At 61.2% G+C, this 55,696-nt stretch carries 56 protein-coding genes (1 of these 56 cut by a window edge); 19 read left to right on the top strand and 37 right to left on the bottom strand.

Annotation, left to right across the window (positions count from 1 at the left end; translation table 11 throughout):
- Positions 1-71 precede the first annotated feature (71 nt).
- Positions 72-2,186 (bottom strand): carboxy terminal-processing peptidase, encoded by a 2,115-nt coding sequence (locus A11A3_RS10290; RefSeq protein WP_008929233.1) that lies wholly within the window; start codon positions 2,184-2,186, stop codon positions 72-74.
- A gap of 53 nt (positions 2,187-2,239) precedes the next feature.
- On the opposite strand from A11A3_RS10290, the gene A11A3_RS10295 reads away from it, so the two are divergent.
- Positions 2,240-3,463, top strand: coding sequence for a spore maturation protein (locus tag A11A3_RS10295; protein ID WP_008929234.1), 1,224 nt, complete (start codon positions 2,240-2,242; stop codon positions 3,461-3,463).
- Here the strand turns inward: A11A3_RS10295 and A11A3_RS10300 are convergent.
- Complete coding sequence (locus A11A3_RS10300; protein ID WP_008929235.1) at positions 3,445-4,074, bottom strand: alpha-ketoglutarate-dependent dioxygenase AlkB family protein; 630 nt, start codon at positions 4,072-4,074, stop codon at positions 3,445-3,447. The genes A11A3_RS10295 and A11A3_RS10300 overlap by 19 nt on opposite strands.
- A 59-nt stretch (positions 4,075-4,133) precedes the next feature.
- Here A11A3_RS10300 and corA point away from each other — a divergent pair, with 59 nt between their 5' ends.
- Positions 4,134-5,084 (top strand): magnesium/cobalt transporter CorA, encoded by a 951-nt coding sequence (gene corA / locus A11A3_RS10305; protein WP_008929236.1) that lies wholly within the window; start codon positions 4,134-4,136, stop codon positions 5,082-5,084.
- Positions 5,085-5,163: 79 nt separating this feature from the next.
- On the opposite strand, the gene A11A3_RS10310 is transcribed toward corA, so the two are convergent.
- Complete coding sequence (locus A11A3_RS10310) at positions 5,164-6,000, bottom strand: MBL fold metallo-hydrolase (protein ID WP_008929237.1); 837 nt, start codon at positions 5,998-6,000, stop codon at positions 5,164-5,166.
- Between the two features lie 92 nt (positions 6,001-6,092).
- Positions 6,093-6,569, bottom strand: coding sequence for a hypothetical protein (locus A11A3_RS10315; protein ID WP_008929238.1), 477 nt, complete (start codon positions 6,567-6,569; stop codon positions 6,093-6,095).
- A 106-nt stretch (positions 6,570-6,675) separates the two neighbouring features.
- Here A11A3_RS10315 and yaaA point away from each other — a divergent pair, with 106 nt between their 5' ends.
- Positions 6,676-7,467 (top strand): peroxide stress protein YaaA, encoded by a 792-nt coding sequence (gene yaaA, locus A11A3_RS10320; RefSeq protein ID WP_008929239.1) that lies wholly within the window; start codon positions 6,676-6,678, stop codon positions 7,465-7,467.
- Positions 7,468-7,470: 3 nt separating this feature from the next.
- Here the strand turns inward: yaaA and A11A3_RS10325 are convergent, their stop codons facing one another.
- The 3 genes from A11A3_RS10325 to hemN all read right to left on the bottom strand — a co-directional run bounded on the left by A11A3_RS10325 (position 7,471) and on the right by hemN (position 10,571).
- Positions 7,471-8,403, bottom strand: coding sequence for a universal stress protein (locus A11A3_RS10325; protein ID WP_008929240.1), 933 nt, complete (start codon positions 8,401-8,403; stop codon positions 7,471-7,473).
- Positions 8,404-9,114 carry a fumarate/nitrate reduction transcriptional regulator Fnr gene (gene fnr, locus A11A3_RS10330; protein ID WP_008929241.1) on the bottom strand — a complete coding sequence of 237 codons (711 nt, stop codon included), beginning with the start codon at positions 9,112-9,114 and terminating at the stop codon, positions 8,404-8,406.
- A gap of 83 nt (positions 9,115-9,197) precedes the next feature.
- Positions 9,198-10,571, bottom strand: a complete 1,374-nt coding sequence (hemN, locus tag A11A3_RS10335; RefSeq protein ID WP_008929242.1) for an oxygen-independent coproporphyrinogen III oxidase — start codon at positions 10,569-10,571, stop codon at positions 9,198-9,200.
- Positions 10,572-10,842: 271 nt separating this feature from the next.
- Between hemN and A11A3_RS10340 the strand changes: the two genes are divergently transcribed.
- Positions 10,843-11,331, top strand: a complete 489-nt coding sequence (locus A11A3_RS10340; RefSeq protein ID WP_008929243.1) for a helix-turn-helix domain-containing protein — start codon at positions 10,843-10,845, stop codon at positions 11,329-11,331.
- A gap of 17 nt (positions 11,332-11,348) precedes the next feature.
- Here the strand turns inward: A11A3_RS10340 and A11A3_RS10345 are convergent, their stop codons facing one another.
- The 4 genes from A11A3_RS10345 to A11A3_RS10360 all read right to left on the bottom strand — a co-directional run bounded on the left by A11A3_RS10345 (position 11,349) and on the right by A11A3_RS10360 (position 14,195).
- Entirely contained in the window at positions 11,349-11,771 is a 423-nt protein-coding gene (locus tag A11A3_RS10345; protein WP_008929244.1) for a DUF3653 domain-containing protein, read from the bottom strand.
- Between the two features lie 92 nt (positions 11,772-11,863).
- The gene (locus A11A3_RS10350) at positions 11,864-12,202 is read right to left on the bottom strand and encodes a hypothetical protein (RefSeq protein WP_008929245.1); all 339 of its coding nucleotides are present in this window, start codon (positions 12,200-12,202) and stop codon (positions 11,864-11,866) included.
- Positions 12,195-12,893, bottom strand: coding sequence for a rolling circle replication-associated protein (locus A11A3_RS10355; protein WP_008929246.1), 699 nt, complete (start codon positions 12,891-12,893; stop codon positions 12,195-12,197). The genes A11A3_RS10350 and A11A3_RS10355 overlap by 8 nt, the downstream gene beginning before the upstream one ends.
- A gap of 408 nt (positions 12,894-13,301) precedes the next feature.
- The gene (locus A11A3_RS10360; protein WP_008929247.1) at positions 13,302-14,195 is read right to left on the bottom strand and encodes a LysR family transcriptional regulator; all 894 of its coding nucleotides are present in this window, start codon (positions 14,193-14,195) and stop codon (positions 13,302-13,304) included.
- Between the two features lie 108 nt (positions 14,196-14,303).
- Between A11A3_RS10360 and A11A3_RS10365 the strand changes: the two genes are divergently transcribed.
- A complete protein-coding gene (locus A11A3_RS10365; RefSeq protein WP_008929248.1) occupies positions 14,304-15,230 on the top strand; it encodes a DMT family transporter in 927 nt (308 codons plus the stop codon).
- A 6-nt stretch (positions 15,231-15,236) separates the two neighbouring features.
- Here the strand turns inward: A11A3_RS10365 and A11A3_RS10370 are convergent, their stop codons facing one another.
- Genes A11A3_RS10370 through A11A3_RS10380 form a run of 3 tightly spaced genes read right to left on the bottom strand, consistent with a single transcriptional unit; the run spans position 15,237 to position 18,025 of the window.
- On the bottom strand, positions 15,237-15,947 hold the full coding sequence (locus A11A3_RS10370; protein WP_008929249.1) for a hypothetical protein: 711 nt from the start codon (positions 15,945-15,947) through the stop codon (positions 15,237-15,239).
- Positions 15,948-15,983: 36 nt separating this feature from the next.
- Positions 15,984-17,162: a vWA domain-containing protein gene (locus tag A11A3_RS10375; protein ID WP_008929250.1), complete on the bottom strand. Its 1,179-nt coding sequence runs from the start codon at positions 17,160-17,162 to the stop codon at positions 15,984-15,986.
- A 20-nt stretch (positions 17,163-17,182) separates the two neighbouring features.
- Positions 17,183-18,025 (bottom strand): AAA family ATPase, encoded by an 843-nt coding sequence (locus tag A11A3_RS10380; RefSeq protein ID WP_008929251.1) that lies wholly within the window; start codon positions 18,023-18,025, stop codon positions 17,183-17,185.
- A 125-nt stretch (positions 18,026-18,150) separates the two neighbouring features.
- Here A11A3_RS10380 and A11A3_RS10385 point away from each other — a divergent pair, with 125 nt between their 5' ends.
- Positions 18,151-18,867, top strand: a complete 717-nt coding sequence (locus A11A3_RS10385; RefSeq protein WP_008929252.1) for a 16S rRNA (uracil(1498)-N(3))-methyltransferase — start codon at positions 18,151-18,153, stop codon at positions 18,865-18,867.
- A 63-nt stretch (positions 18,868-18,930) separates the two neighbouring features.
- Here A11A3_RS10385 and rluB read toward each other — a convergent pair whose 3' ends face one another.
- The 6 genes from rluB to A11A3_RS10415 form a co-directional block, all read right to left on the bottom strand.
- A complete protein-coding gene (gene rluB / locus A11A3_RS10390) occupies positions 18,931-19,770 on the bottom strand; it encodes a 23S rRNA pseudouridine(2605) synthase RluB (RefSeq protein ID WP_008929253.1) in 840 nt (279 codons plus the stop codon).
- The gene (gene scpB, locus A11A3_RS10395) at positions 19,763-20,629 is read right to left on the bottom strand and encodes an SMC-Scp complex subunit ScpB (protein WP_008929254.1); all 867 of its coding nucleotides are present in this window, start codon (positions 20,627-20,629) and stop codon (positions 19,763-19,765) included. Before scpB ends, rluB begins: the two co-directional genes overlap by 8 nt.
- A 2-nt stretch (positions 20,630-20,631) precedes the next feature.
- Positions 20,632-21,558, bottom strand: coding sequence for a segregation and condensation protein A (locus tag A11A3_RS10400; protein WP_051011798.1), 927 nt, complete (start codon positions 21,556-21,558; stop codon positions 20,632-20,634).
- Positions 21,559-21,573: 15 nt separating this feature from the next.
- A complete protein-coding gene (locus tag A11A3_RS10405; RefSeq protein ID WP_083851740.1) occupies positions 21,574-22,788 on the bottom strand; it encodes a tryptophan--tRNA ligase in 1,215 nt (404 codons plus the stop codon).
- A gap of 136 nt (positions 22,789-22,924) precedes the next feature.
- Entirely contained in the window at positions 22,925-23,548 is a 624-nt protein-coding gene (locus A11A3_RS10410; protein ID WP_008929257.1) for an L-threonylcarbamoyladenylate synthase, read from the bottom strand.
- A 47-nt stretch (positions 23,549-23,595) separates the two neighbouring features.
- A complete protein-coding gene (locus A11A3_RS10415) occupies positions 23,596-24,441 on the bottom strand; it encodes a PHP domain-containing protein (protein WP_008929258.1) in 846 nt (281 codons plus the stop codon).
- A 104-nt stretch (positions 24,442-24,545) separates the two neighbouring features.
- Between A11A3_RS10415 and A11A3_RS10420 the strand changes: the two genes are divergently transcribed.
- From A11A3_RS10420 to A11A3_RS10430, 3 genes are all read left to right on the top strand, one after another.
- The gene (locus tag A11A3_RS10420) at positions 24,546-25,202 is read left to right on the top strand and encodes an inner membrane-spanning protein YciB (RefSeq protein WP_008929259.1); all 657 of its coding nucleotides are present in this window, start codon (positions 24,546-24,548) and stop codon (positions 25,200-25,202) included.
- Complete coding sequence (locus tag A11A3_RS10425; RefSeq protein WP_008929260.1) at positions 25,180-25,479, top strand: YciI family protein; 300 nt, start codon at positions 25,180-25,182, stop codon at positions 25,477-25,479. The genes A11A3_RS10420 and A11A3_RS10425 overlap by 23 nt, the downstream gene beginning before the upstream one ends.
- A 115-nt stretch (positions 25,480-25,594) precedes the next feature.
- Positions 25,595-26,257, top strand: coding sequence for a TIGR04211 family SH3 domain-containing protein (locus tag A11A3_RS10430; protein WP_040297045.1), 663 nt, complete (start codon positions 25,595-25,597; stop codon positions 26,255-26,257).
- A gap of 275 nt (positions 26,258-26,532) precedes the next feature.
- Here the strand turns inward: A11A3_RS10430 and A11A3_RS10435 are convergent, their stop codons facing one another.
- Positions 26,533-27,540 carry a hypothetical protein gene (locus A11A3_RS10435; RefSeq protein WP_008929262.1) on the bottom strand — a complete coding sequence of 336 codons (1,008 nt, stop codon included), beginning with the start codon at positions 27,538-27,540 and terminating at the stop codon, positions 26,533-26,535.
- Positions 27,541-27,700: 160 nt separating this feature from the next.
- On the opposite strand from A11A3_RS10435, the gene yihG reads away from it, so the two are divergent.
- Both yihG and A11A3_RS10445 read left to right on the top strand, forming a co-directional pair.
- A complete protein-coding gene (yihG, locus tag A11A3_RS10440) occupies positions 27,701-28,591 on the top strand; it encodes a 1-acylglycerol-3-phosphate O-acyltransferase, YihG family (RefSeq protein ID WP_008929263.1) in 891 nt (296 codons plus the stop codon).
- 64 nt (positions 28,592-28,655) lie between these two features.
- Positions 28,656-31,217: a DUF349 domain-containing protein gene (locus tag A11A3_RS10445; RefSeq protein ID WP_008929264.1), complete on the top strand. Its 2,562-nt coding sequence runs from the start codon at positions 28,656-28,658 to the stop codon at positions 31,215-31,217.
- 8 nt (positions 31,218-31,225) lie between these two features.
- Here A11A3_RS10445 and A11A3_RS10450 read toward each other — a convergent pair whose 3' ends face one another.
- Entirely contained in the window at positions 31,226-31,834 is a 609-nt protein-coding gene (locus tag A11A3_RS10450) for a DUF924 family protein (protein WP_008929265.1), read from the bottom strand.
- Entirely contained in the window at positions 31,834-32,454 is a 621-nt protein-coding gene (locus A11A3_RS10455; protein WP_008929266.1) for an arylesterase, read from the bottom strand. Before A11A3_RS10455 ends, A11A3_RS10450 begins: the two co-directional genes overlap by 1 nt.
- Here A11A3_RS10455 and A11A3_RS10460 point away from each other — a divergent pair.
- Together A11A3_RS10460 and A11A3_RS10465 are read left to right on the top strand one after the other, a co-directional pair.
- A complete protein-coding gene (locus A11A3_RS10460; RefSeq protein ID WP_008929267.1) occupies positions 32,453-33,130 on the top strand; it encodes an ABC transporter ATP-binding protein in 678 nt (225 codons plus the stop codon). The two genes, A11A3_RS10455 and A11A3_RS10460, sit on opposite strands and share 2 nt — an antisense overlap.
- A complete protein-coding gene (locus A11A3_RS10465; RefSeq protein WP_008929268.1) occupies positions 33,123-35,543 on the top strand; it encodes an ABC transporter permease in 2,421 nt (806 codons plus the stop codon). The genes A11A3_RS10460 and A11A3_RS10465 overlap by 8 nt, the downstream gene beginning before the upstream one ends.
- Here the strand turns inward: A11A3_RS10465 and A11A3_RS10470 are convergent.
- Positions 35,511-36,701 carry a multidrug effflux MFS transporter gene (locus A11A3_RS10470; protein ID WP_008929269.1) on the bottom strand — a complete coding sequence of 397 codons (1,191 nt, stop codon included), beginning with the start codon at positions 36,699-36,701 and terminating at the stop codon, positions 35,511-35,513. The two genes, A11A3_RS10465 and A11A3_RS10470, sit on opposite strands and share 33 nt — an antisense overlap.
- A 198-nt stretch (positions 36,702-36,899) precedes the next feature.
- Between A11A3_RS10470 and A11A3_RS10475 the strand changes: the two genes are divergently transcribed.
- The gene (locus A11A3_RS10475; protein ID WP_008929270.1) at positions 36,900-38,804 is read left to right on the top strand and encodes a cation:proton antiporter; all 1,905 of its coding nucleotides are present in this window, start codon (positions 36,900-36,902) and stop codon (positions 38,802-38,804) included.
- A 12-nt stretch (positions 38,805-38,816) separates the two neighbouring features.
- On the opposite strand, the gene A11A3_RS10480 is transcribed toward A11A3_RS10475, so the two are convergent.
- From A11A3_RS10480 to A11A3_RS10505, 6 genes are all read right to left on the bottom strand, one after another.
- The gene (locus A11A3_RS10480) at positions 38,817-39,221 is read right to left on the bottom strand and encodes a MerR family transcriptional regulator (RefSeq protein WP_008929271.1); all 405 of its coding nucleotides are present in this window, start codon (positions 39,219-39,221) and stop codon (positions 38,817-38,819) included.
- Between the two features lies 1 nt (position 39,222).
- Complete coding sequence (locus tag A11A3_RS10485; RefSeq protein ID WP_008929272.1) at positions 39,223-40,182, bottom strand: hypothetical protein; 960 nt, start codon at positions 40,180-40,182, stop codon at positions 39,223-39,225.
- A 2-nt stretch (positions 40,183-40,184) separates the two neighbouring features.
- Positions 40,185-41,744, bottom strand: coding sequence for an FGGY-family carbohydrate kinase (locus A11A3_RS10490; protein WP_008929273.1), 1,560 nt, complete (start codon positions 41,742-41,744; stop codon positions 40,185-40,187).
- Positions 41,744-43,243, bottom strand: a complete 1,500-nt coding sequence (locus A11A3_RS10495; protein ID WP_008929274.1) for a glycerol-3-phosphate dehydrogenase/oxidase — start codon at positions 43,241-43,243, stop codon at positions 41,744-41,746. The genes A11A3_RS10490 and A11A3_RS10495 overlap by 1 nt, the downstream gene beginning before the upstream one ends.
- Before the next feature lie 10 nt (positions 43,244-43,253).
- Positions 43,254-44,861: an FAD-binding oxidoreductase gene (locus tag A11A3_RS10500; protein ID WP_008929275.1), complete on the bottom strand. Its 1,608-nt coding sequence runs from the start codon at positions 44,859-44,861 to the stop codon at positions 43,254-43,256.
- A gap of 132 nt (positions 44,862-44,993) precedes the next feature.
- Positions 44,994-45,842, bottom strand: coding sequence for a lysophospholipid acyltransferase family protein (locus A11A3_RS10505; RefSeq protein WP_008929276.1), 849 nt, complete (start codon positions 45,840-45,842; stop codon positions 44,994-44,996).
- A 211-nt stretch (positions 45,843-46,053) separates the two neighbouring features.
- Here A11A3_RS10505 and A11A3_RS10510 point away from each other — a divergent pair, with 211 nt between their 5' ends.
- The 4 genes from A11A3_RS10510 to A11A3_RS10525 all read left to right on the top strand — a co-directional run bounded on the left by A11A3_RS10510 (position 46,054) and on the right by A11A3_RS10525 (position 49,584).
- A complete protein-coding gene (locus A11A3_RS10510; RefSeq protein WP_008929277.1) occupies positions 46,054-46,722 on the top strand; it encodes a YiaD family glycine zipper/OmpA-like lipoprotein in 669 nt (222 codons plus the stop codon).
- 121 nt (positions 46,723-46,843) lie between these two features.
- Positions 46,844-47,896: a bifunctional DNA-binding transcriptional regulator/O6-methylguanine-DNA methyltransferase Ada gene (gene ada / locus A11A3_RS10515; RefSeq protein WP_008929278.1), complete on the top strand. Its 1,053-nt coding sequence runs from the start codon at positions 46,844-46,846 to the stop codon at positions 47,894-47,896.
- A gap of 4 nt (positions 47,897-47,900) precedes the next feature.
- A complete protein-coding gene (locus A11A3_RS10520; protein WP_008929279.1) occupies positions 47,901-48,761 on the top strand; it encodes a DNA-3-methyladenine glycosylase family protein in 861 nt (286 codons plus the stop codon).
- Positions 48,762-48,783: 22 nt separating this feature from the next.
- Positions 48,784-49,584, top strand: coding sequence for a patatin-like phospholipase family protein (locus tag A11A3_RS10525; RefSeq protein WP_008929280.1), 801 nt, complete (start codon positions 48,784-48,786; stop codon positions 49,582-49,584).
- Here the strand turns inward: A11A3_RS10525 and A11A3_RS10530 are convergent.
- The 3 genes from A11A3_RS10530 to A11A3_RS10540 all read right to left on the bottom strand — a co-directional run bounded on the left by A11A3_RS10530 (position 49,566) and on the right by A11A3_RS10540 (position 51,725).
- A complete protein-coding gene (locus tag A11A3_RS10530; protein ID WP_008929281.1) occupies positions 49,566-50,678 on the bottom strand; it encodes a diiron oxygenase in 1,113 nt (370 codons plus the stop codon). The genes A11A3_RS10525 and A11A3_RS10530 overlap by 19 nt on opposite strands.
- Positions 50,679-50,787: 109 nt before the next feature.
- On the bottom strand, positions 50,788-51,258 hold the full coding sequence (locus A11A3_RS10535) for a PaaI family thioesterase (protein ID WP_008929282.1): 471 nt from the start codon (positions 51,256-51,258) through the stop codon (positions 50,788-50,790).
- Positions 51,258-51,725 carry a PaaI family thioesterase gene (locus tag A11A3_RS10540; RefSeq protein ID WP_237738853.1) on the bottom strand — a complete coding sequence of 156 codons (468 nt, stop codon included), beginning with the start codon at positions 51,723-51,725 and terminating at the stop codon, positions 51,258-51,260. Before A11A3_RS10540 ends, A11A3_RS10535 begins: the two co-directional genes overlap by 1 nt.
- Before the next feature lie 137 nt (positions 51,726-51,862).
- On the opposite strand from A11A3_RS10540, the gene A11A3_RS10545 reads away from it, so the two are divergent.
- Positions 51,863-52,987, top strand: coding sequence for an alpha/beta fold hydrolase (locus A11A3_RS10545; RefSeq protein ID WP_008929284.1), 1,125 nt, complete (start codon positions 51,863-51,865; stop codon positions 52,985-52,987).
- A 23-nt stretch (positions 52,988-53,010) separates the two neighbouring features.
- Here A11A3_RS10545 and A11A3_RS10550 read toward each other — a convergent pair whose 3' ends face one another.
- The 4 genes from A11A3_RS10550 to A11A3_RS10565 all read right to left on the bottom strand — a co-directional run.
- Positions 53,011-53,799 carry a hypothetical protein gene (locus A11A3_RS10550; protein ID WP_008929285.1) on the bottom strand — a complete coding sequence of 263 codons (789 nt, stop codon included), beginning with the start codon at positions 53,797-53,799 and terminating at the stop codon, positions 53,011-53,013.
- 92 nt (positions 53,800-53,891) lie between these two features.
- A complete protein-coding gene (locus A11A3_RS10555; RefSeq protein ID WP_237738854.1) occupies positions 53,892-54,659 on the bottom strand; it encodes a hypothetical protein in 768 nt (255 codons plus the stop codon).
- A 163-nt stretch (positions 54,660-54,822) separates the two neighbouring features.
- Entirely contained in the window at positions 54,823-55,422 is a 600-nt protein-coding gene (locus A11A3_RS10560; protein WP_008929287.1) for a DUF805 domain-containing protein, read from the bottom strand.
- Positions 55,397-55,696: the 3' portion of a YkvA family protein gene (locus tag A11A3_RS10565; protein WP_008929288.1), read on the bottom strand. Its footprint extends 114 nt past the window's final position; the window shows 300 of its 414 coding nt (coding positions 115-414); its start codon lies beyond the right edge, outside the window; its stop codon occupies positions 55,397-55,399. The genes A11A3_RS10560 and A11A3_RS10565 overlap by 26 nt, the downstream gene beginning before the upstream one ends.

The raw sequence follows: 55,696 nt of genomic DNA on the forward strand, positions 1-55,696 counted from the left end.
CTCTAATCCGCGAAGAACCATAAAAAAGCCGGCGCAATGCCGGCTTTTTTGTCAGGGCAGGGTGGGGTTTGCTAGCTGCCCTTGGCGACCCGGGTGCGCTCCTTGTCCTGCAGCTCCATCATGTCACCCAGAATCTGACCGGTTTCCTTCACGTAGGGGTCCTTGTCCAGGGCGTCATCGTGGCTTTCCGGGTCCAGCGCCCGTTGCTCTTCCAGCGTGCGCAGTTCCTTGATGTCCGCCAGTGGCTTTTCATCGCGGGCCTTGCGGCGGGCGTTCTCGATAGACAGGCGCTCCTGGTCGAACTTGTCCTGCCATTCTTCACGGGTCTTCTCGTTCAGCGACAGTTCCTTGCGATTGCGGTTTTCATCCAGCAGGTGGCGCAGGGACTTCACGTAAATGAACTCCGGGTCGTCCTTGGTGCGGCTCAGGTGCTCCTTGCGCAGCGCCGGCAGCAGGGGGGAGAAGTCGTTGACCCGGTTGTAGGGCGCCGGCTTGATCTCGTCCCAGGGCAGGGCGTTGGGCAGGGAGCTTTCGCCCACCTCGGTCTTGTCCACCAGTGACGGGAAGTTGATGTCCGGTTCGATGCCACGGTTCTGATTACTGGAACCGGACACCCGGTAGAACTTGGCATTGGTGACTTTCAGCTTGCCGTGATTGAGATCCAGCAGGGTCTGAACCGTACCCTTGCCATAGGTCTCGTCGCCGACAATCAGGGCCCGCCCGTAATCCTGCATGGCGCCGGCAAAGATTTCCGAGGCGGAGGCGCTGTAGTGATTCACCAGCACGGCCATGGGCCCGCCATAGAGAATGCCCGGGTACTTGTCGCCATACATGCTGACCTGGCCATTGGACTCACGCACCAGCACGGAGGGGCCGCGGTTGATGAACAGGCTGACCAGCTTGTTCACTTCCAGCAGGGAGCCACCACCATTGTTGCGCAGGTCGATGATCAGGCCATCAATATGCTCCTTGCGCAGCTCCACCAGCAGCTTGGCCACGTCGCCGGTGGTGCTGGTGTAGTTCGGGTCGCCGCGGTGAAAGGCCTCAAAATCCAGGTAAAAGGCGGGGATTTCGATCACGCCCAGCTTCAGCGTCTTGCCATCCTCGCGGGGCACCTCGATGACTTTCTTCTTGGCGGCCTGTTCTTCCAGGATCACCTTGTTACGCACAATGGTGACGGTGCGGGTGTCATGCTCGGAGGCCGCGCCCACCGGAACGATTTCCAGTGTCACCTTGGAATCCTTGGGGCCGCGAATCTGGTCAACCACTTCATCCAGGCGCATGCCAATGATGTTGGCCGGGTCCTTGTTGCCCTGGGCCACACCGACAATACGGTCCCCGGGTTTGAGCTGCCCGCTCTTGGTGGCCGGGCCACCCGGCACCAGACGCACGACCTTGGTGTAGCCGTCTTCGTATTGCAGCACGGCACCGATGCCTTCCAGGGAACGGCTCATGCTGATATCGAAGTTGGTGGAGTTGTGCGGGGAAAAGTAGCTGGTGTGCGGATCAAAGGTTTCCGTCAGCGCATTCATGTAGCTCTGGAACACATCTTCCGGCGTGTTCTGTTTTACCCGGTCCAGCTGGCTCTGGTAACGCTGGGTCAGGCGCGTGCGGATGTCCTTGTCACTGGTGCCGTTGAGGCGCATGGACAAGACGGCATTCTTGAGCTGCTTGTGCCACTGGGCATCCAGCTCTTTCTCACTGGCGGCCCAGGGGGCTTTGCTGCGATCAATCAGGATGGAATCATCGCCATCGAAGTTCCACTTGCTGAAATCTTCCTTGAGCATGGCCAGGGACTTGTCCAGCCTTTGCTCCAGGCGCTCCTGATAACGGTTGAAAATGGTGAAGCCGCCTTCCAGCTGGCCGTCACGCAGCTGGTCATCCAGTGTCGTGCGGTATTGCTGGAACTGCTTGATATCGCTGTCCAGGAAATAAAGGTGGTTGGGATCCAGATCTTCCAGATAACGGTCGAGAATCTGGCCGGAGAGCTGGTCATTGAAATCCAGCCGGCGATAATGGAGTTTTAGCTTGTCGGCAATTTCTTCTGCCGCTTCCTGCTGGTCCTGCGTGGGCTTGAGCGGGCCTTGGACTTCGGGCGCACTGCGCAGTGCTCCGCAGACATTGAGGGCGCCGCCCAGCAAAAACGTGGCAACCAGAATCGGGAAAAGCTTGCGAAATTGTGGCATTGAGTCTCTCAACAGGTCTCTTCACTGTATAGCCTAAGCGCACAGGGGGTGGTTTGCACAGACTGTTTAGCCTGTTTTTCCTCGCGGGCATCGCCGGCGCCGTGGCGCAGTTGCTGTTTGGTGACCTGGAGGCACCGGGCCGGCTGGTCAATGCGCTCTGGCAGGCCGCCGACCTGGCCGTGGATGTCAGCCTTGGCCTGGTGGGGGTGCTGGCCCTGTGGTCCGGGCTCTTCCGGCTGGCCGAACAAAGTCGCCTGGCGGAATCCCTGTCTGCGCGAATTACCCCTGTACTACAACGTTTGATGCCGGAACTGGCGATAAATTCCCGGGCCAGTGCGCCGGTGTCCATGAATCTGGCGGCCAATATGCTGGGGCTGGACAATGCCGCCACGCCGCTGGGCCTGAAGGCCATGGAGGCGCTGCAAACCACCAACCCACAGCCGCGACGGGCCACTGACAGCCAGATCATGTTTCTGGTGCTCAATACCTCGTCTGTGACACTGATTCCGGTCACCGTACTGTTATTCCGGGCCCAGCAGGGCGCCGCGGACCCGGCGGACATCTACCTGCCATTGCTGATGGCCACCACCATTTCCACCCTGGTGGGCGTCTGGGTGACCGGTCGGGTGCAGGGCCTGAAACTGGCCGATCCGTTGTTGATGACCCTGCTGGTGGTCTGGTTGCTGATACTGGCGGGGCTCGGGCTGGTGGTCTGGCTGTCACCACCGGCACTGGCGTCCACCCTTTCCAGTTTGCTGGGCAATGGGTTGCTGCTGGTGGTGCTGGGCGCCTTTTTCATCGCCGCCTGGCGAGCCGGGGTGGATAGCTATGACTGTTTCGTCGAGGGCGCCAAGGAAGGCTTCGCCCTGGCGGTCAAACTGATTCCCTACCTGGTGGCCATGCTCGCCGCCATTGCCATGTTGCGCGCCGGCGGCGTGCTGGATCTTTTACTGGGCGGTATTCGTCACGCCGCCGCCTTTGTCGGGCTCGACACCCGCTTTGTGGATGCCTTGCCGGTGGCATTCCTTAAACCGTTAAGTGGCTCTGGTGCCCGGGCCGCCATGCTGGATGTGATGCAGACCCAGGGCGCGGATTCGCTGGCCGGTCGCATGGCGGCGGTCATGCAAGGTTCCACGGAGACCACCTTTTATGTGCTGGCGGTGTATTTTGGCAGCGTTGGGGTACGGGATTTTCGGCATGCCCTGTGGTGCGGCCTGGCGGCGGACACGGCGGGGTTGGTCAGCGCCATCCTGCTCAGCTATCTGTTCTTTGCCTGAATCGACCGGAAGGTCAGATTGATGCGCAACTCGTTTACGCCGGCACGGCGGGGCAGGGCGTGCTGAAAATGCTGCTGCACCGCCGGGTTCATCAGCAGTAGCTGATTGTGACCCAGCGGCAGGGAGAAGCATTGCCGGCGATGTGATCCGGTTTTGGGCCGAAACACGAAGTCCCGGCTGACGCCCAGACTGTAAGAGGCGATCCAGGGCGCGTTGCCCAGCTCGCTTTCGTCATCACTGTGGTAACCCATGCTGTCGCGGCCATCGCGGTAGAGATTGCCCAACATACTGTTAAACATTTTTCCCGTGCATGTCTCGATGGCGTCATGAAGGGGTTGTAAGATGACGGGCCAGCCCGTGGCGCAATGCTCCAGCCCGGAATAGCGGTAACGAATGCCGGCCTCGCCATGCCAGCAGGTCAGGCGCGGCACCGTATGTATGCGACCGTAGACCCTGACCTGGGGTTGCTGCCATGCCAGCGCCTCAGTCAATTGTTGCAACAAATGGGTTGCCTGGTCATCGGGCAACAGGGCCGGCCACCATTGCAGTCGGGCGCCCTGGCCAAGGTCGTGGTAGCGGGGTGGAGTCATCGGGCTGGTATTGACACTCATAAGTGAACGGAACTAACTAGACGCTGCCGAAATCGGCAACCTGTGACCGGGGACCGACCATGCTGCACATTTTCCAGATCCAGAACGGTATTCTGCGTGAAAAAGAGCCGGAAGACATCCTGCCGATGCTGGCTGAAAAGGCCAGCTGGATTGATCTGGCCGACGCAGAAGATGACGAACGTGCCACCGTTCAGCAGTTCCTGCAGGAAGAACTGCCTGACTCCGACGACATGGAAGAGATCGAGGCCTCCGCGCGCTTTTTCAGTGATGCCCAGGGCCTGCATGTGCACTCCCTGTTTGTCTATCAGTCCGAGGGCCGTTCACGGACCACCACCGTGGCTTTTGTGGTGCAGGACAGCCGTCTGATTTCGTTCCGCGAGTCGCGCATTCCCGATTTTCGCCTGCTGCGCATGCGCATTCGCCGTGGCTGGGTCCGCGTGCAGCAGCCGCTGGATATTTTGTTGAGCATCCTCGAGCAGAAGGTGGAGAACCTGGCCGATGCTCTGGAAGATGTTCACCGGGACCTGGAGCAGGTGGGCTTCAGCGTGCTGGAAGTGGAAGACAGTGACCTGGAAGACGATATCGAGCGTCTGGCCCGGCTGGAGGACAGCAACGGGAAGATCCGCCTGTGTCTGATGGACACCCAGCGTTCCATCTCCTTCATCCAGCGCTATGTCCGTTCCGACAAGGAGCGCCGGCGCACGTGTGCGGAAATCCAGCATGACCTGGACACCCTGATGTCGCACACCACCTTCCTGTTCGACAAGATCAACTTCCTGATGGATGCGGCCCAGGGCTTTATCAATATTCAGCAGAACCAGATCATCAAGATTTTCTCCATCGCTGCGGTGGTGTTTCTGCCGCCGACCATGATTGCCAGTATCTACGGCATGAATTTCCAGGTCATGCCGGAGCTGCATCTCTATTTCGGTTACCCGATGGCACTTGGCCTGATGATTCTGTCCGGCATTGCGCCGTACTGGTATTTCAAGCGCAAGGGTTGGCTCTAAAGGGCCGCGAATCGTTGATGGCGAAGATCGAAGTCTCTTCCTGTGGGAGCGGGGGGCGGCGTTGCGTTGCCCCGGCCGGTTAACCGCTTCTTTGCCAGCCTTGCCCGGATTCGTTGGCCTTGCCGTCTTCGGCCAGCTTGATCAGGTGTGCCTGCAGGGACAGCTGCGCCACACCGTGGAGAAATTCCGGCACGTCGTCGTAAACCACTTTCACCAGGCTGGTCAGCGGCCGGGACGTGCCGTCCAGTGCTGACAGTACCTTGTCTTCGCGCTTTTGCCGGTGGGCCAGCGTCCCGGCAATCACCGTATCCGGATTATCAATGACATCGCCGTGGCCGGGTGCCATCAGGGTTATGCCACGATCCTGCAGTTTGCGCAGGGAGGCAAAGTAAGCCTGCATGGAGCCGGAGGGCGGGGCGATCACCACGGTAGAGCCCTGAATCAGGTGATCACCGGTGAACAGCAGGCCGGACGCTGCCTGGTAGCAGAAATGGTTACTGACGTGACCGGGGGTGGCGATGGCGGTGAGGCTGGCGCCGCCGCAATCAACGGCATCACCGTCGTTCAGCTGCCGATCCGCTTGCCAGGTTTCATCCTGTAGCCCGTCGTCCGGTACAAAAGGGCCCACACAATGGGCCCCGGTGGCGGCCACCAGCGCCAGCGCGCCGGGCGAATGGTCGCGGTGGGTGTGAGTCACCAGCACCTGGTTAATGGGCTTGCCCAGTGACCTGGCACCCTTGAGCAGTGCGTCAAGATGCTCGGGGTCCGCCGGGCCCGGATCCACCACGGTCAGGGCCTGGTCACCGAACAGGTAGCTGTTGGTGCCGGGGCCGGTCATCATGCCAGGGTTGCGGGCCAGTACCCGCCAGGCGTGCTCGGCAATCGGAGTTAACTGGCCGGGAATCAAAGATGCCATGGTGACTCCTTGGGCGGTGATAGGGCAGCCTGCGCGAGCAAGCTGGCCTCAAAGGCGGCATTGTGACCATTCAGCCGCGGTTACGCCAGCGGTCATTGCGGGTAGGCCATCTTGGTCACCGCGCGCACCTGCCATTTGTTTGCCTCTTTTGCCGCCGCAGTAGGGCGGCTTACCACTTCGAACGGGTATTCGCTGCCCACCGGCAAATACACTTCCAGCGGTATGCGTTGCTGAAACACCGTTGTGCATTGATCCGCCTGGGCGCAGCGCAGCGCGGCGGCTTCCAGGGTCAGGGAGGCCACCGCCAGCTTGCCGTCATTGCGCACCGAACCGCTGAGGATAACCCCGGATTCGGTGCGATGGTGGTCGTCCAGTGTGATAACGATGTCCTCGGCGGGCATGCTCACCTGACTGGTGCGCTCGGCGTACCAGGCTCCCAGGCCGATGGCGATAGCGCCGGCGACCACGGCGGCCAGCACGGCGAAAAAGACTTTTCGCCCCCACTGCCAACTGCCCCACAACAACACCGCAACAGCGATAACAACCGTCAATACCAGCAATAGACGCATCAGGCCCTCTCAACAGCAGCGTCAGGCTGCATACTATACGCAGCAGGATTTAAAGGTTATGTATTGATTCTTATAATTCCGGCGCCGTCATGTAAAGGAGAACGCCATGCTGATTGTTGTGTCCCCGGCCAAAACGCTGGATTACGAAAGCCCGCTGCCCTCGCTGCGCACTACCAAGCCGCGCATGCTGGATGACAGTGAGCAGCTGATCGAGCGTGCCCGGGCGTTGTCGCCGGCGGATGTGGCCAGCCTGATGAAAGTCAGCGACAAGATCGCACATCTTAACGTGGAACGGTTTTCTCAGTGGTGTCGGCCTTTCACCAGCAAGAATGCGCGCCCGGCGGCGTTTGCGTTCAAGGGGGATGTTTACACCGGCCTGCAGATCGAAACCTTTGACGATGAGCAGCTCAAGAGAGCCCAGCAGCAGCTACGCATGCTGTCCGGCCTGTATGGCGTATTGCGGCCGCTGGATCTGATGCAGCCTTACCGTCTGGAAATGGGTACCAAGCTGGATAACGTGCGGGGCAAGGATCTTTATGCATTCTGGGGCAGCAAGATTACCGAACAGCTCAATCAGGACATGAAGGCGGCCGGCACCGATGTGCTCATTAATCTCGCCTCCAATGAATACTTTAAATCCGTAAAGAAGAAAACGTTGGCCGGACGTATCGTGGAGCCGGTGTTCCAGGACGAAAAGAATGGTCAGTACAAGGTCATCAGTTTCTTTGCCAAAAAGGCGCGCGGCATGATGGCTGCCTGGATATTGCGTGAGGGCATCGAGGACCCGGCCCAGCTGAAGCAGTTCCGTGTGGCCGGCTACCGCTACAGCAAGGCAGAATCCGACGATGACAAGCCGGTGTTCCGTCGGGCGGAAAAGGATGCCGGCAAAACCGGTTAACCGCTATTTTTCGCTGGCAAGCCAGGGCGAGCGGAAGTCTTCCGGCTTGATCACCAGCAGATCGGCCCCCGCCCGGGTCAGCACTGACTCGGCGGTGGCGCCCAGCAGCAAACGTTCCGGCAGGTTGCGCTTGACGGTGCCCACCACCAGGATATCCACGTCATTGTCATCACAGTAAGCCGCCAGCGTCGGGGCCACCGCCCCGTCAAGCAGCACTTCCTGTTCGACATCAAAGCCCTGGGCGGCGGAGAACTGGCGAAAGTTGTCGCGGTGAAATTCGCGTACCTTTTCCATGCTGCCGGCGTAATCAGGGATGGTTTCCCCGGCCAGTAACACCAGGGTTTCCTGCATATCTTCAAGCACATGGCCGATTTGTATGGCTCCCTTCAGCGCGCCACAAACCCTGCGCCCCTCAGTCACCACACGGGCTGACAGTCGATCATCCTCGGCGTCGCCAGTGCCCGGATCCACCGCAGCCAGCACTTTGGGGGTGGATGCCCAGTCATCGTCATGAACACAGAGGACCGGGCAGGGCGCCTTGCGAATCAATTGCCAGTCACGGGGAGTGAACATGTGGCGCCGCAGACGACCTTCATCATTGGTGCGTACCACGATCAGCGAGGGAGGAACCCGGCCGATCTCCATGCGCAGGGCAGCCATGGAATCCTTGTCCCACAGCACCTCAAGATCCGCTGGCTGGCCCTCCAGCAGGGTCTCCATACGCTGGTGCCAGGCATGACGGATTTGCTGCTCGGCGGCCTGCCGGCGGGCGCTGTCCAACCCCACCGCCCGGGCCATGGCTGACGAGTAGCCATTCACCACCACCCGCAATGGGCGGGCGAGGGCGGCAGACAGTTGCGCGGCCTTGCGCAGGGCCGGCTGGCCAGCTTTTAGCACCGGGTCGAGAATCGCCAGAATCGGGGCGCTGTCACCCATTTATGCCTCCTCCTGCAATCGTCCCTGACCGCACAGGGCAGGGCGGTCGCAAATTTCCACTTCCCGGCCGTTTACTTTCAGCATGTGTTGCTGTTGAAAACGGGTAAAAATCCGGCTAACGGTTTCCACCGCCAGGCCCAGATAGTTGGCAATGTCATAACGGGACATGGGCAGACGAAAGACCGTGGCACTGAGACCGCGCCGTTGATTGCGTGCCGACAGAGACAGCAACAGAGAGGCGACCCGGTCATCGGCGGATTTTTTGCTGAGCAGACGATGCAGCTCCCGGTCCGCACGGATTTCCTCACTCATCAGGCTGAAGAAATGGTGCTGCAGGGACGGGATTTTCTGCGACAACTCTTCCAGTCGGTGGAAGGGGATCTCACACACCGTGGCGGTTTCCAGCGCCTTGGCATTGGAAATATGATGGGCGGTGCTGATGCCATCCATGCCGACAATTTCCCCGGGCAGATAAAAGCCGGTGACCTGTTCTTCGCCCTCATCACTGATCACATAGGTTTTCAGCGCCCCGGAACGTACCGCAAATACCGCCGTGAAAGTATCCGCAGCACGATAGAGATGTTCACCACGACGCAGCGGGCGACCACGGTGGATGATGTTGTCCAGTTCATTGAGCTGTGCAGGAGCCACAGCCAGCGGCAGGCAGATAGGGCTCAGGCTGCAGTCGTTACAGGAAACATGACGGGACATGGGGAGCCTCCCGGAAGTGTGGGCCGCGAAACCCTGTTGTGCTGCGTTCATTATAGTACCAGTACTCTTATTGTTTCATAGCGCTAAATGATGCGGCTGAATCGACCCTCCTGGGCCAGCCGCCGGTAACGATCAAAGGGCTGAACAATGGCTCGGACCACCAGTCGGCCGACCTCGGTGACCTGCAGGCTGTCCCCATCACGCCGGATCAGGCCATGTAGCTCCAGATCCGCCATTTGCGCCAGGGCATCAAGGAAATAATCGGTGAACTCAATCTTCCAGCGGTGGCCGATCTCTTCCATGTCCAGCCGCATATCGCACAGTAGTCGCATGATGACCTCCCGGCGCAGGGCATCATCGTCATTCAACAGATAGCCGCGCTCAAGGGGTAGGGCATCGTCCAGTACCGCGCACTGCCACTGGTTCAGGGACTTCCAGTTCTGCCCGTAAAATCGTCCAATCTGGCTGATGGCACTGACCCCAAGCCCCAGCAAATCCGCCTCGCCATGCAGGGTGTAACCCTGAAAATTGCGGTGCAGAGTGCCGTTTTCCTGTGCCTGGGCCAGATCATCTTCCGGCAAGGCGAAATGATCCATGCCGATCAGGCGATAACCGGCCCGCCGGAACATTTCCGTGGCCCGTACCAGCATGGACAGCTTCTCCGAAGGGCTTGGCAGTGCCATTTCCGGAATCTGTTTTTGCACCTTGAAGCGCGCCGGCATGTGAGCATAGTTGTACAGGGAAACCCGATCCGGGCGCAGCGTTAGCAGCTGCTCGATGGTCCGTGCCAGGCTGGATTCCGACTGCCACGGCAGACCATAGATCAAATCCGTATTGATGGAACGGAAGCCGAAATCCCGGGCCCAGCCCATCACATCACGGATCATTTCGTAGGGCTGAACCCGATTAACCGCCTGCTGAACCCGTGGGTCCAGGTCCTGCACCCCAAGGCTGATGCGGTTGAAGCCAAGGCCGCGCAGCAGGCCAAGACGCGACTCATTCACCGTGCGAGGATCGATTTCAATGGCGTAATCACCACGATCATCGTCCAGCAGCGGAAAATGTCGGGCCAGGTCATAGACCAGCTCGGTGATCTGGGCATCGCTCAAATAGGTCGGAGTGCCGCCGCCCCAGTGCATCTGTACCACCGGGCGCTGGCTATCCACATGCCGGGCCTTGTGGCGGATTTCCCGTTTCAGCAAGGGTACGTATTCATCGGCCCGGGCGTGATTGCCGGTAATGATACGGTTGCAGGCACAGTAGTAGCAGACACTGCCGCAGAAAGGCACATGCAGATACAGGGACAAGGGGCGCCGTGCCTGGTTGCCCAGCGCCACCGCATGGTCAAAATCCGCCGCAGAGATTTCCTCGTGGAAACGGTCCGCCGGCGGATACGAGGTATAGCGAGGACCAGGGCCGCCATAATGCTGGATAATTTCGGAGTTAAGGGGTGACATGGTCAACCTCGAAGACTGGCAATGCGACAATGACTGCCAGCATCCCAGAGAGCGGCTTACGGTGTCTTGATGCACATCAAGGGGCGTGCCGGTTGTACAGTGCTACAGCCAGATATCTCAATAACTACGCATAATGTATATCTGTTTGCATTTGAAACCCTGTCAATCACCCTACAAGGGGAATTTAATTGCCCCTAAAGGGCTACGTCAATGCTCAAGAGGGAAAATAGGGGTTATATTTGCCCTCAAAGGACAAAAGAGGGTTGTCAGAATGGCTCTAGGAGAGAATTTGAAGCGCCTGAGGAAGCTTGCAGGGCTAACGCAGGGTGATCTGGCAGATATGGCCGGCATGAAACTGGGGCATATCTCAAAGCTGGAGCGAAACGAGACGGACGCGAAGGTATCGACTGTCCATAAGCTCATGGAAGCACTGAACTGCAGCGCGAACGATCTGCTGCACGTTAAGGGTGAGGCCGGGCTATCTCAGATGCTGGAAAGGGCCATCTCAATGGCGGAGGTATTACCGGCACGGGATAAGGCCACATTACTGAGCGTGGTTGATAAGTTTGTCCTGGCGTCGCAGATCACTGCGGTTGTAAGGAGTACGGGGACGGTACCGCCTGAGGTAGCCATGTCGATTGAGGCTGATCTAATGGCTGAGGAAGAGGAGGGCGACCTGATAGACAGACTGGTCCGAGATGAAGAGGAACTAGCCAGGCTGGAAGAGGATGAGCAAGGCGCAGGGTACAGGGTCCCATGAGCGGGAATAAGTGACGCTTAAAGATCATCCGACCGGCCAGGCGGTTCATGCTTGGCCAGATAGAACCCGTCATTGGCTGGGGCCAGCAGGAAAATGCGACGCTCCAGCCGTTTAATCTTGAGTTCCATGGCCCGGACCTGAGCCGCTCGAAAGAGCAGGGCGTTCAGGTCTCCCGGCACAAAACCGCGCTTATAGCCAAGCGGGTTGAACATCTCCCCGTCACGGTCGATCTGCCAGCCATGCCAACGCGGGTGGATCTCGCCGAGGTGACCGGCACGGATGGCCAGCAGCCGCAGGAATAGGGGGTTTATGGGGACCTTGCCGGACTCCTGCCGGCGGATGGTCGACGGGTGAACAGCCAGAAAATCAGCAGCCTGAGCAATGGTCATGCGGCACTGAATACGGCGAAGCTGATAGAGAGGGTTATCGAAGTCAGTCATAGGCGTATGGGCCTGCCCACAAACCTGCCCACCGGCCTCCGGTGAGTGAGCTAAAGCTCCCTGCGGCCCGTGGACAGCTATGTGGACAGCCTTTACCGGTTAATGGCCACGGTGGAAAGCAACACAGAGCGGGTCTGGTCCTGGGTATCGAAACGAAGCAACGACAGGCGGCCAGCTCCGCGAATGGACAGCTCGACGCCGATCGCATGGCAAAGCTCGGTAGCAATGTCCGCCAACTGGAACAGCTCATCGTCAGAAGCACCGTGCAGCGGGCCGACACAAACAAGTGTCTCAACGGAATGTCGGAGACGCTGACGACCAGCCCGGAACAGCAGCGAGGCCTTGTCAGGGCTGAAAAGTGGTGCGGCGGCAGTCTGTTCCTGAATGCGTTGAAGCTGGACGGACCAGAAACGGGCAGCGGGGTTACTCATAGCTGTACTCCGGTTGTGTAAATACTGAAAACCACATGGCGATGACCTCAGCCGGCCATGACTCCCGGGCGGGAGCGACGGTCAGGCAGCCGGGGCCGCGGGAAACGACTTGCCAGAAGGACGGGAACCAGTCACCGGACTCACGAAGGACCCAGCCACCGCCGGGGGCTCGCTGGGGACGATCAGACGGCGAACAGGAACGGCGGACATAGGCCGGCGAAAGCCGCCAGGCGCGAAAGTGGCGGCCTGACTGACTGAACCCGCCAGCGTTGTACATGCGGGCGCCCTTGGGTAGACGCTGGCCAGCAGAGCCCTTGGACGCATACTTGGCCAGATAACCGACCGGGCGGCGGGCAAACTCGATACGGGACGATCCGAAGCGCCACCAACCAGACTGATCTGGCTTGGGGAGCCTGATCCGGCGCGGAATCCAGAAAACGATGTGGTAATGCGGCTTGCCAACCTTGGTGAGTTCGCAGACCCAGACATACCGGAATCTGATACAGCGGCGCTTGAGCCACTGACGGGCGTTCTTAAGAAACCGGGAAATGTGATACGGGGACCAATCCTGATCAGCGGCATAGGTCAGTGTGATCATGGCGGCCACGTAGCCGGACGGCATGGTGTCTTGGTGGATGCTCGCAGAGGTGGTGACGGCCTTGGACATCTTGCGCAGGCGTGCATCATGCACGTTTATGGTCAACTGGCCGGACTGATGGCTAGACGGCGTGTCACTTGTTGAATTATTGACAAGCCCAGAGGGCACGCGGCGTGCGATGGCTCGTGCCTCGCCATTCGCCCCACCGCGCTCCCTCAATGACTCTGCATAATGTATATTATGTTAAATATACCATCTCCACGACTGTTGTGTCTCACCTGTACCCCTTTCATTTGCAATGACATTGAAGCCGGATACTGACGATCATGCCCTGATCTCAAAACAGTCGTCGATACATGCCCATTGGCGCGTTTAACCCGGGCATGGCGCACTTCTACTGAAACGCTGAAGCAAGGCACGGTTACCTCCCTCGCCCCGTTCTTGCCTTCTTTTCTGGTTTATCGTCAACGCGACTGTCGTTGGTGCCTGGCCAGAAGTTAACTACGCATAGCTGGCAATCTGGTCGAGCACGGCGTCACGCATGGCCAGAGTCGCCGGGCTCAGCACCGCATCCCGGCGCCAGGCCAGTACGCTGCGTCGCTCCAGTGACGGCGACAGCACCGGAATGCCGACCAGTCGGCCATCGTCGTTGAGCGCTTTCAGGGTTCTCGCTGGCAGGATGGTAAAGCCCAGGCCGCGGCGCACCAGGTCCAGCTGCACGCGCAGGGAATCCGCCTCCACCGCCAGGGTCAGTGGCCGGGACTCCCGGAAAGCATACTGCTCCAGCAAGGCGCGCAGACCGTGACGCACGCCGGGCAGCACCAGTGGCAGCCGGGCCACCTGTTCGAAAGTGATGTCCCGTTGCTGCATGGGCGCCTGGTCGGCGGGGCCGATCAGCAGCAAGGGTTCACGCCCCAGCGGCAGGACACTGAGGCTGGCACTGATGGCGCCGTCGTACAGAATGGCCAGGTCCAGTTTGTGGGCCAGCAGGCGCTCCTGCAGGTCGCCGCTAAGGGCTTCGCCAATCTGCAGGTGCACCAGCGGATAGCGGCGATGATAGTCACTGATCAGCGGCCCGCTGAGGTAAACCCCCATGCTCGGTGGCAGGCCAAAGGCCAGTTGCCCGCTGACCTGCCCTTGGTGGGCAGCCACCGATTGGCGCAATGCGGTGGCCTGGTCCAGCAGCGCCCTGGCCTGCTCCATCACCATGCGTCCACTGTCCGTGACGCTCACGCCCCGGCCGGTGCGATGCAGGAGCCGGCTGCCCAGATCCGCTTCCAGCTGGCGAATCAGTCGGCTCAGGGAGGGCTGTGACAGGCCCAGCTGGCTGGCTGCGGCCACCATGCTGCCGGTGTCGGCCACCACCACGAAGGCGTTGAGTTGTTTCAGGTCCATGGCTCAGCTATCCGAAAAATGAATAGCTGATAGTCTTTCAATGCTGTTGGCGAATAGCAAGCCGGCTGTCAGGCTGTCTGAAACAGGACGGACCAACGGGTAACGACGATGACGCAGGGGCGATGGTGGCAATCCGGGCTGGTGTGGGTGGCGGCAGCCACCTTTGCCATGGCGTTCAAGGGTATTTTTGCCCGCCTGATCTATCAGTATCAGGTGCCGGTTAATGCGCTGCTGGTCTGGCGGTTTTTCCTGGCGGTACCGATTTTCTGGCTGATTGCCCGCTGGATCAATCGCCGCCAACCCCGGGTGCACCTCAGTGGCCGCCAATGGCTGGTCTGCGCCTTTACCGGTGCGCTGTTCTTTGTCAGTGCCTGGTGTGATTTCCATGCTATCGAGGCGCTGGGGGCCAGTATTTCACGGATGGTGCTCTATCTGTTCCCGGCGTTGCTGATGGTGATGCAGGCCGTGGAGCAGCGCCGTTTACCCGGTGGCGGGCAGATGATGATCTTTGTGGTGGCCTGGGTGGGGATCGCCCTGCTGCTCCTGCCCGGCTGGCATGGCGGCGAGGTGAGCCTGGCCGGCCTGCTCTATGGCTTTGGTGCGGCAATCTGCTATGCCGCGTTCTGGCGGACCAGTCAGGCCTTGATGAAGCCCCTGGGCTCAGTGCGCTTCAATCAGTTGTCCAACAGCTTCACGCTGCTGTTCATGGCCGGTTTTCTGTTGCCGACCCTGTCACCTGAACAGTTGGCGGTGAGTCTGCCGGCCTTTGGCTGGATCGTGGTGCTGGTACTGTTTTCCACCGTGTTGCCGTTCTTTGTGCTGTTCGAGGGTTTGAGTCGCAGTAATGCAGCGGAGGCCGGCGTGGTGGCCATGTTCGGTCCGGTGGTGACGGTCAGCGCGGCGATCATGGTGTTCCCGGATGAGCAGCTGGGGCCGCTGCAGTGGCTGGGGGTGTTGCTGGTACTGGTCAGTATGGGGGCGCTGAAGCTGTTGAAACCGGCGGCGCGCCCGGCCACCGCAGCGGCCGGGCGCTGAGCGACATCAGAATTCCATTTCCAGCTGCCAGCGGTAGGTAACGTCATCGGAGTTATCGGTGAGGCCGAAGATCACGCCGGCCTCCCACTCCAGTTCCTGCTCGCCGATTTCGAATTCACCCAGCAGTACCGGCCCGGCACCATGGTTGTTGCGGGCGCCGTAGTACTCCACCGCTGGCTGTAGATCGTCATCTTCGGTGTAGGCCAGCTGGAAGGCACCGGAGTACTCGGTATCGCTGTCCTGCACATCGCTGCCGTGGCTTTCACCGACAAAGGCGTTGGCCCGCATGCGCACAAGCGGGCTGAAGCTCTGTTCATAGAGGGGGCCGACCTTCAGGTTCCAGATGTCATCCTCACGGCTCTTTTCCACTTCGGTTAGCAGGCCCAGGGCGCTGTCGTTGTTCTGGTACAGGTTGAAACGCCCTTCCAGCTCGTATTCTTCCAGCTCGTAGGATTCGCCGGGTACCTTCTCCGCATTCAGGTAGGCTTCCAGGGCGACGCGATCGGAGAACGCATAACCGATAGAAAACTTGTCCTCACGGGAGTTGTCCGCCGGGTTGTCATCATCGTCCAGATAGATGCTGCGGGCTTCCAGCTCCAGGCTGCCGGCGTCAATGCGCGGCGAGTAAACCTTGTCGACTTCGGCCTGGGCGGCCAGGGGCGCGGACAGGCAGGCGGCCAGCACAAGCAGGCCGCCCTGGTGGCGAGACTTCATCATGGTGTCACGAATCCTTGTTCAGACTGTTTGCTTGGGCTATTTACTCAGATAACGCATGGCCTTTTCCAGACCTTCCAGTGTCAGCGGGTACATATGGTTATCGGTGAGCTGCCGAATCCACTGGGTGGAGGTGGTCATCTGCCAGGCTCGCTCCGGTTCCGGGTTCAACCATATCACCTTGTCATAGGTGTCGGTAATTCGCTGGAACCAGACGGCACCGGCCTCCTCATTCCAGTGCTCCACGCTGCCGCCCACGGAATTGACCTCGTAGGGGCTCATGGCCGCGTCACCAATGAAGATTACCTTGTAGTCATTACCGTATTTATGCAGCACATCCCAGGTGGAGGTCTTTTCATCCCAGCGGCGCCGGTTGTCTCGCCAGACGTACTCGTAGATGAAGTTGTGGAAGTAGAAGTACTCCATGTGCTTGAACTCCAGCCGGGCGGCAGAGAACAGCTCTTCACAGAGCTTGATGTAGGGGTCCATGGAGCCGCCCACATCAAAGAACAGCAATACCTTGACCCGGTTCTCGCGTTCCGGGCGCATCTTGATATCCAGCAGGCCGGCATTTCTGGCGGTGGACGCGATGGTGTCATCCATATCCAGCTCTTCCTCGCGGCCGGTGCGAGCGAACTTGCGCAGCCGGCGCAGGGCAAGCTTGATGTTGCGGATGCCCAGCTCCACGGAATCGTCCAGATTGCGGAACTCGCGTTTTTCCCAGACCTTGACCGCGCGCTTGTTGCGCGACGGGCCGACCATGCGAACCCCTTCCGGATTGGCGCCATAGCCCCCAAAGGGGCTGGTGCCGCCGGTACCGATCCACTTGTTGCCGCCCTGATGGCGTTTTTGCTGTTCTTCCAAGCGCTTACGCAGGGTTTCCAGAATCTCCTCGAGGCTGCCCAGGCCCTTGAGTTTCTCGAATTCCTCGGCGCTAAGGTTCTTTTCCAGCTGTTTGCGCAGCCACTCTTCGGGAATCGCCTGGTTGAGCCAGTCCGGTGGCAGGTTGTCCAGCCCCTCGAAGTAGTTGGCAAATGCCTGGTCAAAACGGTCGAAGTACTTTTCGTCCTTGACCATCACCGCCCGGCTGAGCAGGTAAAAGTCGTCCACGGAGCCGAAGGCCACGTGGGCGTCCAGGGCCTCGTAGAGGTCCAGCAGCTCACGCAGGCTCACCGGCACCCGGTAGCGGCGCAGATTTTCAAAAAAACCGATCAACATACATCAGGCCTGTGGGGCGATTAGCTTTCCCGGCGATTCATGAATGCCAGACGTTCCAGCAGCTGCACATCCGCTTCGTTTTTCAGCAGCGCGCCATATAGTGGCGGCACGGCGCTCTTGGTATCACGGTTTTTCAGCACATCTTCGGGGATGTCGTCGGCCAGCAGCAGCTTGAGCCAGTCAATCAGCTCACTGGTGGAGGGCTTTTTCTTCAGGCCCGGCACCTTGCGAAGGTCAAAGAAGATCTCCAGCGCTTCGGTGACCAGTGCCTTCTTCACCTGCGGATAATGCACATCCACGATCTGCTGCATGGTCTGGGCATCGGGGAAGTTGATGTAGTGGAAGAAACAGCGGCGCAGGAAGGCATCCGGCAGCTCCTTCTCGTTGTTGGAGGTAATGATGACGATGGGCCGCTGCTCGGCACGGATGGTTTCGCCGGTTTCATAGACGAAGAACTCCATGCGATCCAGCTCCTGGAGCAGGTCGTTGGGGAATTCGATATCCGCCTTGTCGATTTCATCAATCAGCAGTACCACCTGCTTGTCGGCGGCGAAGGCTTCCCAGAGCTTGCCCTTCTTGATGTAGTTGGACACATCTTCCACCCCCTCGGCGCCCAGCTGGGAGTCGCGCAGGCGGGACACGGCGTCGTATTCGTACAGGCCCTGCTGGGCCTTGGTGGTGGACTTGATGTTCCAGGACAGCAATTCCAGCCCCAGCGATTCGGCCACCTGTTCGGCCAGCAGCGTCTTGCCGGTGCCCGGTTCGCCCTTGATCAGCAAGGGACGTTTGAGGGCGATAGCCGCATTCACGGCCATTTTCAGGTCGTCGGTGGCGACGTATTGGTCGGTACCCTGAAACTGCATGGAAGTCTCCACAATCAATCATTTAGACAGGCCGGACACTCTAGCAACACAGGCCGGCGCGGCAAAGAGCCATAATGGACCCGCAAAGGGAGATTTACGTCAAAGCTGTGCCATAATCCGCTCCCATGAACCTGCTACTGCTTCAGCCTGAACAACAGCTCGATGAGAGCCACTGGCGCCTGGATGAGCGCCAGGCGCGCCATGTGCAGTCCGTGCTTGGCCTCACCGAGGGGCAACCCTGCAAGGCCGGCCTGCTCGACGGCCCACAGGGAACTTGCATTATTGAATCCATAAAAAACAAAGAGATAACGGTTTCTTTTAAAGCTGATTCTCAAAATGTGGAGCCGCTGAAACTGTCATTGTTGCTGGCCCTGCCACGCCCGAAAATGCTCAAGCGCATCCTGATTGATGCCACCAGCCTGGGCATCAAGCGCATTGTGCTGATCAACAGCTGGAAGGTGGACAAGAGCTACTGGCAGACACCCAACCTGAAAGCGGACCTGCTGCGCGAGAAGATGCTACTGGGGCTGGAACAGGCCCGTGACACGCAGCTGCCCGAACTGCTGCTGGCGCCCCGCTTTCGCCCCTTTGTGGAAGACCGGCTGGATCACTGGGCCGGCGACGGCCCACGCATTCTTGCCCATCCGGGCGATCACGCCCCCCTGCCCCGCAACCTGCCGGGGCCGGCTTGCCTGGCCATTGGCCCGGAAGGCGGCTGGACACCCTTCGAGGTGGAGATGCTCTGCGACCGGGGGTTCCAGTGCCACGCCTTCGGCCGCCGCATCCTGCGGGTGGAAACCGCCCTGCCCGCCCTGGTGGGCGGCATGATGCAGTTGCCCTGAGAGAATGGATCCACGCTAAACGCGAAACGGCGGAAGGGTCGCTTCCGCCGTTCTGGAGTGCCGCTAGCGGCGATAGGGGTTGCGACGGGCCTTTCGCGGCGGCTTCTGGTCACGCTGGTGACGCAGGCGGGCGCGACCGTAGAGGCCGGTGTATTTCTTGCCTTTCAGGTCGACCTTGTCGATCAGCGGCTTGATCTGCTCGGCGGTCAGGTCCATCCAGCGGCCCTGGCGCAGTTGTGGCGGCAGCTTGAGGTCGCCGAAACGAATCCGCATCAGGCGCGCCACATCCAGGTCCTGGGACTGGAACAGGCGACGCACTTCCCGGTATTTGCCGCCCACCAGGGTGACCTTGTACCAGTGATTGGCGCCTTCTTCCGCGCCGCCGGCATCCTCGATGCTCTCGAACTGGGAGATGCCATCCTCCAGCAACACGCCGTCCAGCATGGCCTGGCGCTTTTCTGCGGTCATGCCGCCGCGCACGCGCACGGCGTACTCACGGACAAAGCCGTTGGAGGGATGCATCAGCCGGTGGGCCAGCTCGCCATCGGTGGTGAACAGCATCAGCCCGGTGGTATTGATGTCCAGGCGTCCTACCTGCACCCAGCGCATGCCCTGCAGGCGCGGCAGGTTATCAAATACCGTGGGGCGACCTTCCGGGTCGTTGCGTGAGCAGACCTCCCCCGGGGGCTTGTGATACATGATCACCCGTTGAACTGTTTCGTCTTCGGCCTTCACCTTCACTATCCTGCCATCGACACGCAAGGTGTCCTCGGGGCCAACCCGGTCACCCAGGGTGGCGATATTACCGTTCACGGAAACCCGGCCATCACTGATCCAGGTCTCCAGCTCGCGGCGGGAACCCAGCCCTGCTCGGGCCAGGACTTTCTGCAACTTCTCACTCATGGGGTGTCTGGTCGTCCTCGTCGCTGGCGTCGTCGCCATCGGTGGCTGTCGCCGTCTCGTCAGCGCTGTCGGCCTCGTGCTCGGCCGCATCCTGGGCGCCTGGCTTGCGGCGGAATTCCGCTTCAAAGCCGGACAGCACCTCGTCCACCTTGTCCATGCTCATCAGCATCGACTCGTCAATTTCCGGCTCCTGTTCCAGGCCGGGGATGCTTTCCTGGTCACCGGGCAGGCGGGCCTCGTGTTCGTCACTGCCAGCACCCTGATCATCCTCGCTCAAGGTGGTAGCATCCGGGTCCGGCGCATCACTGAGCGCCAGCTCTTCGTTGATACGATCCAGGTCGCGGATTTCCGCCAGCGTCGGCAGCTCTTCCAGGCTCTTGAGGTCGAAGTAGTCCAGGAACTGGCGGGTGGTGGCAAACATGGCCGGCCGGCCGGGCACGTCACGATGGCCCACCACGCGCACCCAGTTGCGCTCCAGCAAACTCTTGATGATGTGTGAGCTCACGGACACACCCCGAATTTCCTCGATCTCGCCACGGGTAATCGGCTGGCGATAGGCAATGAGGGCCAGGGTTTCCAGCACCGCCCGGCTGTAGCGAGGCGGCTTTTCCTGCCACAGGCGGCTGACCCAGGGGCCCAGCTCGCTGCGCACCTGGAAACGAAACCCGGAGGCCACTTCCCGCAGATAGATGCCGCGCTCGGCATAATCCTCATTGAGCTCTTCGAGCAGTTTGCCCAGCTCCGGCTTGCCGGGCCGGTCTTCCTCGTCAAACAGTTCCAGCATGGCATCGCGGCTAAGCGGGCCGTCGGATACCAGAATGGCCGCTTCGACGATCTTTTTGATTTGTTCTGCTTCCACGCTTATCCCTCGGTGCCGTCGTGGGCGTCTTGCGGTTCGTCGTCATCATCCAGTTCCAGGGCGGCCAGCGCCTCGGATTCTTCCAGTACCAGGGTCTTGGCCTTCACGTGGATGGGCGTGAATGGCCCGTTCTGGATCAGTTCCACCAGTGAGCCCTTGACCAGCTCCAGCATGGCCAGGAAGGTCACCACCACGCCAAGGCGGCCCTCTTCCGGATTGAACAGCTCCACGAAGGGCACGAACTCCCGTCCCTTGAGCCGATCCAGTACGTTGGCCATACGCTCGCGGGTGGACAGTTTCTCGCGTGAGACCTGGTGGCTTTCAAACATGTCGGCGCGGTGCATGACTTCCTTGAGGGCCAGCAGCAACTCGCGCATATCCACATCCGGCTGGGCCTTCTCCCGGCTGTAGTCCGGGCGCCGGGCCTCGGCCACATGGATGTCGCGCTCCAGGCGGGGCAGCTCGTCGATATCCCCCGCGGCCTTCTTGAAGCGCTCGTATTCCTGCAGCCGGCGAATCAGCTCGGCACGGGGGTCTTCGCCCTCTTCTTCCTCGTCCTCCTTGGGGCGTGGAAGCAGCATGCGCGACTTGATCTCGCTGAGCATGGCGGCCATCACCAGATATTCGGCGGCCAGCTCGAAATTCATGGCCTTCATCAGCTCCACGTACTCCATGTACTGACTGGTGATGGTGGCCACCGGGATATCGAGAATATCCAGATTCTGTCGCTTGATCAGGTAGAGCAGCAGGTCCAGCGGGCCCTCGAAGGCTTCCAGGAAGACTTCCAGCGCATCCGGGGGGATGTAGAGATCGTCGGGCAGCTTGGTGATGGCCTTGCCATAGACCAGACCGAACGGCATCTCCGACTGACTCGGGTGATGCGGCGTAAAGGTCTGTGTTGAGTCTGTCTGCTCGACGGTCTCTGTCATCTGTCTCTCCCGCCGTTAGCGGTAATTGAGGCCCATGGCGCCACGCACCTCTTCCAGGGTGGCACGGGCGGCCTCGCGGGCTTCTTCACTGCCCTCGGCGACGATGGTGCGAACCAGATCCGGGTTGCGCAGGTGCTCCTCGGCACGCTTGCGAATCGGCTCTACTTCTTCCTGCACCGCCTCGATGATCGGTTTCTTGCAGTCCAGGCAGCCGATGCCGGCGCTGGTACAGCCATCTTGCACCCACTGGCGGGTGGTGTCATCGGAGTAGACCATATGGAACTGCCACACCGGGCAGTTCTGCGGGTTGCCCGGGTCGGTGCGGCGTACCCGCGCCGGATCCGTGGGCATGCGGCGGATCTTGCTCTCGATTTCGCCGGCTTCTTCACGCATGCCGATGAAGTTGCCATAGGACTTGGACATTTTCTGACCATCCAGCCCCGGCATCTTGGAGGCCTTGGTCAGCAGCGCCTGGGGCTCGGGCAGAATGACCTTGCCGCCACCTTCCAGGTCCCCGTACAGGCGCTCCTTGTCGCCCAGGGTGATGTTTTGCTGGTTATCAACCAGTGCCCGTGCCGTTTCCAGGGCCGATTCGTCGCCCTTTTCCTGGTACTGGCGGCGATGATTGGTGTAGATCTTCGCCTGTTTTTTGCCCATTTTCTTGATGGCGGCTTCCACCGCCTCCTCGAAGCCCGGCTCGCGCCCGTAGAGGTGATTGAAGCGACGTGCCACCTCACGGGTCAGCTCCACATGGGCCACCTGGTCAGCGCCCACCGGCACCTGCCCGGCCCGGTAGGCCAGGATGTCCGCGGACTGCAGCAGCGGATAACCGAGAAAGCCGTAGGTACTCAGGTCCTTCTCGCGCAGTTTTTCCTGCTGGTCCTTGTAGGTGGGCACTCGTTCCAGCCAGCTCAGCGGCGTCATCATCGACAACAGCAGGTGCAGCTCGGCGTGCTCGGGCACCTGGCTCTGAATGAACAGGGTGGCCGAGCCCGGGTTGACGCCGGCGGCCAGCCAGTCAATCACCAGGTCCCAGACGTGCTGTTCGATCTTCTGCGGATTCTCGTATTCCGTGGTCAGGCCATGCCAGTCCGCCACAAAGAAGAAGCACTCGTATTCATGCTGCAGGCGTACCCAGTTCTTCAGTACGCCATGGTAGTGCCCCATGTGCAGACGGCCAGTGGCGCGCATGCCGGATACCACTCGCTGGGAAGGAACCACGGAACTCAAAAGCCAACTCCTTGTGAACAACGCTCGCGCCCCTGGACGGACGCACTGGAAAGCCCGCAATTATAAGGGCAACCGGGGCCGCAAAGACAGCGTCACGGGCACAGTCGTGCAAAGCGTGACCGTTTTCGTGGAAGCGCTAAAAAATGCTGTCCACCGGGCCGGCCCCTTCGCGCACGATATGCGGGCCGTCGCCCTCGCAGAGGCTGATGACGGTGGTTTCGGTAACGCCGCCAAAACCACCGTCGATCACCAGATCCACGTGCCCCTGCAGAAAATCACGCACATCCTGGGGGTCGGTGAGCGGAAATTCGTCATCCGGCAGATGGCAGGTGGAGGTCATGATCGGCTCGCCATGTTCGGCCAGTAGCGCCTGGCAGATGGCGTGATCGGGCACGCGGATGCCGATGGTGCGCTTTTTCGGGTCCATCAGGCGCCGCGGCACTTCCGAGGTGCCCTGCAGGATAAAGGTGTAGGGGCCCGGGGTATGCGCCTTGAGCAGACGGTAATCCGGGTTGTCGATCTTGGCATAGGTGGCCAGGGCCGACAGGTCATGGCACAGCAGGGTGAACTGGTGCTTCTTGTCCAGCCGGCGCAGGCGAATCAACTGGTCGAGGGCGGCTTTTTCGCCGATGCCGCAGCCCAGCGCGTAGGTGGTATCGGTGGGATAGGCAATCAGCCCGCCACGGCGCAGCACGTCCACCGCCTGGCGAATCAGGCGCGGCTGCGGAGTTTCCGGGTGAATATAGAGTGTCTCGGTCATGGGCTGGCATTGTGCGACGCCGTGCAGGCCCGCGCAAGCGGCTCGGGTTAGCGGCCCGCCCACACCGGCCGGGCCTGTGACGGCAGTGGCGGCAGCCGCCCCAGTGCCAGCCAGCGCTGTTCCGGTGAGTGAAAATCGGAACCGGCGGAGACGGCCAGGTCGAAATGCTGCCAGCACTCATTGAGCAGCGTCTGCTGTTGCGGTGTCAGGCCCGGCATGGCCAGCTCCATGCCCTCGCCGCCCGCCGCCTTGAAGGCGCCCATTAGCTGTCGCAGCCGCTTGCGCGTCATGCCATAGGCCTGGGGGTGCGCCAGCACGGCAATGCCACCGGCTTCACGAATGGCGGCTATGCCCTCCTCCAGACTGCACCACGGGGTGCTCACGTAGGCGGATTGGCCCTGCTTGAGGAAGCGATTGAAGGCATGGCGATGATTGCGGACCCGGCCGGCCTGCTCCAGCATTTTGGCAAACCAGGGGCGCCCGGGAGCCACGTCATCGGCCAGCTCGCAGGCGCGCTCATAGCTGTTGGCCAGGCCAGCGGCCCGGTCCAGCTTGCGACCAATCTGCCGGGCCCGTTCCACCCGCGCTTCGCGCTGGGCGGCGACGCGGGCCTGCAGGGCCCCGTTGTCGGTGTCCAGCCATAACCCCAGCACGTGGATTTCGCGGGTTTCATAACGCACCGACAGCTCAATGCCATTTACCAGGTCGATACCATGCTGGCTGGCCGCGGCGCGCGCTTCCGGCAGCCCCGCCAGGGTGTCGTGGTCGGTAAGCGCCAGGCAGGTGACTCCGTAGTCCGCCGCCCGCTTGACCAGCTCGGAGGGGCTCAGGGCACCGTCCGAAGCCAGGCTGTGGCTATGGAGGTCCGGGCATTGATAGTTAAAAACGGTCATAGGGTATGTGCAGTCATCGCAACCGGGCGCTCACGCTACCACAGATGGTGGGTGAATTGCGCTGCCGATCCCGTTACCATCGGCCTCTCGCAAAAGGACAGTTCATGAAGCAGTTATTCGATTATCTGCCGGTAGTGGTGTTTTTCGGGCTCTATTTTCTGGGCGGCCGGGACATCATGCTGGCGACACAGGGCATCATGGCCGCCAGCGTCGTGCAAATCGTGCTGGGCTGGCTGGTATGGCGCACCGTCAAGCGCATGCACCTGATGGTGTTTGTTATCACCATGATCTTCGGCACCCTGACGCTGCTTTTCCGTGACCCGGTATTCATCAAGTGGCGCCCGTCCATTATCAGTTTTGTACTGGCCGCCGTGTTGCTGGTGGGCCACTTCCTGCGTGAGCGCAATTTGCTGCAGCGTCTGTGCGAATCACTGATGGCCTCCGGCTTCGGCTTTGTGGTGGCACTCAGCAAGAAAGACTGGCAGCGGCTCAACCTGGCCTTTGTGCTCTACTTTGTCTTCCTCGGCCTGCTCAACCTTTATATTGCCTTCCGGTTCAGCACGGATTTCTGGATGACCTTCAAGATGTTCGGCTTTTCTGCCATCCAGATGCTCTTTTATGGCTGCGTCATTGGCTATATCTACAAGCGCATGCCGGAAGCGGATCGCCAGCGACTGTTCCATGGCAAGAACGATGACCCAACCCCTCCCCCAGCAAACCAGGAAAAGAAGGATGACGATGCTGTACGCGATCATCAGTGAAGACGTGCCCGATTCCCTGCCCCTGCGCGGCGCGGCCCGCCCGGATCACCTGGCCCGGCTGGAAGCCCTGAAGGACGCAGGCCGCCTGGTGCTGGCCGGCCCCCACCCGGCCATCGATAGCAATGACCCCGGTGATGCGGGCTTCAGCGGTTCGCTGATCGTGGCCGAGTTCGAGTCACTGGAAGCGGCGCAGCAATGGGCCGACCAGGACCCCTATGTGGATGCCGGTGTCTATCAGCGAGTCACCGTCAAGCCGTTCAAACGGGTTCTGCCCTGAGCAATTTGCCTTTTTTTACAAAGAGCCACTGGTGTGGCGGCAGAAATGTGACGATGGTAATGCCGCCTGGCGCCGCCCTTGACTAGACTGCGCGGCCGGATCGAAGGAGTAACCGATGCTTGCAAGATTGTTGTGTATTGTCGCCCTGGCCATCATGAGCCTGCCGGCCCTGGCGTCCACCGCCTGGGTGGACGACAGTATTTATGTGCCCATTCGCGCCACCGCCAGCCCGGGCGGCCGCATCCTGCACCGGGGCATCAAAAGCGGCACACGCATCGAGTTTCTCGGTAATGACGGCGACTGGGCCAAGATTCGTTACGGCGATATCGAGGGCTACATCGGCAAGCAATATGTCAGCCAGACGCCCACCGCCGCCATCCAGCTGGAGCGCGTCAGCAAGGAAAACCAGGAAGCCCGGGCGGAATTGTCCAAGTTGCGCAACCAGATGGCGGACCTGAAAGGTGAGCGTGACGCCCTGTCGGACCAGACCAGCCAGCTGAAAAACTCGCTGGACTCCCGCGGCAAGGAACTGGACAAGTTGCAGAAAGTGGCCGCCGACCCCATTCGCCTGGACCAGGCCAACCGCCACCTGAACGAGGAGCTGAGCCTGCTGCGCTCGGAGCTGGATCAGGTGAAAGCGGAGAATGTCATGCTGCGCAATAACAACACCTCGCGGGAGTGGATCACCGGGGTGGGCATTCTTATCCTGGGCCTGATCGCCGGCATCCTGTTCCGCTCGCGTTCCACGCGCCGGCGCAGCGGCGGCTGGACCAACTGATCCCCGAAAAAGCCCGGCACCAGCCGTAATGCTGTTCACTTAAGCGGAGCAAATCTAGCTCAACCCTTTCAGGCAGGTCCCCTCTCCCCCTGCGGGGGAGGGACAGGGAGAGGGTGCGGGCAAATTTCAATGACTTACCATTGATCTGGCTGTCCCGTCCCCCTCTCCCCAACCCCTCTCCCGCAAGGGGAGAGGGGCTTAAAAGCTTAAGTGAACAGCATTACGGCACCAGCCGGGTTTTTTATTGGTTCTGCGCCGCTTCTCGGCTGGCAGTCTCAGTCATCCACCAGCCCGAACTGGGTTTCCACCCTGAAGACCACGCCGGTCACGCCCTTGAAATTGTCTTCCCGGGGCCAGAATGCGTACGGCTCTACTTCGTAATAAAGCCAGTCTCGCCAGATGTTGCGCCGGAAACGCAGGCTCACCCGCCAGGTTTCAATGGCGGTGACCGGCCGGGTATAGGCGTCATAACTGGCGTACAACCCTATGCCGCTGCGTTTGCCGAGGCGGAAGTACAACGCGCCGCCCTGATTGAAGTACCAGTTGCGGCCGGCTTCGTTGTTTTCCTCGGTGAGCTCGATTTCGTTGCTGAATCGGAAGCTGGTCACCGGTGTGATAGGCCGGTCCAGTTCAAACAGGCTGCTGGTGCCAAAACCCTCCGGGTCCTCCCAATAGCCTTTCTGTGTGAACCGGAACCAGGTCTTGCCACCGGGCAACTGGTAACGCCAACGGTAGCGGGCCCGGGTGAAAACTTTCAACTGGGAACGCAGGCCCGCATCCAGGTCAATATCCATGCGGTCACTGGTGGTCACCACCCAGCGAAGGGCGCTGCGGAAACCATTGTTATTGTTGTTGCCAACCTGCTCCGGACGCGAGGCCAGATCATCGCGCAGCTCGTCGTCGCGGTCGGAGTCGGTGCGAAATACCAGGCTGAGCCGGTTTTCCGCGTTGGGCAGCTCCGCCTTGGCGCGGATATTGAGGTCACTGCCGGAATCGTGGTCATCCTGCCAGCGATAGGCACTGATCACCCGCAGCAAGGTGCCCGGTTGCTCATCAATGGCATGGTTGGGGTCGGCGAAGAAATGGTCCACCCAGCGGCTGGGCCAGCACACCGTGCGAGACATCCAGTCATGGGTGCGGTCGATTAGCCCGCCGCTGGCCTGGGCCTGACGGCACACATCCCGGATTTGTTGTTGTTCTTGCGCCTCTTGCGCGGCCTGCTGATCAGCCAGCACCGGCGTTGTCATCAGACAAGCCAGCAGGCACCAGTAACGGGCATCCATACTGCCAGCATAGCCTTGCGCGCAGGCCGGCGGAATCCCGCCACCAAAAGAAATTATCGGTCATGGTGCAGGGCGCTATTTTGACCGAAACTGACACGGTACAAGCGCCCGCCTTTTCGCTAGGCTTGCGGGTTAAATCCATGAATTTACACGGCTTACCATGACCCTCTGGAACAAGATTCGCGGCATCCTCGCCCTGGTCGGTATTGTTATCAATACCCTGTTGCTCTGCCTGCCCCTGTATCTTTTCGCCCTGCTGCGCCTGGTACTGCGTACCGACAAGGCCCAGGTCGTGCTATCGCGCATTCTGGTGCTGATTGCGGAAATCTGGATCGGCAACAACAACATGATCATCGCCCTGAGCAGCGGCATCCGCTGGAAGATTTCTGGCATGGAAAGCCTCAGCAAGGATCAGTGGTACCTGATCACCTGCAACCACCAGTCCTGGGCGGACATTCTGGTGCTGCAGAAGATTTCCAACCGGCGCATTCCCTTCATGAAGTTCTTTCTCAAACAGGAACTGATCAAGGTGCCACTGTTGGGGCTGGCCTGGTGGGCGCTGGATTTCCCCTTCATGAAGCGTTACACCCGGGCCGAGCTGGAGAAAAACCCCGCCCTGAAAGGCAAGGATCTGGAAACCACCCGCAAGGCCTGCGAGAAATTCGGCTACTTTCCCACCTCGGTGATGAACTTCTTCGAGGGCACCCGTTTTGATGAACAAAAGCAGCAACAGCAGGGCTCTCCTTACCGTCACCTGCTCAAACCCAAGGCCGGCGGTGCCGCCTTTACCCTGGGTGCAATGTCAGGACATTTGCGAAATCTTCTTGATGTGACCATTATCTACCCGCCGGGGACTTCCCGCTCCCTGCTCGGTTTTCTGGGCGGCGCCATGAGCGAAGTGGAAGTCATTGTGCAACAACGGGTAGTGCCTGCCTGGGCGTCAGAAGGTGATTACGAAAACGACGAAGCCTTCCGCGCCCGTTTCCAGCAATGGATTGGTGAAATCTGGGCGGAGAAGGATGCTCTGCTGGAGACACGACTCAACGCCTGAGCACCGGGCGCGCGCTCGCGCCGCCCTACAATAAGGGACACGGGATCCGCCCGTGCAGACTGTTATGTTAGGCCGATTTCTCAAACCACGCTGGCAACACACTGATGCCGGCGTGCGCCTCAAAGCCGTTGAATCCATGGTGGCCGCCAATGACGCGGCCCTGCTCGCCCAGCTGGCGCGCGGCGATGCCAGCGAACTGGTCCGTGCCGCCGCCACCGGTCGTCTCACCGATTTTGCCCTGCTGGATGAAGTGCACCAGCGCGATGAAGCGCCCAGCGTTCGTCAGGCCGCCTCTTTGCGCATCATGGCCCTGCTGGCCGGCACCGTCGCTGATGCGCCGCCCCTGGACACCCGCATCCGACTGATCCGCCTGACCGGTAACGACGAGGCACTGGCCCAGATTGCCAGCCACAGCCCGGATGCCGCCTGCCGTGATGCCGCGGTGAGCCAGCTCAAGGATCAGGACCAGCTCTTCCACCTGGCCATCCATGGCGCTGAAGAAACCCTGCGCGTCAATGCGGCCCAGCGCCTGGCATCCCTGCCCCTGCTCAAGCGCCTTGCCCGCGAGGGGCGCGACAAGCGAGTGGTCCGCCTGGCCCGCGACCAGGCCAAGGCCCTGCAACAGCAGCAACAGGAAGAGCAGGCGCACACGGCCCGCGTCATTCACCTGGCCGATACCCTGGAGCAACATGCCCGCCGTCGCACCGACGCCCTTTACGGCGCCCGTCTGGAGCAGCTTGAGCAGCAATGGCAGCAATACCAGCGCCACGCGACACCGGAACTGGCCGAGCGTGTGCAGCAGGCGCTGCGCCAGTGCCAGCACCAGCTTGAACAGCAACAATATGAAGCCGAACAGCAGGCCCTGGCGGCCACCGCCATCGCGGAACGCGAAGCCGCCAGTCAGGGGCTCTACCAACTTCTCAACAACGCCACGGCACAAACCTGGGAACAACAGCTGGGTGAGTTGCGTGCCGCCCTGGCCACCCAGCAGCGACGTTGGCAAAGTGCTGACCAGCAAGCGCCGGCAGCGGACAATGAGCGCCAGGCTTTCGAGAATCTGACCCGTGCCTTCCAGACCATGATTGATCTGGCCAGTCGCGCCATGGAACAGTACGAAGATCCGCAGGCCCTGGCGGAACTGGCCGCCCAATGGCCCCGGGAATATCCGCGGCCGGCGGTATTACAGCCGCCCCAGGCCGAGCCGGTGCCGGCAGAGCCTGCCAGCCGGACGCAACCGCGTGAACACAATCCCCATCGTGGCCTGATCGTGGCCCTCAAACGCGAGCTGCGTCAGGGCAACCTGCGCCATGCAAACCGTCTGTGGCACAAGGCCGAAGCGTTGGTCGAAGAAGGCAGCGCCCCCGCCCTGGCTCGCGAGCTGGACAAGCTGCAGGCCCGCCGCCGGGAATTGCAGGACTGGCACGCCTTCGCTGCCGAGCCCAAGAAGGTAGAGCTATGCGAACAAATGGAAGCGCTGCGCGACAGCGCCATGGATGCTCCGCAGCTGGCCAGCGCCATTCAGGCCCTGCACGACGAATGGCGCGAACTGATGAGCTCGGATCAGGACCAGGATCAGGCGCTTTGGGAGCGCTTCAAGGCAGCGTCGGATATTGCCTACCAGCCCTGTCGTGAGCACTTTTCCGCCCAGGATCAAGTCAAGGCCGACAACCTGAAAAAACGTCGCACGCTTTGCGAGCAACTGGCGAGCTTTCTGGCGCAGCAGGACTGGGAAAAGGTGGACTGGCAAGCGTTGTGGCAAATCCGCCAGCAGGCGCCCCGGGACTGGAAGGCCCTGCAACCGGTACGATTCACCGACAACCGTGACGTCAAGAAGCAGTTTTCCGCCTTGCTTGCGCAGATGGACGAAAAACTCGATGCCGCCATTGATGAGGCCAGCCAGACACGTCAGGCGGTGATTGAACAGGCCGTCGCCCTGGAGCAACTGGATGACGCCCGAGAAGCCGCGCGTCAGGCCCAGCAACTTCAGCAGCAATGGCGTCAGACCCCCTGGTTGCCACCGGCTCGCCATCGCAGCCTGCAAAAACAGTTTCGCAAGGTCATGGATCGTATCTTTTCCGCGCGTGACCGCCAGTTTGAAGAACACCGCCAACAGCAGCAGGCCCGTCAGGACCATATCCAGCAGGCACTGGATCAGCTGGAGGCGCTGCTTGATGCTCCGGGCGACACGCGTGATGCCGGGGCTCTGGAAGCCGCCCGGCAGGCGGTGCAGGAGCAGGCCCGTGGCGACATGCCCAAGCCCCAGTTTCGGCGCTACCAGGCACTGCAACGGCGCTATGAGGAACATCTGAATCAGCAACAGCAGCGCCGCCGGGGGGAGAAGTTGCACGAGCAGCTGGCCGCCCTGCCCCGCGCCGACCAGGCCAACGACAGTGGCTATCAGCTGGCTGTGGCCCTGGAGGTGCTGGCCGGCCTGCCAAGCCCGGAAGCGGAACAATCCCGGCGCATGGCCTGGCAACTGGAACAGCTGCCCGCCGCCATGAAGCGCCAGAGCGCGGCTCCCATGGAAGAAGCGGCAGCGGTTATTGCCGCCAGTGCCGATGCCTGCCTGTGCGAGGCGACCTTCCAGCGAACCCGCCGCGCCCTGGAGGCGCTGGTCCGCCAGTAACGATCCCGCTACTGACCGAAGCTGCCGCTGGCTTCCAGAAACGCCATTTCCTCTGCCGTCGACGCCCGTCCCAGGGCGTCGTTACGGTGAGGGAAACGCCCGAAGCGGGTAATGATTTCCTGATGCTGGCGTGCCGAGCGCAGGCTGTCAGCCACGGCTTGCCGGTATTCGGCATCACATTCGTGGGACAGCCGCTCCAGGCTGGCAAGGCACAAGCGCTGCAGATCCTCGTCTTCGGCGTGCATCAGCGGCATGTAGAAAAACACCCGTTGCATGGCGGGCAATGACTGATCCATACGGCGGGATAGCCCCTCCACCGCCAGGGTGGCCGCCCGATGATCCCCGGCAAAGGCCCGGGCCTCGCCCCGGTAGATATGCCGGGGAAACTGATCAAGCAGCACAATCAAGGCCAGCCGGGACGGCGCATGACGCTCCCACTCCACCAGCTCGCGTTGCAATGCGGCGGTCACAAGAGCACCGAAACGATGGTCGATTTGCGCATCATCCGCGGCACTGGCACGAAACCACAGCCGCCGGGAAGTCGGTGCCGGATCACTCCCTTGCGTAAACCAGTAATCCAGTATCTCCTGCCAGGCGTCACTCTCGAACGAAAACATCACTGCCCTCCCCGGCAAAGTGGCGCCAGTGGCTTGTCCATGACCGTCAAGGCATTGGCCAGCAAGCGCGGCTGGGCGGCCGCCGTGGGGTGGATGCCATCCTGCTGCAACTGCCCCTGACTTACTACACCCTCCAGAAAGAAAGGCATCAGGGGAACCTGCAGGCTATTGCCCAGGTCACGGAATTGCTGCTCAAACAGACGGGTATACTGCTGGCCATAGTTGGGTGGAATCTTCATGCCCAGCAACACCGGTACGGCGCCGGCCTGTCGGCTGGCCTCGACCATGGCGCGCAGATTATCCGCCATGGCCATGGGGGACAGCCCGCGCAGCCCGTCATTGCCCCCCAGTTCGATCACCACCAGCTCCGGCTGGTATTGATTCAACAGTGCGGGCAGCCGCTGCCGGCCGCCAGCCGTGGTTTCGCCACTGACTGACGCATTGATCACCCGGATTCCGCTACACTGATCTGAGAGGTGATCGCGCAGCAGTGCTACCCAGCCCTGCTTTTCATCAATGCCGTAGGCGGCGCTGATGCTGTCACCCATGATCAGCACGCCCTTGGCAAAGGCGGCCACTGGCAGCAACATCACAATGGCAATTATCAGGCGTAAACGCATGACCGCTAGTTCCCCTGTTCTGGAAGCAACAACACTCAGTAAACACGTCCAGGGCCCGGAAGAAAAACTGGCCCTGCTGGAAGATATCAGCCTCAGCGTGATGCCGGGCGACAGCCTTGCCATTACTGGCCCGTCCGGCTCCGGCAAGTCTACCCTGCTGACCCTGCTGGCCGGACTCGATGTACCCAGTGCCGGGCAAGTGTATCTCAATGGGGCGCCATTCAGCGCTGGCAGTGAAGACCAGCGGGCCCGCCTGCGCGGTGAACACTGCGGTTTTGTATTCCAGCATTTCCAGCTGGTTGCCGACCTCACCGCCCTGGAAAATGTCATGTTGCCGCTGGAAATTCTCGGCAGAAAACGCCCGCGCGAACAGGCTCAACACTGGCTGGAACAGGTTGGCCTGGGGCGTCGGTGCCATCATTTCCCGGAACAGCTGTCCGGTGGTGAACAGCAACGGGTGGCGCTCGCCCGTGCCTTTGTGGTTTCACCGGCGCTGCTGTTTGCCGATGAACCCACCGGCAGCCTGGACTATCGTAATGGCGAACATGTGGCCGAATTGCTATTTGATCTCAATCGCCAGCAGGGTACGGCCCTGGTGCTGGTAACACATGATCCGGCGCTGGCCGCACGCTGCCAGCATCAACTGTCGCTGGTGGACGGAAAGCTGCATGCTTGATCGACATAGCCGTCGCGCCTGGCGTTCATCGGCCTTTCGTATCCAGGCACTGGCGGTACTCCTGGCCGCCTTCACCCTGACTGCCATGTTGCAGCTGCACCACGCCCTGGATGCCCGCTTCAGTGAACGCACGGCCACTACCCTGGGCGGGGATCTGGTGCTGGAAGGCAGCCAGCCGCCCACACCGGCGCAGCGCCAGGTGCTCCAGGGCGTGCGTCATGCACAGACCGTCGGTTTTGCCAGCGTACTGATCAACGAGAATCACTTTCTACTGGCCAGCATCGAAGCGGTTTCCGACAGCTACCCACTTTACGGCCAGGTTATCATCGCCAACTCACGTTTCGCCGAAGGCGAGCCCGTCAGCGGCGGGCCGCCCGCCGGGCACCTATGGCTGGCAGGCACCGCCCTGGACCGCCTGGGGCTGGCCGTGGGCGAGTTCATTACACTTGGGGAAAAGACCTTCCTGATCGGCGGCGTCCTGGTGCAGGAGCCGGATCAGCAGTCCGGCTTCTACAGCATGAATCCCCGGGTCCTGATGAACCTGAAGGATCTGCCCGCCACCGGCGTGCTGGCTACCGGCAGCCGTTACAAACAACGACTACTGATTGCCGCGCCGGCGCCACGGATATCCGCACTGGCGATAACACTGAGTGATGGTCTGCGCCCCGACCAGACGCTGGAAAACGCCGCCGACAGCAGCCTTCAGCAGCGCGGCCCGGTGCGGCAGCTGTTCCTCTGGTCTCGCCTGGCGGTGATGCTGATTCTGTTGCTGTGCGCCGCGGCCATCTATCTCACTGCCGCCCTGCGTGCGCATCAGCAACAACGCCTCAGCGCTGTCATGAAAACCGTGGGCGCCCGTCGAGGCCAGCTGATACGGCGAATTATCGTGGGTGAAATGCTACCCCTGCTGTGGCCGGCACTGATTGGCACGGCCATGGCGCTCATGGCCATGCCGGCATTGTTGAGCTGGCTGGGCATGCCGCTGGCGGATGGCCGTGACCAATGGCAGATGGCTCTGGGTGGACTGGCGAGCCCCTTGCTGCTTTGGGCGGGCTATGCGTTGCCTCCGCTGTGGCAGCGCATCGGCTTGCCCACCGTGGCACTACTGCGCGAACAGGTCGTGATCAACCGGAGGCAGCGACTGCTGACCCTGCTGCTGGCCATTGCCACTCCGCTGCCACTGGCCTGGCTGCTGGCCGGCTCGCTGATGGCGCTGTGGCCTCTGCTGCTGGTGATGGCGGCCGTGGCCGTGGGCCTGCCGTTGCTGCTCTGGCCCCTGGTAAGTCTGGCGGACCGTGCCAGTGGCCGGCTATCGCTGGCGGCACGGCTGGCATTGCGCCGTTTCAGTCGGCGACGTGCCATGACGCTGCCCTTACTGGCGGCCCTGACCGTGGCCCTGGCGACCATGACCCTGTCCCTGCATACCGGCCAGCAGTTGATACAGCAGTGGCGCAGCACTCTGCCCGAACAGGCGCCCAATTATTTCGTCATCAATATTTTCGATCAGGATCTGCCGGAACTACGACGCTGGCTGACTGCGCACGGCAGCCAGACTCAGCCGCTCTACCCCATCACCCGGGCTCGTTTGACACTGATCAACCAGACGCCGGTCCGTGAGGCGGTCAGCAAGGAAAATGATCGCGGTCAGCGGGCCCTGAATCGTGACCTGTCACTCACTGAAGCGGATGCCCTGCCGCAGAGCAATACGCTACTGTCAGGCACCCTGGCCACGGCCGCCGGCGAGGTCACCGTGGAAAGTCGTCTGGCGGAAAGCCTGGATATTCAGATTGGTGATCAACTGACCTTTACCGCGCCGCAACAGACCATCGACGCCAGGGTGACCGGTATCCGGGAGGTCAACTGGGAAAGCTTCGCTCCCAATTTCTATTTTATGTTCGCGCCGGGCTCGCTGGGTGCGCAGAACCGAACCTGGCTGACCAGCTTCTATCTGCCACCGGGTAACAGCGCCGCCCTCACTCAACTGGTACAGCAGTTTCCCCATCTGTCACTGCTGGATGTGAACGCCCTGCTTAACACCCTGCAATCGCTGATCAGTCAGGCCAGTCAGGCCGCCCTGGCCCTGGCACTGTTGTTGCTTGTCGCCGCCTTGCTGGTGCTGGCCGCGGCGCTGCTGGCCACCGGTGAACAGCGACGCAAGGACAATCGCCTGTTGGTGCTGGTGGGTGCCCGACAGGGGCTATTGAAACGTATCAATGGCTGGCAGGCGTGGATGCTGGGCGGCACCGCAGCACTGCTGGCCAACCTGCTGCATCTGCTGGCGCTGATACCGCTGGGCCAGTTGCTGTTTGACGGTCGCCTGCCTCTGTCACCCTGGCTCGCCCTGCCCTGGGCGCTGGCGCTGGTGGTGACTGCCGTGGCTTTAATCCGGCATCGCGGTGCCGCGGGTCAGTAGCGCATACACCAACAGAGCCGCAATGCTACTGCCTGCCATCAGCACGGTCATCGGCAAGGGCGTGCCGTCGTGCCAGCTGCCCAGTAGTGAGCCGATCAGCCCGGCGAGCAGAAACTGCAGGCTGCCATTGAGGCCGGTGGCAGCGCCACTATCACGCTCGAACAGCGCCAGAAAGCTGGCAATGGCATTGGGCACCACCAGCGCGACCATGCCGGCGGCCATCATGATCAGGATCACGGTATTCCAGAGCGCCAGTTGCCCGGTCACGGTCAGCAACAACAGCGTGCTGCCGGCACAGGCCTGAATCACCAGCGCCACGGCCATGATTGAGGCGCTACTAAAACGGCGAATCAACAATACATTAAGACGGTTGAGTCCCAGCATGGTCACCACATTGGCACCGAAATAGAGCGGAAAGTGGCCGGCACTGACGCCGAAGTAATCCATGTAGAGAAACGCCGCATCGGTGATAAAGGTGAACATCGCGGCGAAAGCCAGGCCGTTGGCAAGAATGAAGCCCATGGCACGGCGCTGGCGCAGTACCCGGCCATAGGCCGAGAACATGCGCTGACGCAGGGGTTCCGGCCCCGGCTCATGGCGCACGCTGGGCAGCAGAAAACGCACCACCAGTGCCAGGCCACTGCCATAGAGCGCCAGCATGACAAAAATGCCGGGCCAGCCGGTGGTCTTGAGCAGCGCCGCGCCAATGGCCGGTGCCAGCAAGGGCGCCAGCAGCATCACCAGGCCGATGGACGTCAGCACCCGGGCCGCCTGGGGTCCATTGAAATGATCACGCACGGAAGCCCCGGCAATCACCACCGTGGCACCGCCCCCAATCGCTTGCAGGGCCCGCATCAGGTAAAGGGTTTCAATATTGCGGCTGACCGCAATCACGGCGCTGGCCAGCACGAAAGCGCTCAGGCCGACATAGGCCACCGGTTTGCGGCCGAAATGATCGGACAAAGGTCCCCCCAGCCATTGCCCCGCAGCCACCCCCAGCACGTAGATACTGACCGACAGTTCCACATCATGGATCGGCACCTGAAAATGGTGCGACATGGTCAGCAGTGCCGGCAGGTAGGTATCAATGGCCAGTGGCCCCAGGGCTACCAGAGCGCCCAGCATCAGAGCCAGCCGCCCCGGGCTGATGGTCGACATAATCACTTCCGGCAAAAGAGGGCCGACAAGCCTACTCCAATGGCCCTTTTCTCGCAGCACTATTGCCCTTGCCGGTGTAAAACGGGCACATTTGGGGCTCGGCAATGGCTGCCGACGTCCGGGAATTTTTCAATTGCGCGGCAGCCAATCAGAGGCCGCTGGGTTATGCTTTGCGGTCGGCAATGATCAAGGAATTTCATGGAACTGAGTGTCCCCTTCCAGCTGGCCATCATCGTGGTGGTCGCTTTCGTCTGTCAGTGGGCCTCCTGGCGCATCAAGCTTCCGGCCATTCTTCCGCTGCTGCTTACCGGGCTGGCCCTGGGGCCGCTGTTTGGCGTTCTGGACCCCAAAACCCTTTTCGGTGATCTGCTATTGCCCGGTGTTTCCCTGGCGGTTGCCATTATTCTCTTTGAAGGGGCCATGACGCTGCACTTCGACGAGATCCGCGGGCTGGAAAAAACCGTGCGACGGCTGGTGTCCTGGGGCGCACTGATAACCTGGGTGGTGGTGACCGTTTCCGCCTGGTGGTTGTTGAAAATTCCTTTCGGGCTGGCATTACTGTTTGGTGCCCTGGTGGTGGTCACCGGCCCCACCGTGATCGTGCCACTTTTGCGCAGTGTCAGGCCGGTGAGCAGCGTGGCACGACTGCTACGCTGGGAAGGCATCGTGATCGACCCGCTGGGTGCCATCCTGGCGGTACTGGCCTATGAATTCGTGGTGGTCAGTGGCCGTGATGATGCCCTGCTCCATTCGTTGTGGATGTTTTTCCGTACCATCGGCGTCGGCACCCTGATCGGTACCGGCGTCGCCTTTGCCCTGGCGGAACTGTTGCGCCGCCACCTGGTACCGGAATACCTGCGCAGCTTTCTGGTGCTGTCGGTGGTGATCGGTGAATTCGTGCTGGCCAATGGCCTGGGGGAAGAATCCGGGCTGGTGGCGGTGACGGCCACCGGCATCGTGCTGGCCAACCGCAAGGGGGTGCGCACTGACGATATTCTGCACTTCAAGGAAAACCTGTCGGTGATGCTGATCTCCGGGCTGTTCATTGTACTGGCGGCCCGGCTGCAGATGGACCAGCTCAGCAAGATCGGCATGATCGCACTGGCAGTGCTGGCCATCATCCAGTTTGTGGCGCGGCCCCTGTCGGTGTGGATTTCAACGATCGGCTCGTCCCTGAACTGGCGTGAAAAGGCCCTGCTTTCCTGGATTGCACCACGGGGTATCGTGGCCGCAGCCATTTCCGCCCTGTTTGCCGAACGGCTACACCAGAATGGCGTGGAAGGCGCGGAAATGCTGGTGCCCCTCACCTTCATGGTGATTATCGGCACGGTGGCCCTGCAGAGCCTGACAGCCCGGCCACTGGCACGTCTGCTGAAAGTGGCGGAACCGGCACCCCGGGGCTTTTTGATCGTGGGCGCCAATCCGGTGGCCCGGGCCATTGGCCAGGCGCTGCAGAAGAGCGATTGCCCGGTGATGGTTACCGACTCCAGCTGGGAGTCGATCAGGGCGGCGCGCATGGAAGGTCTGGGCACTTTCTATGGCAACCCGGTCTCCCAGTATGCCGACCAGTATCTGGACCTGGTGGGCTACGGCAAGTTGCTGGGGCTGAGCCCCCGTCGCGAACTCAACACCATGGCCACCATGCGCTATCGGCTGGAATTCGGCGAGCAGAACATTTTCAGCCTGGCAGCACAGAAACCGGAAAAGGAAGGCAAGCACGAGGTGGCTCCGGAGCACCGGGGCGCCACCCTCTTTGCCGGTGACATGACCTATGCTCGCCTGGCCAGCCTGCTGAGCCAGGGCGCGGAAATCCGCAAGACTCGCCTCACCGAAGAGTTTGATTTCCAGGCCTATCGGGAAACCCCGGGGCGCCAGGTGTGGCCGTTGTTTGCCCTCGACAGTCGCGAACGCGTACAGGTATTTACCGCCGAGGATCAGCCCGAGCCCAGGGCCGGCTGGCACGTGATCGGGCTGATCAAGGAAGAAAAAGCCAAGGAAGAGGCCCGGGTGGAAGCCCGCGCTGAGGCGGCGGCGGAAAAAGTCGCCGCAGAAAAGAATGGCGAAGGCAAAAGCAAGAAGGCCGACAAGGGTGACAACAAGTAAGCCTCGGTAGCCCTACTCCACAAAGGAATCAATCAGCCCGCAGACCCTGCCGTCGTCCAGGCGGCAGTCCGGGCTTTTTTGCCAGTCTGCCATGGCCTGGCGCATGCGGCCGCTGAGCTGCTGCAACTCGGCGATACGCGCCTCCACGTCCTGCAGGCGAGCCTCGATCAATTCCCGCACGTCCCCGCAGGGCGTTTTGCCGGTTTGCGACTCCTCCACCAGGGCCTGAATATCCGCCAGGGTAAATCCCAGCGAGCGGGCCTTGAGTGCAAAGCGCAGCCTTTGCAGGTTCATCTGGTCATACTGGCGGTAACCGTTTTGCGGGTTGCGCACCGGCGTCAGCAGGCCGATATCGGTGTAATGGCGCACGGTTTCAGCGGTAGTGCCAGCCTTGCGCGCCAGGTCAGATACACGCATGTCAGTGCTCCTTGAGCCATTGGGCCAGCGCCGGCGATGGCGTCTGACCGGTCTGCTGATAATAATCACCAATACGTTCGGCCAGGTCGAGCCCGGGAAACTGCCGGGCCAGCGCGTCAATGAGCTGATGCTGACGCGACCAGGACAGATCGGCGGCCAGGCTGCAGCGCAGGGTCACATCCGCCAGTTGGGCCTGCTCGCGATGGTCCTGCCAGCGCGACACCAGCCAGGGCGCCAGCCAGTCACACTGTCGGTACCGAAGGCCCGCCTCCCCGGCGATGATCGGCAGATAGGCATCGTCCCCCAGGGCTTTTACCAGCCGATCATAGGCTTGCATGAAGCGGCTCGAATCAGCGCCCTTCAAGGCCCGCTCCAGCTGCCATAACGCCGGCTCCGGCCCGGCCTGGGCAGACAGGGCCCGGGGTTCACAGGGCTGGCCGCTGCATTGCATCAGCCATAACGCCTGGGCCGCGGGCCTTTCTGCCACCAGCGCCGATAGCTCGGCACTGTCCGGCTGCTCCTGCAACAGCTGCAGATAGCGCTGCCCGGCACGGCTTTGCAACCAGGGCGCCATCTCCGCCAGCTGGTGGAGGTGAACGCCGGCGGCATAGTCGTACCAGTCGCTCAGGGTGTAGTGAACGGCATCGCTGGTGCGCCCTTCCAGGCGCAGAAAATTGACGGTGCCGTTGTCAAAATGCACCCGCATGCGCACGGCAAACCGGGGGCCTTGCTGATTGAAGCCCGTGATGGCAAAACGGGCCAGCGGCTGCTCGGCCAGCCAGTCATGCAATAGCGACGCAGGCACGTTAACGGCACGCTGATGAGTCAATACACCAGCCAGTCCCTGTTCGGCCAGGTCCTGACGCAGTATCGGCAAGATCGAGGGCTCGGCCCGCACAGACACGGCCAGTAACAGAACCGTGCTGGTGATCAGTGCCAGCCAGAGGAAAGATCGCTTCATCACTAACGGGCCGGGTAGCCAGTAATGCGCCGGATATTGCGATACAGGGGGGCCAGACGCGGGTAAAGCCGGCTGTAGACCTGACGGAACAGCGCATCATAAAGCGCCATCGACTCCGCCTGGGGCTCGAAGCGGCAGCCACCACGCGTCATGGCCGCCACAGCTGTCGGGTAATCCGGGTGCAGACCCATGGCCACTGCGGCATTGATGGCGGCACCCAGCCCCGAGGTTTCGCTGGTATGCGGGCGCACCGCCGGCAGTCCGAAAATATTGGCAGTGATCTGCATGATCACATCGCTCTGGGAGCCGCCGCCGGAGACGCGCAGTTCTCTGACCGGCACACGATTGCGCTTTTCCAGACGTTCCTTGCCCTCACGCAGGGCGTAGGCAATGCCCTCGATGATGGCCCGGTACAAATGGGCGCGGGTATGCACATCGCCAAACCCGATAATGGCGCCCTTCGCTTCCGGCCCGGGAATGCGCACGCCCGGGTTCCAGAAAGGTTGCAGCGTCAGCCCCATGGCACCGGGCGGTGACTGCTCCAGCAGTTCCTCGAACAGGGTTTCCGGCGCCACACCGAGATGCGCGGCCCGCTGGACTTCCTGTTGACCAAACTCGCGCTTGAACCAGTTCACCATCCAGTAGCCGCGCTGGACGATGATTTCGGAGTTGTAACGCCCGGGCACGGCGGCGTTGTAGGCCGGCACGAAACGGATCGGCTCCACATAACGGGCGTTGCAGGTGTTGAAGGTGGCGGTGGTCCCGTAGCTGAGATTGCCGATATCCGGGGTGAAGGCACCGGAGCCGAGCACCTCGCAGGCCTTGTCGGCACCGCAGGCAATCAACGGCAGGCCGGCGGGAATGCCGGTGGCTTCACTGGCTGCCTGGCTAATGCTGCCCAGTCGCTCACCGGGTGCCACCAGTTCCGGCAACTGCTCGCGGCGAACCCGCAGGGCCTTCCATTTCAGGTCCTGGGCCGGCGCCCAGCGGTGGCCCTTGAAGTCATAGGGCAGATAACCCACCTGGGAGGCGGTGCAGTCCCGAAGCTCACCGCACAGGCGATAGGTCAGGTAACCGGACAAGAGCAAGAAGTGCGCCGTCCGTGACCAGATATCCGGCTCTTGCCGGGCCAGCCAGTTGCATTCCGCCTTGGACTGGAACTGGCGCAAGGTCTCGCCCTGCCCCAGCAAGGTCACCGGGGCGCTCAACCACAACGGCAGCGTCGGGTAATCATCGGTGCGTCGCTGGTCCAGCCAGATTACCGCCGGGCGCAACGGCTGCATGTGACGGTCGAGACAGACCACGGAGGCGCGCTGGGTTGTCAGTGCCGCGGCTACCACTCGCTCGCGCAGCTCGGGGACCTGCTGCCACAGGCCCTGGCAGGCGGCGGCCAGGTTGTCCCAGAAATAGCCGGCGGACTGCTCGGCCTGGCCCGGGTGGCCGGGGAAATAGGGTTCGATATGTTGCTGATAGCGGGCTACCAGTTCGCCCCGGGCGTTGAACAGCATGGCCCGGGCGCTCTGCGTTCCCTGATCCAGCGCCAGCAGTAATGGCTCGCCCATCAGGCGGCCTGCTCGCGATTGTCGTCGGCAGCGGGCACACCATAATAACGCTGGTGGATGTCCAGATAACGGCTCAATTCCTGTTCCCAGCGGCGGTCGTCCCAGCCCAGCTGCTGACAGAGGGCCGGTTTCAAACGTTCAAGCACGTCCATGCCCGCCCGTGGATGAATCAGACCCAGGCGAGTACGGCGCAGCATCAGGTCATCCAGATGCACCACGGACTCGCGGGACACAATCCAGTCAATGAAGGCCGGATCGGCCTGGTCGGCATGCAGGAAGGCTTCCACCGCCGCAGGCGCCTGCAGGGGCGTAAAGCCCGGCTGATCGCTTTTCTGGCTACGGCGATGTTCCCGGTCATTGATCAGCCCGGCGGCCAGTAGCGCATCCAGGGCGATCAGACGAAAGGTGGTGAGCTTACCGCCGCTAACCGTCACCACACCATTGTCACCCCAGACGGCATGGTCGCGGCGCTCCTTGGACGGGTCCACGCCCTTGCCCGAGGCAATCACCGGGCGCACGCCGGCGATGGTGCTGTAGATGTCATCGCGACGGATGTGGGCCTGTGGAAACTGGCTATTGATCAGCGTGAGCAGGTAGTCGACTTCCCCGGCGGACGCGGCAGCTTCGATATCCATGTCCTGGGGATGATCCAGGTCGGTGGTGCCGACACAGGTGACCCCCTCCCAGGGGAACACGAACACCGGGCGGCCATCCTGCGGATGCATGACGGTCAGGCAATCGCTCACTGGCAGGCGCTCCGGGTTGATGAACAGGTGGCTGCCGCGCAGGGGGCGAACCCGTTTGTCACTGCCGGACAGACGATCCGCCCAGGCGCCGGTGGCATTGATCACCGTGCGTGCCGCAAGCTGCCGGCTTTCACCACTGACCCGGTCCCGTACGCTGACGCTGAACTGGCCGTGCTCACCGCTGACCGCGTCTACCCGGGCATAATTGATGGCCTGGCCACCATGGCGGGCGGCCTCCAGCAGTGTGCGCATGACCAGGCGACAGTCATCGGTAAGAGCATCGGTGTAGCTCATGGCGCCGGTAATTCCTTCACGGCGCAGCCCTGGCACCCGCTCGAACAGCCGTTGGCGGTTGAGGTAGCGATGATCTCGAATACCGGCAAGAAAGTCGTATAACCACAGCACGGCCTTCATGGGCCAGCGCCCGGGGAATTGGCCCTTGTGCAGAGGAAAAAGGTAAGTGGCACGTTCCACCAGTCCGGGCAATTCCTGCAGCAGTCGTTCGCGCTCCAGCAGGGAATGGCGGGTCAGACGCACATCCCCCTGGGCGATATAACGCAGGCCACCGTGGACCATCTTGGATGAACGGCTGGAGGTACCCCAGGCAAAGTCGGTCTGTTCCAGCAGCAGGGCCCGCTGGCCGCGGCGGGCGGCTTCCAGCAGGACGCCGGCACCGGTGATGCCGCCGCCAATGACGATCAGATCCCACGGTTGATCGCTATCGGCAAGAACTTGGCGTTGTCCCAGTTGCATGCTGCCTCCTTCACTCGCCACGGTTGCTGTCGTCGAGCAGGCACCCCGGATTGAGGTGATGCTCGGGATCAAAGTGATTCATCAGGGCCTGCAAGGCGGCCATGCCCTGCTCGCCCTTTTCCTTGACCAGCCAGGGGGCGTGGTCACGCCCGACACCATGCTGGTGGCTGATGGTGCCTCCCTGGCGGGCAATCACGTCACTGGCGGCGGTCTTCATGGCCTGCCAGCGCTGGTGAGTCTGTTGATAATCCGGCGAACAGCGGAACACATAGGTGGTATAGATACTGGAACCCTGGGGGTACAGGTGTGACAGGTGGGTAAAGACATGCACCGCCTCGCCGTCACCGGCGTGGTCACGAATGGCCTGCTCCATCTTGTTCATGGTTTCGGTGACCCGACTCCAGTCCACACAGGTTTCCAGGGTATCCACGGCATAGCCGTGCTCCCACAGCCCATGGCGCAGATAGGGCGAGCGGAAACGGGCTTCTTCCCATTTCTTGCCCAGCAGCGTCCCGGTCATCACGCCACCGGCCTGACGAATACGGCGGCGAGCTTCGGCCAGGGTCTGGGCGGACTGACGCGCCGGACCGGTGACTCCGAAGGTGATCATGCATTTGTTATCACCACAGCCACGCAGGCGTAGATAGCGGTGCAACAGACCGACCAGACGTTCATGGCCGGCCAGCATCAGGTGGGTACGGGTTTCTTCCGCATTGGACAAACGCAGCATGGACAGCGGCAGTTTGGACTGGGTCATCTCACGCACCAGGGCCACTGCGGTATCCCAGTCCGGCGCGAACGCCACCTGGAAGGTTTCGGTTTCCGGCAATGGTGTGACTCGCACCTTGACCTCGGTGATCACCCCCAAACGCCCTTCCGAGCCCAGCACCATCTCGCGCAGGTCCGGGCCGGCGGAGGATGCCGGGATAGTGGGAATCTCCAGGGTGCCGCGCGGGGTTTCCACTCGCCCGCCGGCAAACATCTGCTCAATGCGGCCATAACGCATGGATTGCTGGCCACTGGAGCGACTGGCGACCCAGCCACCGACGGTGGAAAGCTCCCAGGATTGCGGAAAATGGCCCAGCAGATAGCCTTTTTCCCGCAGCTGGGCTTCCAGTTGCGGGCCCGGCGTGCCGGCGCCAAAGGTGGCGATCTGGCTTTGCGTGTCCAGATCCAGCAGTTGATTCATGGCAGCCAGACTGAGAGTCAGTACTGGCCGTTCCTGCGCCGGCGGGTTGATATGCCCGACCACCGAGGTGCCGCCGCCATAGGGAATCACGGCAATATCATTGGCCCGGGCCCAGTCCAGCAATTCACGGACTTGGTCACTGCTTTGCGGCAGCGCCACCCCATCGGGGAACACCTGGAAATCGCCGGAGCGCATGGCCAGCCAGTCCGGCAGGCTTTGCCCCCGGGCATGGCGGACCCGCAGTTCCGCATCGGTGCTGACCAGTGGATGGTCGGGCAGGCGGCTGGCCGGCACCTGTTGCAGCACGGCTTGCAGGTCCGCATCACTGAGCGGAATGCCATTGCCCAGGCGCGCCTGAATGAAGCGCAGCCCCGAAGGCTTCAACGGATAGTGATTTGCACTGTCACCCCAACCATTCCAGCGTCGCATGCCTTCTCCTTTATTCGGCCAGATCCCGCCCTATGTTGTTGGGCATGGTACCCCCCGCAAGCCGGCCTTTCACTGGCTCTGCGGGACAGCATATGGACAATTTGTGACAGCTTTACGCTGGCCGACCGGAGTCTAATTCTGATCCAGCAACCAGCGCCGCCAGCCTTTTTGCCGCGCCTGTTGTCGGCGCTCTTCCAGACTGGCCAGCATGCCGTTGATGGAATCGGCCACCTGCTCGCGAATCTGCCAGCAAACCGCCTTTTCATCCTGCCGGCCCTGTACCGGCCCGGTGGCAATGGGCTTGCCGATTTCAAACCAGAACGGCTCCGGCCGGGGAATCAGGGTCGGCCCCACGCCCCGGGCCAATGGCATGAACAGATCACCGTCACGCAACAGTTTGTTGAGCCCCGGGCGTTTGAGTAACCGTTTGCCCAGACGTGACTGACGGAAGTCATTGCCGTCATAGAGAATGCGGAAGCTTCGATCACAGCCCGCCGAGGCAAAGGGAATGATGTCGTAGCCATGCTCGATGGCCAGTCGGGCAAACCCGGTGCGCTGTTTCCACACCAGTTGGTGGACCTCGTCACGGCGCATGGCAACCTCCCGCGCGCCGCCCGGGAACACCAGCACATGCTGGCCATCGTGCATCAGCGCGCGGCAGTTTTCCGGCGTACCCTCCACCGCGCCCCAGCGCAGCAATGTGCGCCCCCAAACGGGAATATCGAAATGAAAATGATCCCCCAGCGCCCGCGGGTAGACGCCGGTACGGCGATACAACTCGAGCATGAAAAGCGGCGAATCAATCAGGCCGTAAAGGCCATGATTGCCCACGAACAAGGCCGGTCGTTGCGGGTCCACGTTGTCGGCGCCAAACAGTCTGGGGGAAAAATAGGCGCTGGAGAGGGTCATCAACCGTTGCAGGGTCTTGACCGGCGGCGGGGTGAATCCGGTGATAGCCGGTGTCGGAGTATCCTTCGACATGCAAATCCTGTAATGCGAATGTGAAACCGCTACTTTACCAGTTTTTACAGCAACGCTATGGTGCTTGCGGGCCTTTATCCTCTACAAAGGCATAAATAAGGGGTTGGGAGCCGCCGTCGCCGACACGCATGTATCACAAACATGGTGTGCAACAGCGCCACCCGGTTTTTCCCAACCCCGATTAAAAGAGTCATAAATTTCAGGAGCTTTCATGAAACGCATCGCCGGATGTCTTGCCCTTGCCGGGGCCGTGGCACTGCAACCCGCCTGTTCCACCATCAACCCCTACACCGGGGAAAAGCAGACTTCCAAAGCCACCTCCGGTGCCGCCATTGGTGCCGTGGCCGGTGCCCTGATCGGCATTGCCACCTCAGACAATGCCAAAGAGCGTAAAGAGCGCGCCCTGGCCGGTGCTGGCATCGGCGCCATCAGTGGTGGTGGCGTGGGTTACTACATGGATGTGCAGGAAGCCAAGCTGCGCCAGAAAATGGAAGGCGCCGGCGTTTCCGTGACCCGCGATGGTGACAACATCATCCTGAACATGCCGGGTAACCTGACCTTCGACACCGATAGCTCCACGGTCAAATCGTCCTTCCGCCCGGTACTGGACGCGGTTTCCGAAGTGCTCAAGGAGTACAAGTCCACCATGGTTCAGGTGGCCGGTCACACCGATAGCACCGGCGGTGATCGCTATAACCTGCTGCTCTCCCAACAGCGCGCCCAGGCCGTGGCCAATGTGTTGTCCGGCTACGGCGTGGAAGCCGTGCGCATGGACGTGGTCGGCTTTGGTGAAACCCAGCCGATTGCCTCCAACAGCACGGCTTCCGGCCGTGAGCAGAACCGTCGCGTCGAGCTGACCCTGCTGCCCTACACCAAGTAAGCCCCGGCGGCGGGGCCAGCCGGCCCTGCCCCACTCTTTCCGATTTAAGCGCAATCCCGGGCGTGCACTGCCCCAGCATGCATCGCACAATGGTCAGAGATACTCATTGAGGCCCAAGACCATGAACCGGGACAGTGCTGTTATTCGTGACCCTCGCTGGCAACAGATTGTTGACCGGGACCCGCGCGCCAACGGCCAGTTCGTTTATGCGGTTGTCACCACCGGCATCTATTGCCTGCCCTCCTGTCCATCGCGCCGCGCCCGACCGGAAAATATCCGCTTTTACGCCAGTGCCGATGCGGCGCAACAGGCCGGTTATCGCCCCTGCCGCCGTTGCCGCCCGGATCAACCGGATGCGCTGGGCGAAAGGCTGACAGCCATCTGCCGCCAGATTGAGCAGGCGGAAAGCATGCCGACGCTGGAAACCCTGGCAAGACAGGCCGGGCTCAGCCGCTATCACCTGCAACGCCAGTTCAAGGCGCGCCTGGGCCTGACGCCCCGCCAGTACGGTCAGGCCCTTCGTGACCGGCGCCTGCGCGAGGCACTACAAGGCGGCAAGAGTGCTACCCGGGCTATTATCGACGCCGGCTACAGCTCCACCAGCCATGCCCACCGGCACAGCGAAAAGGTGCTGGGCATGCGCCCGTCACAATACGCCCGTGGTGAAGCGCAAACCATTTACTTCGCCGTGGCGGCCACCAGTCTGGGCGCCCTGCTGGTAGCCGAAACCCGGCGCGGGCTATGCGCCATCAGTCTTGGTGATGAGCCGGCGCCGCTGGTGGAGGAGCTCCAGGAGCGGTTTGCCGGGGCGACGCTGATCGGCGGTGACAGGGATTTTGAGCAGCGGGTGGCGCAGGTGGTGGCCCTGGTGGAGCAGCCCGGCCTGCCCCTGCCATTGCCTCTGGATATCCGCGGCACGGTGTTTCAGCAGCGGGTCTGGCAGGCGCTGCGCGACATTCCCGTGGGCGAAACGGTCAGTTATCAGGCGCTGGCCGAGCGTCTGGGCATGCCCGGTGGCGCCCGTGCCGTGGCCCGCGCCTGTGCCAGCAACACCCTGGCGCTGGCGATTCCCTGCCACCGGGTGATCCGCACCGATGGCGGCCTGTCCGGCTATCGCTGGGGCATTGAACGCAAGCAGTGCCTGCTGGACAGGGAAAAAGCGGTAGATCCTTAATTCCATGACGCTGACTCTCACCCTGCCCGCGGATTTCCGCAACCAGGACTTTCTCGATTTTCACCGTCGCGATCCGCAACAACGGGCGGAATGCGTTGACGGTAATCAGCTGCACAAGGGCCTGGTCTGGCAGGGTCGGCCGGCACGCTTATCACTACTACTGGATCAGCAATGCGCTACCGCTCGGCTTGATGCAGCGGGCAGCCAGATTACACCACAGGCCTTGCGGTCACGGGTCGAGCATATGCTGGGTTTGTCCCAGCCGGTGCGGGATTTTCAGCTGGCCTGCCAGGATCACCCTTTACTGGGGCCACTGATCCGCCGCCGACCCGGCCTGCGCGTGCCACAGAGTGGCTCCCCCCATGAAGCGCTCTGCTGGGCCATTATCGGCCAGCAGATCAGTGTCCACGCCGCGCTGTCCATTCGGGCGCGACTGATCGCGAGTACTGGGATCCAGCACGCCAGTGGGCTTTACTGCTTTCCCGATGCCCGCGCCATTCTGAACTGTACGGACACCGCCCTGCGGGCTGCCGGGCTTTCCGGCAGCAAGCTCGGCGCGCTGCGCCGCATCAGCGAGCTGGCGCTGGCGCAACCGGCGCTCTTCGAGCACGATACGCCCCTGCCCGCACAAACCCTCAGTGACAGCCTGCTGGCCATCAGGGGCATAGGCCCGTGGACCGTCAGTTATGCGCTGTTACGAGGTTACGGCAAACTGGATGGCAGCCTGCATGGTGATGTGGCCGTGCGGCGCGGGCTTGCCCGTTTGTTGGGGGAAGAGACCGTGAGCCCCGCCCGCACCGAGCAATGGCTGGCGGCCTTCTCACCCTGGCGCGCCCTGGTGGCCGCGCATCTGTGGGGCATATAACGCAACCAGGACCCCGGTGTTTATGCACACTCAACGCCCCTCGCTTGGCCAGTGGCTCGCCGATGCGCCCTTCACCCTGTCCATGTCGTCCGGCTTTTTCGGTTTTTTTGCCCACGCCGGCGTGCTACAGGCACTGCGGGACAATGCGCTGGAACCGGCGCGGTATACCGGCTCCAGTGCCGGTGCCCTGGTCGCGGGCCTGGCTGCGGCGGGTTGCCTGCCGCAAACCATGAAAGCACGGCTGCATACCCTTGATCGTGATCACTTCTGGGACCCGGGACCGGGACTGGGCGTGTTGAAGGGCCAGGCATTTCGACAGTTGCTTGCCAGCCTGTTGCCGGTCACGAATTTCGGTAGCTGCCCGCGCCCCGTGGCCATCTCGGTCTGGCAAGCGGCCAGTGGGCGGACACAGGTGCTGGAGCACGGCGATCTGGTGGAAGCCATTTACAGCTCCTGCGCGGTACCGGTGCTGTTTCAGCCCGGGCGTATCGATGGCAAGTTGTGCTGGGATGGCGGTATTCGCGACCGGCATGGACTGGCCGGCACGCACAGCGGCGAAAGGATCCTTTATCACCACCTGGCGTCCCGCTCCCCCTGGCGGCGCAAGAGCTCTGCTTCCCTGCAGGTGCCCAGTCGCCGACATATGGTCAGCCTGGTGCTTGAGGGGCTGCCCCGCTCCGGGCCTAGCAGCCTGGAGCAGGGGCGTCTGGCTTTTCAGATGGCGTATCAGGGCACAATTGAGGCCCTGAACCGTCCAGTGAAGGACGGTCAGGTACGGTTGGAAATGACACCGGCTTCAAATGCTCAGGAGGCCTCCCCATAAAGCGGTTTGGACAATTCCGCCCAGTCGATATCCCCGTCGTTGACCAGATTCTCGAACTGCAGAATCCCCAGCTCCTCGAATTTGGGCCGCACGGAGTCGGTGAGCAGGCCGATGCGTTTCAGATTGGGGACAATACGGGTGAACAGCAGGTTGCGGAACTGCTCCATGATGGTCGAGGCCAGCACATGTTCGCGTGCCTCGTCTTCATCCCAGCCAAATTCGCGGAACACCTCGGTGCTGACCAACCGCTCGCGCATGACCACACAGGCCTCGAACGCAAAGTGGGCACGCTCTTCCTTTTCTTCTTCAGAAAGAGTCTCAACAAAGTCTTCCAAGTAATTGACGCCAAAGGTAACGTGCCTTGCCTCATCTCGGATAACCAGGTGAATAATCTCTTTGAGAAGCGGGTCCTGGGCGGTCATTTTCAGGGTGTTGAACGCGGCCAGTGCCAGCCCTTCGATGATGATCTGCATGCCGATGAACTTCAGATCCCAGCGCGGATCAGAAAGGATCTTGTCGAGCAGGGATTTGAGGTTGGGGTTGACCGGATAAAAGATGCCGACCTTTTCCTGCAGGTAGCGGGTAAAGACCTCCACGTGACGGGCTTCGTCAAAGGTCTGGCTGGCCGCATACAGCTTGGCGTCATAGCTGGGCGCGCAGCTGGCCAGCTGGGAGGCCACCAGCAAGGCGCCCTGCTCACCGTGCATGAACTGCGCGAGTGTCCAGGCCAGGTTATGCCAACCGAAACGCAACCGCTCTTGCTCGGGCATCTGCTCAAAGGTGGGCCAGCCATTGAAGGGGTTGAAGGCCTGATCCAGCGGCACCTGGTCCTTGGGGAAGTTCTGCGACCAGTCCACGTCCATATCCGCGTTCCAGTTGAGCTCCTTGCCGAGGCGATAGAGCTTGCGGATACGCCCGTCAGCACTGGAATAGTCCCAGTTGTAGTGTCCGGTCAGCGGGGTCTGGAAGATTTCCACCACGTCACGTACGTGATCGGGGGTCAATTTGTCTTCAATATCCTCGCTGCCCGGTCCGTCCCAGCTCTCGTAGATACTCAGGTCGGTGGGCGGCGTCTCGACACGGGTTATTTTCATCGGGGCACCTGCTGTAGCGTTATTATGTGCTTTCACGCTATCGCTGGCGCCCGGAGCTGGCAATGTCGTGTTATGACAGATGCCAGCCACTGGTGGCGCGTATTAACAATCAGGCCAGTTGACTGTCCTGATCACTGTTTTCTTCCGACAACAGGAAGTGGGCTCGGGCAATGGTGATGGGCTCGTCACGCTGCTTCTGCCAGGCGCTGATATGCACATTTGCAATGCGTCGACCCAGGCGGGTAATGCGACACTCGGCAAAGGTGTCACGAAACAGCCCGGCACGCAGGTAATCGATGGTGAAGTCGATGGTTTTGGGCACTCGAGGCTCGCCCATCTGCAGCAGGATGAAGATGATCGCGGCCTGCTCCATGAACCCGGCCACGGCCCCGCCATGCAGAGCCGGCAGCGTGGGGTTGCCGACCACGTTGTCCTGTTTGGGCAGCACAAAGGTCAGCTCTTCGCCCTGGGGAATGACCTGGATGCCCAGAAAACGGGCATAGGGTACATGGTCGACCAGTTCCTGGTAGGTCGCTTCACCATTGCGGCATTGATCAATCAGGGTTTTCAGGGTCTTCATCAGGCTACTACCTTGCCGGCCGAATCAATTTGCATGCGTGTGTAGGTTGCCAGCCCGGTGGCAATGGGCTCGGCGTCATTGCCCTCCTCCCAGGTGGTGATGCGCACAAAGGCCACATGGGTGGTCAGCCGATAGCAGCTGGCCTCGCAGATTACCGCCGCGCCTTTGGCAGGGCCACGCAGATGGTCTACCCGAAAGTCGATGGTCGGGGTGATTTCGAAGGTCGGGAAGGTTCGGCAGGTAATCGCCATGCCGCCGGCCTGGTCCATCATGGCGAAGATGGCGCCGCCATGCATGACACCGGTTTCCGGGTTGCCCACCAGATCCTCGCGCCAGGGCATGCGCACCCGCACCTGCATCTCTTCCGCGCTGACCACTTCCAGCCCGAGTACCACCGAGTGACGCACGGAGCTGAGAAAACGGTTGCATATGTCCAGTCGGGTAAATTCTTTTGACGATTTTGTCACGGCGGCCAATGTCCTTTTAACGTTCGGCGGCGAAGATTAGCGGCTCCGCCTCGCCCTGAAAAGCGGTTACAGTTTTACCATAGCGTACCGTCGCTATTTTGCTAGTGTACGCGCCCCCCAGCCCGGAGGCTCCGTTAATGGCAAAATCATCCCGTCTGAAAACCGGTTTGCAGGCCGTCGGCCATATTGTCGAGCGTCGCCGTTATCCTGATCGTTTTATCCAGGTAGACAAGACCCCCTGGGACGAGATCTATCGCGACGGCATTATGGCGGTACGACATTACAGCCTGCCTCCCATGGATGAAATCGCGGTTAATGACGAGAGCCTGCCGGTCAGCCGGGAAAAGCATCGCATCCCGCTATTACTGGTGCCGGCACTGGGTATCCATTGCTGGACCTACGATCTGATGCCCAACCGTTCCATGGTGCGCTACCTGATGGCCCGCGGTTACGACGTCTACCTGATTGACTGGGGTAAGCCGTCCAATGCGGATCGCAGTTTGGGGCTGGATACCTACGTCAATCGCTGGCTACCGGAAGCGGTGAACGCGGTGCAGGCCCACGCCGAGTGCAAGGACGTCAACCTGATGGGCTATTGCATGGGTGGGCTGCTTTGCCTGATGTATCTGGGTGGGCACCCGGGTAGCCCGGTCAAGAACCTGGTGACCATTGCCAGCCCGGTCAATTTCCACAAGAGTGGCCCCTTCGGCAAGGTGGTCAGCCTGGCTGCGATTCCGGCCATGCAGATCCATGACTGGTTCAAGGTGCGCCTGGAGCCGCTCAACGACGGCCTCTTCCATATCCCGGCCAATTTGCTGGCGCTGGGTTTCAAGATGACCAACCCGCCCGGTGTGGTGCAGTCCTACATGGATCTGGTGCGCAATATCGCCGACCGGGAATATGTCACCGAATACATGACCATGGGTCAGTGGTTCAACGACATGGTGGACTACCCGGGTGCCGTGGTTCGGGAAGTGATCGAGAAAATGCTGCTGGCCAACAGCCTGGCCAACGGTCGCATTCGGGTGGGCGGCCGGGAAATCGATTTTTCCAATATCAAACAGGGCCTTCTGGCCTTTGCCGGCAGTACCGACAACATTGTCAGTCTGCGCGCCGCCCGCGAGATCCTGCGGGTCATTGGCAGCCAGGACAAGCGCTTCGAAGTGGTGCCCGGTGGCCATGCCGGCGTCTTTTCCGGCTCCAAGGCACCCTCCCACAGCTGGCGTATCAGCGCCGACTGGCTGGCCAGTCGCTCCGACTGAGCCAGCCGGGAAGGCTGTTCCTCTCAGGCTCCCAGGGCTTCCACCCTGTCCGCTACCTGGGTGCTGTAACGGTAGAACAGGTAGGGAATTCTCGCCGCGCTCTGGTCATTCATTTTGGGTACCGAGCCGCGGATGAAGGCCCAACGCTGCTGGATAAAGGCCAGTGTCTCTCGACCGCCGGCATTCTCCTGGTAGTGCAGTTGCAGCTTGGCCAGGCGCTTGTCGATATCGGACGCCGCCACGGCAAAATCCATCGGTGCAAGGCTGGTGCCGGTGGGCAGGCCTGCTGACGGAAACGCTGCCAGCGCCAGGTACTCGCTGGCCAGTTTCTGCATGTCCACAGCCAACCGGTAAATATCCAGGTAGGGGCCGGCAGTGCCCAGATCCGTATTTTTCAGCAGACGATCCAGTGTCAGCGTGGTGGTATTCATTTCGCTCATGGCGCCATAGTCGGCATAACCCAGTGTGGCCAGGGGGTTGTCGCGAGCCCGTTCAGACAGCGCTTGCCAGCCGGTTTGCAACTGCGCAACCAGACGGGTTTCCGCGTCAGTAGAGGCGGAGGCCTGTAACGCCTTGATGCGCTGTTCGCCCCGCGAGAGCAACTGATCCAGTGCTGCCTGGTCATCCGGATTATTGCCACGTATGGAAAGCAGATGGAATCCCATGCGTGCTCGCCAGGCATCCATTTGCAGGGAAGCCAAACTCTCCCCGGCAAGATCAGCCTGGGCCGGCATCACGCCGGCGGTCAGCATGGCAATCAAGATAATAACGCGAACGACGCGCAGACGGCGCCAAATCATGGTCACGGACATTCCCTTTCCCTTTGGGTAGCTCTCATCCCTGTATCAAAAAACCCCCGCCGTGGCGGAGGTTCTGTTCGGTGTTGCTGTACTGTCAGGTCCGGTCAGTTGACCGGACCGAAAGTGGGTTTGCCCACATCGGTGGAAGCCAGTTGAATGGCCTGCTCCAGTGTGCCCACCATCTGGTTGGTATAGCGGTAAATCAAAAAAGGTACGGCGTTTTCATAGAACTTGATCATCGACTGGCGGATAAACTGCCATTTCACACTGACCTGGTTAAGGGCTCGGGTCATGGCGTCATCACCGGCATGGGCCTTCTTGGCGGCGGCCAGTTTCTTTTCGAATTCCGGCACCGCTTCCTTGAACGACAGGCGCCCCTCATCACTGCCTGCCGCCATGCCGCCGGCCGGGTCTGCCGCGATATTGAGATATTCCGATGTCATGTGCTCGATGGACACGGCCAGCTCTCGCACATCATCGTATTTGCCGGTGCTGGCCTGGTCGAAGGCCTCCATTTTTTCCGACATTTCCACCGGAATGTCATTCACATCCTGAATGGTGTAAGCGTCGGTGTAGCCCTGGCTGGCAATGGTGTTGCCCTGGGCCGCCTTGCGAAGGGCCTTCCACTGCCGCTGCAGTGCGGTTACCAGCTGGTTTTCGGTTTCACCGCTGGCATTCTGGGCCAGATCACTCAGGGCGCTGTCGGCAGCGCTGATCGCCCCATTAAGATCTACCTCATAGGTCTGGTTACCGGCCATCACCGTGTACATGTGAAAATCGGACCGGATTTTCCAAAGATTCAGTTCCAGATCCTTCAGCTGAGCCTGACTAATCGCTGCCTGCGCTTGCAGGGGCAGGATTAAAAACGTCAAAAGGCTTCCCAGGAAACGCTTTGGCATGGGGACTCCCTTATGCTTGATCTTGTTTTTCTGCTGTTGCAGTTATTGGTATCGTTCTTATGAGTATAAAGCTGAACCGGGGTTCCCGGACAACATACCATAAAATGGCGAAGAAAAAGCGGCCGCGCCATCAATATCATGGCATTTTGATGTCGCCATGACGCAGGTCGCTCAGGTACTGATGCAGGTTGGCGCCTTCAGGCCCCAGCCAGTGGGGGGCAAACCAGCCGATCAGTAATACCGAGATCACCACCACCAATGACAGTACATTGACCAGCCACAACAGCCCGCCAATCACGTTAACCAGTATCGATGGTGGCGGGTTCGGTGTGCCATGGCGATTCATGGCGCTGCTGCCATCCCCCAGATAGAGAAAAAGCTGGAAGAGCAAATTCAGCAGTGGCACCAACATCAGTACCGTCAACCAGCCGCTGCGGTCCATGTCGTGCAGGCGGCGCACGATCAGGCCGGTCTGGTACACAACCATTACCAGTGCGACGGCGCCAGCCAGCCATGCAAACAACACGGGATGATTCACCGCCTGGCCAACCAGAAACGCCAGCGTGCCCAGCAACCCGGCGATCAAGGCCGCGGTAAACTGGTAACAGGCAAAGCGCAAACGCCCCAGCCGCTGCTGGAAACTCAGCGCCGACACCGGCTCATAAATCAGATGCCCTTGCCCTTGATAGCCCGGGCGGAATACCGGTGCATCATCTCGATGACGGCGAGCCCCCATTGTCCCCCTCCCCTTGCAGACGCCGCCACTGCTGATAGTTATCGATATCGCGGCGAGCCCATTTCATGGTTTTTCTTAGCAGTACCAGGTCATCCATCAGACCAATGGCCACTATGGCATCCGGGATGGCATCCAGCGGCATGAGAAAATAGACCAGGGTGCCGGCAAGCGCCACCAGCGTTGCCCACGGCACCTGCCGATAGCGACCGCTGGCCCAGTCCTTGAGCAACAGGGCCAGTAGCTGGAACTGTGTCAGGCTGTCCCCCAGTCGATC

This window comes from Alcanivorax hongdengensis A-11-3 (assembly GCF_000300995.1).
Classification (GTDB): Bacteria; Pseudomonadota; Gammaproteobacteria; order Pseudomonadales; family Alcanivoracaceae; genus Alcanivorax; species Alcanivorax hongdengensis.

Bases quoted from the DNA above. Each gene is read 5' to 3' on its own strand.
- A11A3_RS10290 (WP_008929233.1), bottom strand. From the start codon at position 2,186: ATGCCACAATTTCGCAAGCTTTTCCCGATTCTGGTTGCCACGTTTTTG.
- A11A3_RS10300 (WP_008929235.1), bottom strand. From the start codon at position 4,074: ATGAGTGTCAATACCAGCCCGATGACTCCACCCCGCTACCACGACCTT.
- corA (WP_008929236.1), top strand. From the start codon at position 4,134: ATGCTGCACATTTTCCAGATCCAGAACGGTATTCTGCGTGAAAAAGAG.
- A11A3_RS10310 (WP_008929237.1), bottom strand. From the start codon at position 6,000: ATGGCATCTTTGATTCCCGGCCAGTTAACTCCGATTGCCGAGCACGCC.
- A11A3_RS10315 (WP_008929238.1), bottom strand. From the start codon at position 6,569: ATGCGTCTATTGCTGGTATTGACGGTTGTTATCGCTGTTGCGGTGTTG.
- yaaA (WP_008929239.1), top strand. From the start codon at position 6,676: ATGCTGATTGTTGTGTCCCCGGCCAAAACGCTGGATTACGAAAGCCCG.
- A11A3_RS10325 (WP_008929240.1), bottom strand. From the start codon at position 8,403: ATGGGTGACAGCGCCCCGATTCTGGCGATTCTCGACCCGGTGCTAAAA.
- fnr (WP_008929241.1), bottom strand. From the start codon at position 9,114: ATGTCCCGTCATGTTTCCTGTAACGACTGCAGCCTGAGCCCTATCTGC.
- hemN (WP_008929242.1), bottom strand. From the start codon at position 10,571: ATGTCACCCCTTAACTCCGAAATTATCCAGCATTATGGCGGCCCTGGT.
- A11A3_RS10340 (WP_008929243.1), top strand. From the start codon at position 10,843: ATGGCTCTAGGAGAGAATTTGAAGCGCCTGAGGAAGCTTGCAGGGCTA.
- A11A3_RS10345 (WP_008929244.1), bottom strand. From the start codon at position 11,771: ATGACTGACTTCGATAACCCTCTCTATCAGCTTCGCCGTATTCAGTGC.
- A11A3_RS10350 (WP_008929245.1), bottom strand. From the start codon at position 12,202: ATGAGTAACCCCGCTGCCCGTTTCTGGTCCGTCCAGCTTCAACGCATT.
- A11A3_RS10360 (WP_008929247.1), bottom strand. From the start codon at position 14,195: ATGGACCTGAAACAACTCAACGCCTTCGTGGTGGTGGCCGACACCGGC.
- A11A3_RS10365 (WP_008929248.1), top strand. From the start codon at position 14,304: ATGACGCAGGGGCGATGGTGGCAATCCGGGCTGGTGTGGGTGGCGGCA.
- A11A3_RS10370 (WP_008929249.1), bottom strand. From the start codon at position 15,947: ATGATGAAGTCTCGCCACCAGGGCGGCCTGCTTGTGCTGGCCGCCTGC.
- A11A3_RS10375 (WP_008929250.1), bottom strand. From the start codon at position 17,162: ATGTTGATCGGTTTTTTTGAAAATCTGCGCCGCTACCGGGTGCCGGTG.
- A11A3_RS10380 (WP_008929251.1), bottom strand. From the start codon at position 18,025: ATGCAGTTTCAGGGTACCGACCAATACGTCGCCACCGACGACCTGAAA.
- A11A3_RS10385 (WP_008929252.1), top strand. From the start codon at position 18,151: ATGAACCTGCTACTGCTTCAGCCTGAACAACAGCTCGATGAGAGCCAC.
- rluB (WP_008929253.1), bottom strand. From the start codon at position 19,770: ATGAGTGAGAAGTTGCAGAAAGTCCTGGCCCGAGCAGGGCTGGGTTCC.
- A11A3_RS10400 (WP_051011798.1), bottom strand. From the start codon at position 21,558: ATGACAGAGACCGTCGAGCAGACAGACTCAACACAGACCTTTACGCCG.
- A11A3_RS10410 (WP_008929257.1), bottom strand. From the start codon at position 23,548: ATGACCGAGACACTCTATATTCACCCGGAAACTCCGCAGCCGCGCCTG.
- A11A3_RS10415 (WP_008929258.1), bottom strand. From the start codon at position 24,441: ATGACCGTTTTTAACTATCAATGCCCGGACCTCCATAGCCACAGCCTG.
- A11A3_RS10420 (WP_008929259.1), top strand. From the start codon at position 24,546: ATGAAGCAGTTATTCGATTATCTGCCGGTAGTGGTGTTTTTCGGGCTC.
- A11A3_RS10425 (WP_008929260.1), top strand. From the start codon at position 25,180: ATGCTGTACGCGATCATCAGTGAAGACGTGCCCGATTCCCTGCCCCTG.
- A11A3_RS10430 (WP_040297045.1), top strand. From the start codon at position 25,595: ATGCTTGCAAGATTGTTGTGTATTGTCGCCCTGGCCATCATGAGCCTG.
- A11A3_RS10435 (WP_008929262.1), bottom strand. From the start codon at position 27,540: ATGGATGCCCGTTACTGGTGCCTGCTGGCTTGTCTGATGACAACGCCG.
- yihG (WP_008929263.1), top strand. From the start codon at position 27,701: ATGACCCTCTGGAACAAGATTCGCGGCATCCTCGCCCTGGTCGGTATT.
- A11A3_RS10445 (WP_008929264.1), top strand. From the start codon at position 28,656: ATGTTAGGCCGATTTCTCAAACCACGCTGGCAACACACTGATGCCGGC.
- A11A3_RS10450 (WP_008929265.1), bottom strand. From the start codon at position 31,834: ATGTTTTCGTTCGAGAGTGACGCCTGGCAGGAGATACTGGATTACTGG.
- A11A3_RS10460 (WP_008929267.1), top strand. From the start codon at position 32,453: ATGACCGCTAGTTCCCCTGTTCTGGAAGCAACAACACTCAGTAAACAC.
- A11A3_RS10455 (WP_008929266.1), bottom strand. From the start codon at position 32,454: ATGCGTTTACGCCTGATAATTGCCATTGTGATGTTGCTGCCAGTGGCC.
- A11A3_RS10465 (WP_008929268.1), top strand. From the start codon at position 33,123: ATGCTTGATCGACATAGCCGTCGCGCCTGGCGTTCATCGGCCTTTCGT.
- A11A3_RS10470 (WP_008929269.1), bottom strand. From the start codon at position 36,701: ATGTCGACCATCAGCCCGGGGCGGCTGGCTCTGATGCTGGGCGCTCTG.
- A11A3_RS10475 (WP_008929270.1), top strand. From the start codon at position 36,900: ATGGAACTGAGTGTCCCCTTCCAGCTGGCCATCATCGTGGTGGTCGCT.
- A11A3_RS10480 (WP_008929271.1), bottom strand. From the start codon at position 39,221: ATGCGTGTATCTGACCTGGCGCGCAAGGCTGGCACTACCGCTGAAACC.
- A11A3_RS10485 (WP_008929272.1), bottom strand. From the start codon at position 40,182: ATGAAGCGATCTTTCCTCTGGCTGGCACTGATCACCAGCACGGTTCTG.
- A11A3_RS10490 (WP_008929273.1), bottom strand. From the start codon at position 41,744: ATGGGCGAGCCATTACTGCTGGCGCTGGATCAGGGAACGCAGAGCGCC.
- A11A3_RS10495 (WP_008929274.1), bottom strand. From the start codon at position 43,243: ATGCAACTGGGACAACGCCAAGTTCTTGCCGATAGCGATCAACCGTGG.
- A11A3_RS10500 (WP_008929275.1), bottom strand. From the start codon at position 44,861: ATGCGACGCTGGAATGGTTGGGGTGACAGTGCAAATCACTATCCGTTG.
- A11A3_RS10505 (WP_008929276.1), bottom strand. From the start codon at position 45,842: ATGTCGAAGGATACTCCGACACCGGCTATCACCGGATTCACCCCGCCG.
- A11A3_RS10510 (WP_008929277.1), top strand. From the start codon at position 46,054: ATGAAACGCATCGCCGGATGTCTTGCCCTTGCCGGGGCCGTGGCACTG.
- ada (WP_008929278.1), top strand. From the start codon at position 46,844: ATGAACCGGGACAGTGCTGTTATTCGTGACCCTCGCTGGCAACAGATT.
- A11A3_RS10520 (WP_008929279.1), top strand. From the start codon at position 47,901: ATGACGCTGACTCTCACCCTGCCCGCGGATTTCCGCAACCAGGACTTT.
- A11A3_RS10525 (WP_008929280.1), top strand. From the start codon at position 48,784: ATGCACACTCAACGCCCCTCGCTTGGCCAGTGGCTCGCCGATGCGCCC.
- A11A3_RS10530 (WP_008929281.1), bottom strand. From the start codon at position 50,678: ATGAAAATAACCCGTGTCGAGACGCCGCCCACCGACCTGAGTATCTAC.
- A11A3_RS10535 (WP_008929282.1), bottom strand. From the start codon at position 51,258: ATGAAGACCCTGAAAACCCTGATTGATCAATGCCGCAATGGTGAAGCG.
- A11A3_RS10545 (WP_008929284.1), top strand. From the start codon at position 51,863: ATGGCAAAATCATCCCGTCTGAAAACCGGTTTGCAGGCCGTCGGCCAT.
- A11A3_RS10550 (WP_008929285.1), bottom strand. From the start codon at position 53,799: ATGTCCGTGACCATGATTTGGCGCCGTCTGCGCGTCGTTCGCGTTATT.
- A11A3_RS10560 (WP_008929287.1), bottom strand. From the start codon at position 55,422: ATGGGGGCTCGCCGTCATCGAGATGATGCACCGGTATTCCGCCCGGGC.